The sequence below is a fragment of the Plastoroseomonas hellenica genome (genome assembly GCF_018129085.1).
Lineage (GTDB): Bacteria > Pseudomonadota > Alphaproteobacteria > Acetobacterales > Acetobacteraceae > Plastoroseomonas > Plastoroseomonas hellenica.
In genome coordinates, this window is the sequence record NZ_JAAGBB010000034.1 from 1 (window position 1) to 55383 (window position 55383).

At 68.2% G+C, this 55383-nt stretch carries 57 protein-coding genes (1 of these 57 only partly in view); 36 read left to right on the forward strand and 21 right to left on the reverse strand.

The window, feature by feature from the left end:
* From GXW71_RS23595 to GXW71_RS23615, 5 genes are all read left to right on the forward strand, one after another.
* Positions 1-163, forward strand: a 163-nt coding sequence (locus GXW71_RS23595) for an oligopeptide/dipeptide ABC transporter ATP-binding protein (protein ID WP_367617359.1), incomplete at its 5' end; no start/stop codon positions are given.
* A gap of 96 nt (positions 164-259) precedes the next feature.
* Positions 260-694 carry a pyridoxamine 5'-phosphate oxidase family protein gene (locus tag GXW71_RS23600; protein ID WP_211855146.1) on the forward strand — a complete coding sequence of 145 codons (435 nt, stop codon included), beginning with the start codon at positions 260-262 and terminating at the stop codon, positions 692-694.
* Positions 695-773: 79 nt separating this feature from the next.
* Positions 774-1619: a DUF1206 domain-containing protein gene (locus GXW71_RS23605; protein WP_211855147.1), complete on the forward strand. Its 846-nt coding sequence runs from the start codon at positions 774-776 to the stop codon at positions 1617-1619.
* A gap of 9 nt (positions 1620-1628) precedes the next feature.
* A complete protein-coding gene (locus GXW71_RS23610) occupies positions 1629-2192 on the forward strand; it encodes a DUF1003 domain-containing protein (RefSeq protein ID WP_211855148.1) in 564 nt (187 codons plus the stop codon).
* A gap of 33 nt (positions 2193-2225) precedes the next feature.
* Complete coding sequence (locus tag GXW71_RS23615; protein ID WP_211855149.1) at positions 2226-3080, forward strand: oxygenase MpaB family protein; 855 nt, start codon at positions 2226-2228, stop codon at positions 3078-3080.
* 78 nt (positions 3081-3158) lie between these two features.
* On the opposite strand, the gene GXW71_RS23620 is transcribed toward GXW71_RS23615, so the two are convergent.
* On the reverse strand, positions 3159-3647 hold the full coding sequence (locus GXW71_RS23620; RefSeq protein WP_211855150.1) for a VOC family protein: 489 nt from the start codon (positions 3645-3647) through the stop codon (positions 3159-3161).
* 309 nt (positions 3648-3956) lie between these two features.
* Positions 3957-4220 carry an SLC13 family permease gene (locus GXW71_RS35520; protein ID WP_367617357.1) on the reverse strand — a complete coding sequence of 88 codons (264 nt, stop codon included), beginning with the start codon at positions 4218-4220 and terminating at the stop codon, positions 3957-3959.
* Between the two features lie 150 nt (positions 4221-4370).
* Here GXW71_RS35520 and GXW71_RS23630 point away from each other — a divergent pair, with 150 nt between their 5' ends.
* The gene (locus GXW71_RS23630) at positions 4371-7046 is read left to right on the forward strand and encodes an Eco57I restriction-modification methylase domain-containing protein (protein ID WP_211855151.1); all 2676 of its coding nucleotides are present in this window, start codon (positions 4371-4373) and stop codon (positions 7044-7046) included.
* Between the two features lie 47 nt (positions 7047-7093).
* A complete protein-coding gene (locus tag GXW71_RS35525) occupies positions 7094-7567 on the forward strand; it encodes a type II toxin-antitoxin system VapC family toxin (protein ID WP_211855152.1) in 474 nt (157 codons plus the stop codon).
* 176 nt (positions 7568-7743) lie between these two features.
* Here the strand turns inward: GXW71_RS35525 and hutH are convergent, their stop codons facing one another.
* From hutH to GXW71_RS23650, 3 genes are read right to left on the reverse strand one after another with little or no spacing between them, the layout of a single operon-like run.
* On the reverse strand, positions 7744-9255 hold the full coding sequence (gene hutH, locus GXW71_RS23640; protein ID WP_456315994.1) for a histidine ammonia-lyase: 1512 nt from the start codon (positions 9253-9255) through the stop codon (positions 7744-7746).
* Positions 9256-9267: 12 nt separating this feature from the next.
* Positions 9268-10935 (reverse strand): urocanate hydratase, encoded by a 1668-nt coding sequence (gene hutU, locus GXW71_RS23645; RefSeq protein ID WP_211855154.1) that lies wholly within the window; start codon positions 10933-10935, stop codon positions 9268-9270.
* Positions 10936-10946: 11 nt separating this feature from the next.
* Positions 10947-12299 (reverse strand): LLM class flavin-dependent oxidoreductase, encoded by a 1353-nt coding sequence (locus tag GXW71_RS23650; protein WP_246526833.1) that lies wholly within the window; start codon positions 12297-12299, stop codon positions 10947-10949.
* A 103-nt stretch (positions 12300-12402) separates the two neighbouring features.
* Here GXW71_RS23650 and hutC point away from each other — a divergent pair, with 103 nt between their 5' ends.
* Positions 12403-13170: a histidine utilization repressor gene (gene hutC / locus GXW71_RS23655; RefSeq protein ID WP_367617358.1), complete on the forward strand. Its 768-nt coding sequence runs from the start codon at positions 12403-12405 to the stop codon at positions 13168-13170.
* Positions 13171-13224: 54 nt separating this feature from the next.
* Here hutC and GXW71_RS23660 read toward each other — a convergent pair whose 3' ends face one another.
* Positions 13225-14622 (reverse strand): amidase, encoded by a 1398-nt coding sequence (locus GXW71_RS23660; RefSeq protein ID WP_211855156.1) that lies wholly within the window; start codon positions 14620-14622, stop codon positions 13225-13227.
* Positions 14619-15428: an IclR family transcriptional regulator gene (locus GXW71_RS23665; protein WP_211855157.1), complete on the reverse strand. Its 810-nt coding sequence runs from the start codon at positions 15426-15428 to the stop codon at positions 14619-14621. The genes GXW71_RS23660 and GXW71_RS23665 overlap by 4 nt, the downstream gene beginning before the upstream one ends.
* 208 nt (positions 15429-15636) lie before the next feature.
* On the opposite strand from GXW71_RS23665, the gene GXW71_RS23670 reads away from it, so the two are divergent.
* Positions 15637-16632, forward strand: a complete 996-nt coding sequence (locus tag GXW71_RS23670) for a Bug family tripartite tricarboxylate transporter substrate binding protein (RefSeq protein ID WP_211855158.1) — start codon at positions 15637-15639, stop codon at positions 16630-16632.
* A 25-nt stretch (positions 16633-16657) separates the two neighbouring features.
* Entirely contained in the window at positions 16658-17347 is a 690-nt protein-coding gene (locus tag GXW71_RS23675) for a cyclase family protein (protein ID WP_211855159.1), read from the forward strand.
* A 48-nt stretch (positions 17348-17395) separates the two neighbouring features.
* Here GXW71_RS23675 and GXW71_RS23680 read toward each other — a convergent pair whose 3' ends face one another.
* Positions 17396-18268, reverse strand: coding sequence for a helix-turn-helix transcriptional regulator (locus GXW71_RS23680; protein WP_211855160.1), 873 nt, complete (start codon positions 18266-18268; stop codon positions 17396-17398).
* Between the two features lie 165 nt (positions 18269-18433).
* On the opposite strand from GXW71_RS23680, the gene GXW71_RS23685 reads away from it, so the two are divergent.
* The 9 genes from GXW71_RS23685 (at position 18434) to GXW71_RS23725 (ending at position 29598) form a co-directional block, all read left to right on the forward strand.
* Positions 18434-19540: an aldo/keto reductase gene (locus tag GXW71_RS23685; RefSeq protein WP_211855161.1), complete on the forward strand. Its 1107-nt coding sequence runs from the start codon at positions 18434-18436 to the stop codon at positions 19538-19540.
* A gap of 75 nt (positions 19541-19615) precedes the next feature.
* A complete protein-coding gene (locus GXW71_RS23690; RefSeq protein WP_211855162.1) occupies positions 19616-20083 on the forward strand; it encodes a (2Fe-2S)-binding protein in 468 nt (155 codons plus the stop codon).
* A complete protein-coding gene (locus GXW71_RS23695; protein ID WP_211855163.1) occupies positions 20080-22227 on the forward strand; it encodes a molybdopterin cofactor-binding domain-containing protein in 2148 nt (715 codons plus the stop codon). The genes GXW71_RS23690 and GXW71_RS23695 overlap by 4 nt, the downstream gene beginning before the upstream one ends.
* 185 nt (positions 22228-22412) lie before the next feature.
* Positions 22413-24509, forward strand: a complete 2097-nt coding sequence (locus tag GXW71_RS23700; RefSeq protein ID WP_211855164.1) for a type VI secretion system Vgr family protein — start codon at positions 22413-22415, stop codon at positions 24507-24509.
* Positions 24510-24884, forward strand: a complete 375-nt coding sequence (locus GXW71_RS23705) for a hypothetical protein (protein ID WP_211855165.1) — start codon at positions 24510-24512, stop codon at positions 24882-24884.
* 19 nt (positions 24885-24903) lie between these two features.
* Positions 24904-27507, forward strand: coding sequence for a DUF2169 family type VI secretion system accessory protein (locus tag GXW71_RS23710; RefSeq protein WP_211855166.1), 2604 nt, complete (start codon positions 24904-24906; stop codon positions 27505-27507).
* Complete coding sequence (locus GXW71_RS23715) at positions 27504-28565, forward strand: pentapeptide repeat-containing protein (RefSeq protein WP_211855167.1); 1062 nt, start codon at positions 27504-27506, stop codon at positions 28563-28565. Before GXW71_RS23710 ends, GXW71_RS23715 begins: the two co-directional genes overlap by 4 nt.
* Before the next feature lie 32 nt (positions 28566-28597).
* Positions 28598-29197 carry a DUF3540 domain-containing protein gene (locus GXW71_RS23720; protein ID WP_211855168.1) on the forward strand — a complete coding sequence of 200 codons (600 nt, stop codon included), beginning with the start codon at positions 28598-28600 and terminating at the stop codon, positions 29195-29197.
* A gap of 11 nt (positions 29198-29208) precedes the next feature.
* Positions 29209-29598: a DUF4150 domain-containing protein gene (locus GXW71_RS23725; protein ID WP_211855169.1), complete on the forward strand. Its 390-nt coding sequence runs from the start codon at positions 29209-29211 to the stop codon at positions 29596-29598.
* 2 nt (positions 29599-29600) lie between these two features.
* On the opposite strand, the gene GXW71_RS23730 is transcribed toward GXW71_RS23725, so the two are convergent.
* A complete protein-coding gene (locus GXW71_RS23730) occupies positions 29601-29828 on the reverse strand; it encodes a KGG domain-containing protein (protein WP_211855170.1) in 228 nt (75 codons plus the stop codon).
* A gap of 84 nt (positions 29829-29912) precedes the next feature.
* Complete coding sequence (locus GXW71_RS23735) at positions 29913-30269, reverse strand: con-10 family general stress protein (RefSeq protein ID WP_246526834.1); 357 nt, start codon at positions 30267-30269, stop codon at positions 29913-29915.
* A 202-nt stretch (positions 30270-30471) separates the two neighbouring features.
* On the opposite strand from GXW71_RS23735, the gene GXW71_RS23740 reads away from it, so the two are divergent.
* A complete protein-coding gene (locus GXW71_RS23740) occupies positions 30472-30888 on the forward strand; it encodes a PRC-barrel domain-containing protein (protein WP_211855171.1) in 417 nt (138 codons plus the stop codon).
* Positions 30889-30931: 43 nt separating this feature from the next.
* Here the strand turns inward: GXW71_RS23740 and GXW71_RS23745 are convergent, their stop codons facing one another.
* Together GXW71_RS23745 and GXW71_RS23750 are read right to left on the reverse strand one after the other, a co-directional pair.
* A complete protein-coding gene (locus GXW71_RS23745) occupies positions 30932-31795 on the reverse strand; it encodes an SDR family oxidoreductase (RefSeq protein WP_211855172.1) in 864 nt (287 codons plus the stop codon).
* 14 nt (positions 31796-31809) lie between these two features.
* Positions 31810-32247, reverse strand: a complete 438-nt coding sequence (locus GXW71_RS23750) for a PPC domain-containing DNA-binding protein (protein ID WP_211855173.1) — start codon at positions 32245-32247, stop codon at positions 31810-31812.
* A gap of 158 nt (positions 32248-32405) precedes the next feature.
* On the opposite strand from GXW71_RS23750, the gene GXW71_RS23755 reads away from it, so the two are divergent.
* Positions 32406-32639, forward strand: coding sequence for a hypothetical protein (locus GXW71_RS23755; RefSeq protein ID WP_211855174.1), 234 nt, complete (start codon positions 32406-32408; stop codon positions 32637-32639).
* 26 nt (positions 32640-32665) lie between these two features.
* Here the strand turns inward: GXW71_RS23755 and GXW71_RS23760 are convergent, their stop codons facing one another.
* Positions 32666-33466 carry an SDR family NAD(P)-dependent oxidoreductase gene (locus tag GXW71_RS23760; protein ID WP_211855175.1) on the reverse strand — a complete coding sequence of 267 codons (801 nt, stop codon included), beginning with the start codon at positions 33464-33466 and terminating at the stop codon, positions 32666-32668.
* A 53-nt stretch (positions 33467-33519) separates the two neighbouring features.
* Entirely contained in the window at positions 33520-34683 is a 1164-nt protein-coding gene (locus GXW71_RS23765; RefSeq protein ID WP_211855176.1) for an acetyl-CoA C-acyltransferase, read from the reverse strand.
* 107 nt (positions 34684-34790) lie between these two features.
* On the opposite strand from GXW71_RS23765, the gene GXW71_RS23770 reads away from it, so the two are divergent.
* Complete coding sequence (locus tag GXW71_RS23770; RefSeq protein ID WP_211855177.1) at positions 34791-35366, forward strand: TetR/AcrR family transcriptional regulator; 576 nt, start codon at positions 34791-34793, stop codon at positions 35364-35366.
* Between the two features lie 61 nt (positions 35367-35427).
* Positions 35428-36723 carry an MFS transporter gene (locus GXW71_RS23775; RefSeq protein ID WP_211855178.1) on the forward strand — a complete coding sequence of 432 codons (1296 nt, stop codon included), beginning with the start codon at positions 35428-35430 and terminating at the stop codon, positions 36721-36723.
* A 33-nt stretch (positions 36724-36756) separates the two neighbouring features.
* Here GXW71_RS23775 and GXW71_RS23780 read toward each other — a convergent pair whose 3' ends face one another.
* The gene (locus GXW71_RS23780) at positions 36757-37080 is read right to left on the reverse strand and encodes a hypothetical protein (protein WP_211855179.1); all 324 of its coding nucleotides are present in this window, start codon (positions 37078-37080) and stop codon (positions 36757-36759) included.
* A gap of 129 nt (positions 37081-37209) precedes the next feature.
* On the opposite strand from GXW71_RS23780, the gene trhA reads away from it, so the two are divergent.
* Complete coding sequence (trhA, locus tag GXW71_RS23785; protein ID WP_211855180.1) at positions 37210-37866, forward strand: PAQR family membrane homeostasis protein TrhA; 657 nt, start codon at positions 37210-37212, stop codon at positions 37864-37866.
* Between the two features lie 16 nt (positions 37867-37882).
* Here the strand turns inward: trhA and GXW71_RS23790 are convergent, their stop codons facing one another.
* The 4 genes from GXW71_RS23790 to GXW71_RS23805 all read right to left on the reverse strand — a co-directional run bounded on the left by GXW71_RS23790 (position 37883) and on the right by GXW71_RS23805 (position 40473).
* Complete coding sequence (locus tag GXW71_RS23790; RefSeq protein WP_211855181.1) at positions 37883-38095, reverse strand: hypothetical protein; 213 nt, start codon at positions 38093-38095, stop codon at positions 37883-37885.
* Between the two features lie 151 nt (positions 38096-38246).
* The gene (locus GXW71_RS23795) at positions 38247-38384 is read right to left on the reverse strand and encodes a hypothetical protein (RefSeq protein ID WP_211855182.1); all 138 of its coding nucleotides are present in this window, start codon (positions 38382-38384) and stop codon (positions 38247-38249) included.
* 83 nt (positions 38385-38467) lie between these two features.
* Positions 38468-40102 (reverse strand): chaperonin GroEL, encoded by a 1635-nt coding sequence (gene groL / locus GXW71_RS23800; protein ID WP_211855183.1) that lies wholly within the window; start codon positions 40100-40102, stop codon positions 38468-38470.
* Between the two features lie 53 nt (positions 40103-40155).
* Positions 40156-40473, reverse strand: a complete 318-nt coding sequence (locus tag GXW71_RS23805; protein WP_211855184.1) for a co-chaperone GroES — start codon at positions 40471-40473, stop codon at positions 40156-40158.
* A gap of 282 nt (positions 40474-40755) precedes the next feature.
* On the opposite strand from GXW71_RS23805, the gene dctP reads away from it, so the two are divergent.
* Entirely contained in the window at positions 40756-41730 is a 975-nt protein-coding gene (dctP, locus tag GXW71_RS23810; RefSeq protein WP_211855185.1) for a TRAP transporter substrate-binding protein DctP, read from the forward strand.
* On the opposite strand, the gene chrA is transcribed toward dctP, so the two are convergent.
* A complete protein-coding gene (chrA, locus tag GXW71_RS23815; RefSeq protein WP_211855186.1) occupies positions 41727-42941 on the reverse strand; it encodes a chromate efflux transporter in 1215 nt (404 codons plus the stop codon). The genes dctP and chrA overlap by 4 nt on opposite strands.
* A gap of 251 nt (positions 42942-43192) precedes the next feature.
* Between chrA and rutA the strand changes: the two genes are divergently transcribed.
* From rutA to GXW71_RS23865, 10 genes are all read left to right on the forward strand, one after another.
* Positions 43193-44269 (forward strand): pyrimidine utilization protein A, encoded by a 1077-nt coding sequence (gene rutA / locus GXW71_RS23820; RefSeq protein WP_211855187.1) that lies wholly within the window; start codon positions 43193-43195, stop codon positions 44267-44269.
* An 8-nt stretch (positions 44270-44277) separates the two neighbouring features.
* A complete protein-coding gene (locus tag GXW71_RS23825) occupies positions 44278-45378 on the forward strand; it encodes an ABC transporter ATP-binding protein (protein WP_211855188.1) in 1101 nt (366 codons plus the stop codon).
* Positions 45375-46238, forward strand: a complete 864-nt coding sequence (locus GXW71_RS23830; protein ID WP_211855189.1) for an ABC transporter permease — start codon at positions 45375-45377, stop codon at positions 46236-46238. The genes GXW71_RS23825 and GXW71_RS23830 overlap by 4 nt, the downstream gene beginning before the upstream one ends.
* Positions 46239-46244: 6 nt before the next feature.
* Complete coding sequence (locus tag GXW71_RS34955; protein ID WP_211855190.1) at positions 46245-47066, forward strand: ABC transporter permease; 822 nt, start codon at positions 46245-46247, stop codon at positions 47064-47066.
* A gap of 88 nt (positions 47067-47154) precedes the next feature.
* Complete coding sequence (locus GXW71_RS23840; protein WP_211855191.1) at positions 47155-48297, forward strand: ABC transporter substrate-binding protein; 1143 nt, start codon at positions 47155-47157, stop codon at positions 48295-48297.
* A 7-nt stretch (positions 48298-48304) separates the two neighbouring features.
* Positions 48305-48982 (forward strand): isochorismatase family protein, encoded by a 678-nt coding sequence (locus GXW71_RS23845; RefSeq protein WP_246526835.1) that lies wholly within the window; start codon positions 48305-48307, stop codon positions 48980-48982.
* A 309-nt stretch (positions 48983-49291) separates the two neighbouring features.
* Complete coding sequence (locus GXW71_RS23850) at positions 49292-50572, forward strand: ABC transporter substrate-binding protein (RefSeq protein ID WP_211855192.1); 1281 nt, start codon at positions 49292-49294, stop codon at positions 50570-50572.
* 127 nt (positions 50573-50699) lie between these two features.
* Complete coding sequence (locus GXW71_RS23855; RefSeq protein WP_211855193.1) at positions 50700-51632, forward strand: carbohydrate ABC transporter permease; 933 nt, start codon at positions 50700-50702, stop codon at positions 51630-51632.
* A complete protein-coding gene (locus tag GXW71_RS23860; protein WP_211855194.1) occupies positions 51632-52483 on the forward strand; it encodes a carbohydrate ABC transporter permease in 852 nt (283 codons plus the stop codon). The genes GXW71_RS23855 and GXW71_RS23860 overlap by 1 nt, the downstream gene beginning before the upstream one ends.
* 4 nt (positions 52484-52487) lie before the next feature.
* Complete coding sequence (locus GXW71_RS23865) at positions 52488-53582, forward strand: ABC transporter ATP-binding protein (protein WP_211855195.1); 1095 nt, start codon at positions 52488-52490, stop codon at positions 53580-53582.
* 18 nt (positions 53583-53600) lie between these two features.
* On the opposite strand, the gene GXW71_RS23870 is transcribed toward GXW71_RS23865, so the two are convergent.
* A complete protein-coding gene (locus GXW71_RS23870) occupies positions 53601-54509 on the reverse strand; it encodes a LysR family transcriptional regulator (RefSeq protein WP_211855196.1) in 909 nt (302 codons plus the stop codon).
* Between the two features lie 121 nt (positions 54510-54630).
* Here GXW71_RS23870 and GXW71_RS23875 point away from each other — a divergent pair, with 121 nt between their 5' ends.
* Positions 54631-55383, forward strand: the 5' portion of a protein-coding gene (locus GXW71_RS23875) for a mandelate racemase/muconate lactonizing enzyme family protein (protein WP_211855197.1). The gene runs 375 nt beyond the window's last position; only the first 753 of its 1128 coding nucleotides appear in the window; it begins with the start codon at positions 54631-54633; its stop codon lies beyond the right edge, outside the window.

Sequence of the window (55383 nt, forward strand, 5' to 3'; positions counted from 1 at the left end):
GGGGGAGCCGCCCAACCCCGCCAGGCCCCCGGCCGGCTGCGCCTTCCACCCGCGCTGCCCGCATGCGGAGGCGCGCTGCGGCACGGAGCCGCCGGAGCTGGCGGCGGCCGCGCCGGAGCATGCGGTGGCCTGCCACCTGGTGGCGGAGGACCGCCTGCCCTGAAAGGGCTTCCCCGCCGCATCATGGCTGGGTGATCGCGGCAGCGAATGCGGGCCGCGATGCGTTGCTTGCGCACAACCATCGAGCGGGAGCGCGCCCATGAGCCGGCTGAGCCTTGAAGACCTGGCGGAGGAGATGCGCGACATCGACTTCGCCATGCTGTCGACCCATGCCGAAGGCGGCGAGATCGCCGGGCGGCCGATGAGCACCAACCGCGATGTCGCCTATGACGGCACCTCCTATTTCTTCACCCTGGACAGCACGCGCACCGTCGCTGACATCGCGCGGGACCCGAAGGTGGCGCTGTCCTTCACCGGGCGGAAGGGCCTGTTCGGCAAGCCGCCGACCTTCATCGCCGTGGAGGGCAGGGCGACGCTGATCCGCGACAGGGCCGCCTTCGACGCGCATTGGGCGAAGGACCTGGACGACTGGTTCAAGCAGGGTGCCGATACCCCGGGCCTGGTGCTCATCCAGGTCGAGGCGGCGCGCATCACCTGCTGGAAGGGGATGGAGGAGACCGAGGTGGAGCTCTGACGCCGCTGCCCGCCGCCGCCGTGCAACCAAAGGCGGTCCCCGGGCGTCCGAAGCAGGAGCAAGGATGGAGGGCAGCCGGATGCGGGCCCAACACCGCAGCCTAGAGTTCCTGGCCCGCCTCGGATATGCCGCGCGCGGCGCGGTCTATCTGATCATCGGCGCGCTCGCGCTGACGGCCGCGCTCAGCCGCGGGGGCGAGGCGACCGGCTCCCGCGGCGCCCTCATCGCGCTGCTGACCCAGCCTCTCGGCTATCTCCTGCTCGCCGTGGTCGGGCTCGGCCTGTTCGGCTTCGGCGTCTGGCGCGTCACGCAGTCGCTGCTGGATGCGGATGGCCACGGGGCCGGGGCGCGGGCGCTGGTGGAGCGCGCCGTGCAGGCGGTCTCCGCCGTCGTCCATTTTGGTCTCGCCCTCTTCGCCGCCAGCATCCTGCTGGGGCTGCGGCGGGCGGCCGGGGATGACGAGCAGGCCGCCATCGACTGGACGCGGCTGCTGCTTGCCCAGCCCTTCGGGCGCTGGCTGGTCGGGCTGGCGGGGCTGGCGGTGATCGGCGCCGCGATCGGCATGGCGACCAAGGCGTGGACGCTCGCCTTCATGCGGCGGTTGTCCTGCGATCCCGAAGTCGCGCTCTGGGTGCGGCCGCTGGGACGGCTGGGCTATGCGGCGCGGGCGCTGGTCTTCCTGATCCTCGGCAGCTTCCTGATCACTGCCGCCTATCACGCCGATCCGAATGAGGCGCATGGGCTCGGCGGTTCCCTGCTGGCGGTGCGGGACCAGCCCTTCGGGCCCTGGATCTTCGGCATCGCGGCACTCGGCCTGGTGGCCTTCGGCGCCTTCGGCTTCGTCGAGGCGCGCTACCGGCAGATCCATCCCGATGCCGCGCTGCGGCGGGTCGGCCGGGCGGCGGCGCAGCGCGGCACCGGTTGAGGCGCGGCGATGAACGATGACCGCGCCGGCAGCCCGACCGTTCCCCCGCCTGCCCCGGACAGGCTCAGCACGGCGCTCAGGCGGAACATCCGGGCGGTGGAGGAGCGGCGGAAGCGCCAGGCCGCCGAGGCCAGCCGGGAGGAGCGGATCGCGGAGGCGGTGACGAAGTTCACCGGCAGCATGCGTTTCGTCTATCTGCATCTCGGGCTCTATGGCGGCTGGATCCTGATCAACCTCGGCATCGTTCCCGGGCTGCCGCGCTTCGACCCGTCCTTCGTGATCCTCGCGATGGTGGCGTCGGTCGAGGCGATCTTCCTCTCGACCTTCGTCCTCATCAGCCAGAACCGCATGGCGGCCGCGGCGGATGAGCGGGCGGATCTCGACCTGCAGATCAGCCTGCTGGCGGAGCATGAGCTCACGAAGCTGGCCGAGATGATCACCGACATCACGGACCACCTCGGCATACCCCCGCGGGACAGGCGGGAGGTCGAGGAGATCAAGAAGGACGTCGCGCCCGAAGCGGTGCTGGACGAGATCCAGACGCAGCAGAATGATCCGGGACGGCGTGGCTAGGGATCTGCTGATGCACCGCTTCGGGAAGCGCCCGTGAAGCTCGGCGCGGTGCTGGAGATGATGCGCCCGCCGCCGGGCATGGAGGTCGATTTCCGCCGGCCGGCCGGCGCGCCGGCGCTGGCGCCCGCGGACGGCGTCTCCTGGCGGGTCTTCTCCAATCCGGTTTCGCTGTTCGTCGGCGGCGTCGCGGCGGTGCTGCTCGAGCTCGCGGAGCCTTCGGTGCGGTCGGGCGTCTGGGACCACAGCAGCTTCCGCGGCGATCCCGCGCTGCGGCTGCGGCGCACGGGCTTCGCCGCGATGGTGACCGTCTATGGCCCGCGCGCCGAGGCGGAGGCGATGATCGCCCATGTCGTGCGGCTGCATGACCGTATCAGCGGCACGACGCCCGACGGCACGCCCTACCGCGCCAATGACCCGCGCCTGCTGGACTGGGTGCAGGCGACGGCGGTGTTCGGCTTCACCGAGGCCTATCACCGCTATGTCGCGCCGCTGTCGCCCGAGGAGAAATTGCGCGCCTTCGCGGAGGGCGAGCCGGCGGCGCGGCTCTATGGCGCTACGAATGCGCCGCATGACTGGCGTGGCTGGGAGAGGCTGCTCGCCGCCACCGCGCCGGGGCTGGAAGGCTCCCCGGTGCTGACGGAGTTCCTCGACATCATGGAGGGTGCGGCGATCCTGCCGGCGCCGCTCCGCGGGCTGCAGCGGCGGCTGGTGCGCGCCGCCGTCGCGATGACGCCGGAGCCGGTCCGGTCCCTGCCCGAGCTGCGCTCCCGCGGGCTTCGCCGCGGCGAGGCGCGATGGGTCCGGCTGCTGGGCCGCGCCGCGGCCTGGCTGCCGCTGCCATCGCTGCCGCCCGCCCAGGCCGCGCGCCGGATGCGCGCGGCCCGGTGATCCCAGAGCAGATCGTCGGAGGGCGGAATCGCCCGGAGGCGTGAATCTGCTCGTCAGAACAACGCTTCGCCGGCGGCGTCAGGCCTTGCCGGCGCGCGCAGCCTCGATCTTGGCGATGTCGATCTTGCGCATGGTCATCATGGCCTCCATCGCCCGCTTCGCGGCGGCGCGATCCGGATCCTTCATCGCGGCCCAGAGGGCGCGCGGCACGATCTGCCAGGAGAAGCCCCAGCGGTCCTTGCACCAACTGCATTCGCTCTCGCTGCCGCCATTGCCGACGATCGCGTTCCAGTAGCGGTCGGTCTCCGCCTGGTCCTCGGTCATCACCTGGAAGCTCACCGCCTCGTTCGGCTTGAAGTTGGGGCCGCCATTCAGGCCGATGAAGGCGCGGCCGAGCAGGGTGAATTCGACGGTCAGCTCGTAACCCTGTTTACCCCCGGGGGTATCGGCCGGGGATTGCAACGCCTGCCCGACATGGCTGTCGGGGAAGGTGGCCGCATAGAATTCCGCAGCCTTGCGTGCCTCGCCATGGTCGAACCACAGACAGGTGACGAGTTTTTCGGACATTGGACTTTCCTCCCCGAGGCTGACGACTGCCTGGGTATAGACCCGCAGGATGCAGGCCGGAAAAGCCCCGCCTTCAAGATCGGGTTATTCTTCCGCGACAGCGGCCGCTGTCCGGTTGGCTTTCACCCTAGCGCAGCGGCCAGACGATCGGGATCATGAGCGTCGCCACGACGACCACGATGACCGAGAGCGGCAAACCCAGGCGCCAGTAGTCGCCGAAGCGGTAGCCGCCCGGCCCGAGCACCAGCGTGTTGCACTGATGGCCGATCGGCGTGAGGAAATCGTAGGCGCAGCCGATCGCCGCCGCTATCAGGAAGGGATTGGGCTTAAGCCCGAGCCGTACGCGAGATCGGCGGCGATCGGCGCCATGATCAAGGCCGTCGCGGCGTTGTTGAGATAGGGCGTCAGCGCCACGGCGACGACGATCACCAGCGCCAGGCAGCCGGCGATGACCTGCGCGCCGCCGGTGCTGGCGACCGCGTCACTCACCGGGATCAGGCAGGCCAACAGGATCAGGATCGGGGCGCCGATCGCCTCATAGGCTTCCTGTAGTCGCCTGGGAATTGCCGCCAACGTCCGTTATCGCAGTTCAAACGACAGTCAGGCCGCCGTCGCTGTTTGCTACGTTAGCCAAGCAGCTATGCAGGCTAAGTCGGTCGCTGGGCACGCTTCTGGGCACATTCGTCCACTGGAAAGCCAGCGCCCTTGTGTATAAATGGCGCAATGGAATATCTCCCAACCTACGATAACACGCGTTCAAGCGCAGGCTTAGCAGCAGCCTTCGGATGGGCTGAGCAGGACCTTAAGGCTCTGGACATTCAGCGCGGCGGGACGGTCATCAATGTCCGAAAGGGTCTAATCAGCGGCGAGCCAGCCGCCATTTTTGGAACGATCACGGGTCGGAATGGTTCCGATCCGTTAGATAGCGTTGCCTTGTATGCATACCATGCTAGTGCACCATGGGGCGTGTTGGCCGATGAGGTCGGGCTGACGGTCTTTAATTCGCAGTGGCTCGACGACTCCAACTGGTTCCGCTTGCCGCGCATATCGTGGGAGAGGGCCGAAGATCATCGCGACCTCCTCGATTCGCTTACACCAAAGGGTTTATTTGATAGGCAGCCGGCGCGCCTCGCAACGAAGCTCCGCGAGCCCACCGACTTTCTGAAGCCTGTAGATGACTCACTTGTCGAGCGATTGGACCGCTGGCGTGACCAAGCTTTGCGTTATGCTCGGCACACAGACAAAGTTGATGAATTGCTTCAGACATTCTATGCACAACTTTTTGTGTTAAGAACTGTTGAAGATCGACAACTCGATGGGCGTGTTGAACCCGTTTCCGGCGTTGTTTTGGGTTCTGACCGGTTTAATCGCCAGGAATGGGAGAAGATTTTAGAACAAGCTCAGAGTATGATAGGCAGTGACCTTTTTGATTCAGATGTAACTACCGCAATACCGGAACATGTTCTGGCTGGTGTGATTAACGAACTTTACGTTCCGCATCGGGTTCCCGGATCAAATCCGCGGTATAATTTCTCCTGGATTGACGCTGACGTTCTTGGCGTCGCCTATGAAAAGTATTTAGCATCGGTGCTTCAGCCAACCTCACTTCCGGCTCAGGTAGATCTATTTCTACCAGCGGAGAGAGGTGTTGAGCGATACAGCATCCGAAAAAGCGCCGGAGCATATTATACACCGAAGTATATAACGAACTATATTTCCGAGACGGTTATTGACGACTATTTTAAGAACGACCCCGGATTAGATCCTCCGGCGATCATAGATTTTTCCTGCGGATCCGGGTCTTTCCTGGTCGCCGCAATAGATAAGCTTTTAAGGCGCCTTAAACTGAGAGATCCTGCCCGCTCTTGGGCTAGAGAACTCATCGATGGAGGACATATCGCTGGAATTGATATCGATCCGAAGGCGGTAACTGCGGCGCGCCTTCATCTTTGGCAGCGGCTAATTGAGGAACCGGACGCTTTACCCCTGCCCAATTTGGCACAAGTTGTGGTGACAGCGGATGGATTGGACACATCCACTTGGGGTGCGCTTGAGAGGAAGTACAATATAGTACTTGGGAACCCTCCATTTCTTGCTACGAGCCTCGTGGGGTCGCGCCAAGAGCTCGAAGCTAGATTCGTGACGGCACGAGGGCGGTACGATTTTTCTTCGCTTTTTGTTGAGCAGGCGCTCAAGATTTTGGCAGACGAGGGCTACCTAGGATTGGTCGTTCCGAACCGCCTCTTTCGGAACAGAAGCGGAGCGCCAGTTCGCCGCCTTCTGACTGAGCAGGCGCATTTGAGAGCAATCGTCGATTTCGGAACAACAAAGCCATTCGACGCAGATGCCTACGTCGGTTGCATAATCGCGAAGAGGATTTTCGAACCCCAAGCCGCACCAGCCAAGGTGCTAGTTATTGAGGTGCGCTCTCTCGACGCCGATTTCCTTGCGGCACTCCTGCTCGCGGCGCAACGGGATCGCGGACAAAACTCATCAACGCTCCGGGCCTTCTCCGCTCAGCATCCGGCTGGTGATGCCCCTTGGATGCTGCTATCGGACGCAGATCGAATTTCTCGCATAAAGATTGAGGAAGTGTCCGTCAGGCTGGATTCAGTCGCCAGCATTCCCCAAGGAATTCGCACGGGTGGCAACGACTTTTTCTATGTTTCTCTCATTTCGGAAGATGGAGGCCCTCTATCCAGGGTAGAAAATGGCTTTGGAGAAGAGTTTATTATTGAATCTGCTCTCTTAGAGCATTCCGTATATGGATCACAGGTGCGACGGTATGATAATATCCACACATCATATCGCCTCATATATCCATATCGTGGAAATATCGCGATATCCGAGCCAGAGCTCGAACAGCGGTATCCGCATGCATGGTCTTATTTTCAAAGAAATAGAGATATCCTTAGCTCCAGAGCTAGCCTAAAGAAGAGTAACGGCCGCTATTATGAATTGATCTGGCCCAGAGACGAAATATGGCTGCGCCGCCCGAAGCTTCTGATAAGAGATCTCGCTCCCACCACTGCCTTTGCAGTTGATCCTTCAGGTCGTATATTTCTTGTTGGAGGAACGGCTGTTGTTCCCGAAGATCCCGAGTTGCTGCTTGCATTGATGGCTTATCTGAACAGTTCTGTGATAAATAATCTGGTTCGCCAAACCACACCTCAATTCAGAGGCAGCTTCCAGAAATTCGAACCACAGCATATTCAAGGCATACCAATCTTAGACAGAATTCTGGAAGATGAAGCCCTTGTAGAGCAGTTAACTCTATATGCACGGGCCATCATCGACACCGAAGAGAATTCTGATACTCGGCGCACGCTTGAAACTCAGGTCAATGAGCTAGTGCTATCAATTGCGGAGGAGCGCGGTCTGACGCTGGGCACAGCGTAATGGTAACACTTCGAATTCTGGAGCAAGAGATAGATCTACCGAGGAACATGGCTCTCCTAGACACGAATGTTCTTGTTGCATTTATTGATGATCGTGACAACGATCATGACCAAGCGGCTCTAGTCATTGATGAGCTGACAGATTTCGTCTGGATCGTCAGCCTTCCCGTTATCGTGGAAGCTTGTGGCTTGCTCGGCAGTCGGCGTGGACAGAGCCACGTCCGCAATCTACTTAGCTGGCTCTTAACCCCAGGAAAGGCTTGGATCCTACCTGGTTCGCATCCATCGTTGTCCCCAGATGGGATGCTATGGTCACACAGTACGTGGATGGGAAAATTCATTGTAGACTATGTAGATGCTCACCTAATGGAACTCGCCAACTTCATTACTGCCCAATGTGAACTTAGACCACATCTTCCTATTGTCACATTTGATACTAAAGATTTTATGCGATGCGCAAAAAATGGATTCCTGTATAGCTTGTATGATATGCGCTCACTTGAGCTCGTCGATTTTAGCTGAATGCAGAAATTTTTGCGCGCTTTTCTGGAGATAGATCAGCAGCTTTCTTATAATATCTTCTTCTTCTTCAAAGAAGCTAACGCCATCCTTCCAAATTCTGCCATAAGGTTGTTAGGGTAACCTTACCCAGCAGCAGCAGCTCTCTAATTTGGCAGTTTGCTGAGAGAACCTCGTCCCTACAGCGGCGCCAGTGCCGCAACCCTCCCGCCCCGCACCAGCTCCGCCACCGCCGCGATATCCGGCGCCATCGCCCGGTCGCGGTCCCAATGCGCGGCGGCACCGCGCACCAGGCGGTGCGCAGCCTCCAGCGCCGGGGCGCTGGTCAGCGGGCGGTGGAAGTCGATCGCCTGGGCCGCTTCCAGCAGCTCGATCGCCAGGATATTCGCCAGATTCTCCGCCATCGGCTTCAGGCGCAGCGCGGCGCCGGTCGCCATGCTGACATGGTCTTCCTGGTTGGCGCTGGTCGGCAGGCTGTCGACGGAACGCGGCGCGGCCAGCGCCCGGTTCTCCGCGGTCAGGGCGGCGGCGGTCACCTGGGCGATCATGAAGCCGGAATTCAGCCCGCCTTCGCGCACCAAGAAGGCCGGCAACCCTGATAGTACGGGGTCGACCAGCAGCGCGATGCGGCGTTCGCTGATCGCGCCGAGCTCCGCCAGCGCCAGCGCGATGGTGTCGGCCGCGAAGGCGACCGGCTCGGCGTGAAAATTGCCGCCCGAGAGGATGTCACCGCCTTCGACCACCAGCGGATTGTCGGTGACGGCATTGGCTTCCCGCTGCAGCGTCGCGGCGGCATTGCCGAGCAGGTCGAGGCAGGCGCCGGCCACCTGCGGCTGGCAGCGCAGCGAATAGGGGTCCTGCACCCGCGGATCGCCGGTGCGGTGGCTTTCGCGCAGCGCGCTGCCGGCCATCAGGGTGCGGAGTGCGGCCGCGCAACGGATCTGGCCGGGCTGGCCGCGCAGATCATGGATGCGGGGATCGAAGGGCGTGTCGCTGCCCTTGGCACCTTCGGTGGAGAGCGCGCCCGCGACCAGCGAGGTGCGCAGCAGGTCTTCGGCCGCGAACAGCGCGGACAGCGCGAGCGCGGTGCTGACCTGGGTGCCGTTCAGCAGCGCCAGGCCTTCCTTGGGGCCGAGCACCAGCGGCGCGATCTCGGCGCGCGCCAGGGCCTCGGCGCCCGACAGCCGGGTGCCGTCAGGCGCCAGCGCCTCCCCCTCACCCACCAGCACGAGCGAGAGATGCGCGAGCGGCGCCAGGTCGCCGGAGGCGCCGACCGAGCCCTGGGAAGGGATGACAGGCGTGATGCCGGCGGCAAGCAGCGCCAGCAGCGCCTGCACCACCTCCACGCGCACGCCGGAGGCGCCGCGGGCCAGCGACAGTGCCTTCAGCGCGAGGACCAGCCGCACCACCGGCACCGGCAGCGGCGCGCCGACGCCGGCGGCATGGCTGCGCAGCAGATTGAGCTGCAGCTCCGCCAGGCCATCCGGCGCGATGCGGGTGGAAGCCAGCTTGCCGAAGCCGGTGTTGACGCCATAAAGCGCTTCCCCGGTCGCGAGCCGCGCCGCCAGCGCGTCAGCGGAGGCAGCGACCGGCGCTTCCCAGCCATCGACCAAGGTCAGGGGATCGCCCGCCATGATGGCGCGCAGGTTCACCAGCGTGACAGTGCCGGGCGTGATGGGGTCGGACATCATGCTGTCTCCGGATCAGGCCTGATCGAGCATAGGCAGATCGAGCCCGAACTCCCGTGCACATTGGATGGCAATATCGTAACCGGCATCGGCATGGCGCATCACGCCGGTCGCGGGGTCGTTCCACAGCACGCGGCGGATGCGCTTCGCCGCCGCCTCCGTTCCGTCACACAGGATCACCATGCCGGCATGCTGCGAATAGCCCATGCCGACGCCGCCGCCATGATGCAGCGACACCCAGGTCGCCCCACTCGCGGTGTTCAGCAGCGCATTCAGCAAGGGCCAGTCGGAGACGGCGTCGGACCCGTCCTTCATCGCCTCCGTCTCCCGGTTCGGGCTGGCGACGGAGCCGCTGTCGAGATGGTCGCGGCCGATCACCACCGGGCCGATCTCGCCGCGCGCGATCATCTCATTGAACGCCAACCCGATGCGGTGGCGGTCGCCGAGGCCGACCCAGCAGATGCGTGCCGGCAGGCCCTGGAACTGGATGCGTGCCTGCGCCATGTCGAGCCAGCGGTGCAGATGCTGGTCATGCGGCAGCAGCGCCCGCACCGCATCATCCGTCTTGCGGATGTCCTCAGGGTTGCCGGAGAGTGCCGCCCAGCGGAAGGGGCCGATGCCGCGGCAGAACAGCGGGCGGATATAGGCCGGCACGAAGCCCGGGAAGCCGAAGGCATCGGCCAGGCCTTCATCCTTCGCCATCTGGCGGATGTTGTTGCCGTAATCCATCACGACCGCGCCGCGCGCCTTCAGATCCAGCATCGCCTGCACATGATCCACCATGGAGCGGCGGGCCGCGGCCGCGACACCCTTCGGGTCGCTCTCCCGCTTCTGCTCCCATTCCGCCAGCGTCCAGCCGGCGGGGAGATAGCCGTTCGCGGGATCATGCGCGCTGGTCTGGTCGGTGACGATGTCCGGCACTACGCCGCGGCGCACCAGCTCCGGGAAGATCTCCGCGGCATTGCCGAGCAGGCCGATGCTGATCGCGCGCCTCTCCGCCGAGGCCGTGCGGATCATCGCGAGGGCGGTGTCGAGGTCGTCGGCGCGGTGGTCGAGATAGCCGGTCTCCAGCCGCTTCTCGATCCGCGAGGGCTGGCATTCGACGGCGAGGACCGAGGCGCCGGCGAAGACGCCGGCCAGCGGCTGCGCACCGCCCATGCCGCCAAGCCCGCCGGTCAGGATCCAGCGGCCCGCGAGGTCGCCGGCGAAGTGCTGGCGGCCCGCCTCGGCGAAGGTCTCATAGGTGCCCTGCACGATCCCCTGGCTGCCGATATAGATCCAGGACCCCGCGGTCATCTGGCCGTACATCATGAGGCCGGCGCGATCGAGCGCGTTGAAATGGTCCCAGGTGGCCCAGGCCGGCACCAGGTTGGAATTGGCGATCAGCACGCGCGGCGCATTCTCATGCGTCTCGAAGACGCCGACCGGCTTGCCGGATTGCACCAGCAGGGTCTGGTCGTCGCGCAGCCGGCGCAGGGACGCGACGATGGTGTCGTAGCTCTTCCAGTCGCGCGCCGCGCGGCCGATGCCGCCATAGACGACAAGCTCCCCCGGGCGCTCCGCCACCTCGGGGTCGAGGTTGTTCATCAGCATGCGGAGCGGCGCCTCGCTCGCCCAGGACAGGCAGGAGAGGTCAGGTCCGCGCGCGGCGCGGATCACGCGGGCATTCTGGCGGTCGCTCATCGGCGTGGCTCCTACTCGGCGGCGCGGGAGAGGGCCGCCTTCGGATGCGGCGGGCGCTTCAGGCCGAGCGCGTCGCGCATCGTCCCTTCCGTCTGCGTCTGGCGCAGCAGCCCGCGGCGCTGCAGCTCCGGCGTCACGCCATTCACGAAGCGGGTCAGCCCATCCTCCATCATCGGGAACATCACCATGAAGCCGTCGCAGGCCCCGGCCTCCCGCCATTCCTGCAAGGTGTCCGCGATCTGCACGGGCGTGCCGCGGAGCGTCCGGCGGGCGCGCTCATAGCGCAGATACATCTGGCGGAGGGTCAGCTTCTCCTCCCGGATCATCTTCACGATGGTGTCGTAGAATTTCTTGTGGAAATTCGCGGATTTGGGAAGCAGCTCCTCCGGCACCGGCTCATCCAGCGGCAGGTTCGAAAGGTCCGCCTCCAGATCCATGCCGAGGCGGCCGCGGCCGACCACGGGATGGATCAGCGCCTGCAGGGTCTGGTATTTGTCCTCCGCCTCCTGCGCACTGTCGGCGATGATCACGGGCATGCCGGCCAGCAGCCGCAGTTCCTCCGGCGCGCGGCCGAACTTGCCGAGGCGCGTCTTGAGCTGGTCGTAGAAGTGGCGGCTCTCCTCGATCGTCTCATGGGCGCCGAAGATCACCTCCGCGACGCTGGCTGCGAAATCCATCCCCGCCTCGGAAGCGCCGGCCTGGATGATGACCGGGCGCCCCTGCGGAGACCGTTCGATGTTCAGCGCTCCATGGATCTTGAAGTAAGGGCCTTCGTGGTCGAGGACATGCTGCTTGGCCGGGTCGAAGAACAGGCCCTGCGCCCGGTCGCGGATGAAGGCGTCATCCTCCCAGCTATCCCACAGCTTCAGCACGATGTCGGTGAATTCGGCGGCGCGCTTGTAGCGGTCTCCGTGCGGCGGCAGCTTGTCGAGGCCGAAATTCTGCGCGGCATAGTCGTTGGCCGAGGTGACGATGTTCCAGGCGACGCGGCCGCCGCTGATATGGTCGATGGAGGCGAATTGCCGCGCCAGGTTGTAAGGCTCGTAGAAGCTGGCGCTGACCGTGCCGCCGAGGCCGATATGCCTGGTCGTCGCCGCCAGCGCCGCCATCAGCGTGATGGGCTCGAGCTGGTTCATGTAGATCGGCATGCGGCTGTAGAGATCGAGCTTGGTGGTGCGCGCCGCCGGCGTATCCGCGATGAAGTACATGTGGAACAGCCCGCGCTCCGCGAGCTGCGCCATGGCCGTGTGGCTCGCGATGCTCAATGCCGCCCGGGCATCGGTCTCCGGATGCAGCCAGGCGGCGACATGGGATCCGGGGCCGCTCGCCATCACGGCCAGATACATCTGTTCACCCGCGGCCATCGGACCATCCCCTTCGCCTGTGCCGACCGTCATCCGGCTGTCGCACAACCTGTATATACAGGCTAGGCTTCGCGAATCGGTCCCGTCAATCGAGGAAAGCCCGGTGTCACGCCCCCTCTCCGCGACGCGCCTGAGTGCTGCCGTAGCGCCGGCCGCGAAGGACGCCGCCAATGGTGCTGCGCCCCGCGCCTATCAGCGGATCAAGGACCATGTGCTGGAACGCATCCAGGCCGGAGAATGGCGGGAAGGCCAGATGATCCCGTCGGAGGAGGAGCTGACCCGGCTCTTCTCGGTCTCCCGCATGACCGCGAACCGCGCGCTGCGGGAGCTGACGGTGGAGATGGTGCTGCATCGCGTGCAGGGCCTCGGCACCTTCGTGGCGCAGCGCAAGTACCACTCCACCATCGTGCAGATCCGCAGCATCGCGGAGGAGATCGCAGAGCGCGGCCATGCTCATTCGGCGAAGGTCGTCACTATGGAGAGCATCCGCGCCGATGCCGCCATGGCCGCGGAGTTCGGCCTGGCGCGGCGGGCGCGGCTGTTCCATTCGGTGATCCTGCACCGCGAGAACGGAATCCCCGTGCAGGTCGAGGACCGCCGCGTGAACCCCGCGCTCTTCCCCGACTACATGGCGCAGGATTTCAGCCGGGCGACGCCGAACGAGTACCTGACCGCGACGGCACCGATCCAGAAGGTGGAGTTCCGGATCGAGGCGCTGATGCCGGAGGAGGCGATGCGGGCGGCGCTGGCGATGGAGCCCGGCATCCCCTGCCTGGTGCTGCACCGGCGCACCTGGTCCTTCGGCCAGGTCGCGACCGTCGCCGATCTCTGGCACCCGGGGTCGCGCTACAGTTTCACCGGCAGCTTCTGAGGCCCGCGGCTGCGGCTGGCGCCGCGCGGCCGGCGCGACCCGCTGGCACCTGCTCTAGCGCCAGGGAAATGCCGGCCTGCTGCACACGGGATCATCTGCCAGCACGCGCCCGGCCGCCAGTACCATGCTGTCGGCCCCGAAGCGGCCCACGACCTGAACGCCGCGCGGCCGGCCATCCGCATGGGGGCGCACAGGCACGTTCAGCCCCGGATAGCCCACCGCATTCACCCAAGTCGCGAAGATGTTCTGCGCCACGCCATGCCCGGGCCGGTCACCCACCTGGCGCGGGAACTCGTCTTCCAATGGCCAGGCCGGAGAGGCGGCACTCGGGCAGAGCAGCAGGTCCATCCTGCCCCAGGCCTCGGCGACGCCGGCGCGAATCTCAGCCAGGCCGTCCAGTGCGCGGACGTAGTCGACGGCCGACAGGCCGAGCCCTCGACTGGCCGCAGCGGCGATGGCGCCACTCGCCTCCGCGCGCCATCGGTCGGGATGCAATTCGGCCGCACGGGCTGCACCCGCGGCGCTGATGACGCCCCAGACCTTGCGCACCAAAGCGAGGTCGAATGGCGCCTCCCGCCGCGCAACTTCGCAACCGGCGCTTTCCAGGACCGAGGCGCATTCGGCCACGGCGGCAGCCACTTCCGCATCCACGCCTTCCTCGCCAATGGAAGCGCACCAGCCGACGCGGAGGGGCCGGTCCGGTCCGGCCAGGTCCGGCACACGCTCCGAGGACGGGTCGCGCGCATCAGGACCAGCCACGCAGGACAGCAGGAGCTCCATGTCCTCCAGGCTGCGGCCAAGCACGCCCACGGCCTGGAAATCCAACGCCATGGGCGGAAAGCCGTGCCGGCGGGCGATGCGTCCGTTGCTGGGGCGCATGCCGAACAGCCCCGTGTAGCTGGCCGGCAAGCGGGTCGAGCCGCCGGCATCGGTCGCCAGCGCCAATGGCACCAGCCCGGCCGCCACGGCCGCCACCGATCCGCCGCTGGATCCGCCGGGCGTCAGGCGGATGTCCCACGGATTGCGCGCGGGGCCGTGCAATGGGCTGTCGGTACGGCCCGAGAGCGCGAACTCCGGCGTATTGGTCTTGCCGATGATCACCGCCCCGGCCCGCCGCAGCCGCTCCACCGGAATGTCATCCACCGGCGGGGTGAAATCCGCCCACATCCGGCTTCCCCAATGCGCGGGCATCCCGGCCACCCAGAGATTGTCCTTCACCGCCACCGGAACGCCATCCAGCGGTCCCAGCCGCATGCCTGCCGCCTGTCGCCCGGCAGCCGCGCGCGCGGCTTCGGCCGCACCTTCCGCATCCACATGCACGAAGGCGCCAAGCTCCGCATTCGATCGCCCGATGCGCGCCAGACTGTCCTCCAGCAGCTCCGGGGGCGTCACGCTGCCATCTGCCAGGCGCGCCGCCATGGCAGTAGCGGAAAGCGGCGGTGTCGGGGTCACGGCATGGAGCCTTTCTGTTGGATCTCGGGTTCGCTGGCGAGCAGCGCGCGCAGCGCCTGCTCTTCTCGCCGGAGGAGGGCGACCGTCGTCTCGATGCGGGCGAGGTCGAGGCGTTCCTCGATGGCGATCACCGACAGCGCGACAGGCACGCCGCCCACGCCATTGCCGATGGCAAGCGCCACGCCCCGGAAGCGGGCGACGATGCGCCCGGTGCTGACGGCGAAGCCCCGTGCGCGCGTCGCTTCCACGGCGCTGCGCACACGTTCCGCGGTCAGGCCGTGACGGCGATAGCGGGCGGCGTTGGCGTCCACCACCGCATCCACCTCGTTGGACGGCATGCTCGCGAGCACCGCGAGAGACGTCGCGCCGACGCCGAGGGGCCGGCGGTTGCCGATGGCGATCGGCTTGGCCTGGATCGGGTAGCTCCCTTCCCGGCGGTCCAGGCAGAGCGCATCGTCGCCGCTGCGGCAGTTTACATAGGCGCTGTCGCCGGTGGCTGCGGCGATCCTGTCCAGCGCGGGCGCGCAGAAGCGGCGGATATCGACATCCGGCGCGGCCGCCAGGCCGAATTCCCAGAGCAGCGGGCCGAGCCTAAAGCCGCGCGTGGCCTCGTCGCGTTCGACGGCGCGCTCGGCGAGAAGCGCCGCCAGCAGGCGATAGGCGGTCGGGACGGGCAGGCCCGCAGCCTCGGCGAGAGCCGTCAGCTTCGTGCCCCTGCCGCGCGATGCCGAGACCTCCTTCAGCAAGGAAAGCACCTTGTGCACCACCTGCGCGCCGTCCCGGCCGAGGCCGGCCTGCTTCGCCATCGCCACCTTCCGTCGGTCACGGTAGGCGCCACCATAGGGCCGGACAACGCGTTTTCACGTCAGTTTCCACATCGTGGAAGAAATGCGGAATTCGGCTTCCTCGCAGCGCGGCCGCCGGGAAACATGGGGCAGCAGCCGGGCCAACCGGCGACGCGGCCCGGAAGAACCGGCACGCCACGGCGCAACCGTCCATCGGGAAGGACAGCCCATGACTGGACCGCGGGAATCGTTTTCCATCAGCCGACGCCATGTGATCGGCGCTGCGGCAGCCCTGGCGCTGCCCCGCTACGCCCGCGCCCAGGCGGCCTTCCCATCGCGCCCCGTGCGCATCGTCGTGCCCTTCCCGCCCGCGGGCGCGGCAGATGTCATCAGCCGTCTGTTGGCGGAGCCGCTGACCCGCGCGCTGGGTCAGCCGGTGGTGATCGAGAATCGCTCGGGCGGCGGCGGACGCATCGGCACGGAGACCGCCGTGCGTTCCGCGCCCGATGGCTACACCATCCTGATGGGCAGCCAGGCCACCAATTCGATCAATCCGGAGCTCTACAGCGACCTCACCTATGATCCTGCCCGGGACCTGGTGCCGATCGCCATGGTCGGCGGCGTGGGCTCCGTCCTCTATGTGCGCAACAGCCTCGACATCACCAGCCTGCGGCAATTGATCGACCGCGCCCGGCAGCGTCCGGGCGAGCTCACCTATGGCTCCGCCGGCAATGGCGGCGGCTCGCATCTGGCGACGGCGCTGCTGGAGACGATGGCGGACATCCGGCTGACCCATGTGCCCTATCGCGGCACGGCGCCGGCCACGGCCGACGTGCTGGCGGGTCAGATCGACATGCTGTGCGACCCGATCGCGACCGGCCTGCCGCATGTGCAGGCCGGCCGGGTGAGGGCGCTGGCGGTCACCACCCCGCAGCGCTTCCCGGGCCTGCCCGACGTGCCGACCTTCGCCGAGGCCGGCGTGCCCGGGTACGAGGCGGTCAGCTACTACGGCCTCTACGCCCCGGTCAGCGTGCCGCCTGACGTGCTGGCGAAGCTGCGCGACGTGGCCACGACCGCCATTGCCGATCCCGCAACCAGCCGCAGGCTGGCCGAGCAGGGCATGATCGACCTGCGGCTGAACCCGGAGCAGTTTGCGGCTTATGTCGCGGAGGACCGGCGCCGCTGGGGGCAGGTCATCCGCGCCGCCGGCATCACCGCCAACTGAACACCCAGAACGGAGACGAAGCCCGATGGAAATCGTCGATCTCAGCCGCGAGCTGTTTCACCGCACCCAGACCCACCCGTCCCACCCGCCGGTGGTGATGACGGTCTGGAACGACCATTCTGAAAAGAAGGTGGCCGGCAACACCACCTTCACCAGCAAGGCGCTCTCTATTGCCTTCAGCGACCACGCAGGCACCCATGTGGACGCCCCGGTGCACTTCGATCCGCGCCCCGGTGCGCTGTCCATCGATCAAGTGCCGCTCGAGAACTTCATCACCTCCGCCTTCTGCGTCGATCTGCGGACTGTGCCGCTGAAACACGCGGTGAGCGTGGAGGAGCTGAAGGCCGCGGTGGAGGCTACGGGCGAGACCATCCGGAAGGGCGATACCGTGCTGATCCTGCTCGGCACCAACGTCCGCCTGCTTGGCAAGCCGGGCTACGGCCATGATTTCCCCGGTCTGTCCATTGAGGCGATCCATTGGCTCGCCGACCAGGGCATCGGGATGTTCGGCGTCGAGGCGATCAGCCCGGCCCCCGAGGGCGAACTCAACTTCAAGGCGCATATGGCCTGCGCGGAGCGCGGCATCACGCACATGGAGTGTCTGGCGAATCTGGAAGCGGTGGTGGGTCGAGGGCGGTTCCGCTTCATCGGCCTGCCGCTGAAGATTCGCGGCGGCACCGCGAGCCCGATCCGCGCCGTGGCGCTCTTCGAGTAGTACGGTATGACGGGCCGCGCAGGCGACGGCTGAGAGCGGGGTCCCGTTCTAGCCCCGCCTGAGCCGTGAAGGCGCGACGCCTGTCGCGCGCCGGAACAGGCGCGCGAAATGGCTGGGGCTGGCGAAGCCGACGCGGAGCGCGAGTTCGGCGACGGACAGCGGCTCGGTCGCCGCGATGCCGATCGCGCGGCGAATGCGCGCCTCCGTCACATGGGCGAGCGGGGTCTTGCCGGTGGTCGCACGGAAGGCCCGATGGAAATGCCCAGCCGAGAGCCCGATCGCCGCGGCGAGCTCCGCGATCCGAATCTCCTCCCCGAGCCGCGCTTCCACCAGCGCTTCGATGCGCCGGAGCTGCCAGGGCGCCAGCTTCGCGGCCGGCGCGGGCGTCGCTGGCCGGCCGAAGCGCCGCGCCAGGTAGCGCGCGGCGGCGATACCCATGCTGTCGGCATAGAGCGGATCGAGCGTGCCGTCTTCGTCCAGGTGCCGGCGGAACTCGCCCACGAGGCCCGCGAGGAAGCCATCCTCGACATTGGTGAAGGCCGCGATCGCGAGCGGTCCGCGCGCATCCGCGCCGAGGATCGCGTCCATCGCTTCCGGCCGGAAGGCGATCGACGCCCATTCGGAGCGCACGCCGTGCATCCGGAGATGCCGCCCGCAATGCGCCGGCACGAAGGAGACGGCGCCGGCGCGATCGGCGCCGTCATAGCGGTGGCCGCATTCCGTCGTCACCTCCAGCCGGCGGGCGCCGCCGCGGAGCGTTACCAGCAGCAGGTGCTGGGGCGTCCGCATCCGGCCTTCGACGAGCGCGGCGAAGGGGCGCCGGGCGGTGTCGAAAATGCCCATGCCCCAGGCGGCGCTGCGCCAGGCTTCGGAGCGTGGCTCCAGCATGCGGACGTAACCAGCCTCGGGTCCTGGATCCATGGCTTCCCCTCGATCCCAGCATATCGGGAGCGGGCTGGAGACCGGCAAGGGATGCGAGGATCGCGCGCCCCCGGTCAGGATCGCGCGCGACGCGCCGCTGTCACAGACCCAGCTCCTGGCCACCCGCCGGCGATGCGCGCGGCAGGCATGGTCAGGAGCAGAGCAATGCCGAATTCACAGAACACAGGAAGCCCCACGCGCCGCGGCATCGTCGGCACCGGGCTCGGCCTCGGGGCCGCCGGCCTCCTCGCGCAGGCCGCGCCGCCCGGCGCCACGCCGGCGCAGGCCCAGGCACCAGGCGGTGCCCGGCCCGCAGCACCGCCGCCCGCGGCCGATGTCATCACGCGCCGCATCCCGCGCAGCGGGGAGGTGCTGCCGGCCATCGGCCTCGGCACCTTCCTCACCTTCGACCTGCTGCCGGGACAGCCGCGCGAGCATTTCCGGGAGGTGATGCGCCTCTACTGGGAAGGCGGCGCGCGGGTGATCGACACCTCGCCGCTCTATGGCATGGCGGAGGTCAATGCCGGCACGCTCGCGGCCGCGCTCGGCATCACCGACCAGGCCTTCATGACCAACAAGCTCTGGGGCACGGGCGATTTCCTCGCTGATGCCGGCCATGCGCAGCGCAGCCTGGAGGCATCGCTGGCGCGACTCTGGCGGGAGCGGATCGACGTCATGCAGTGCCATAACCTCGTGAACATCGACATCGCGGTGCCGATGCTGCAGGCCTGGAAGCGGGAAGGGCTGACCCGTTATGCCGGCATCAGCCACCATGACTACGTCTATTTCCCGGCCATGGCCGAATGGGTCGGGCGCGGCAATCTCGACTTCGTCCAGGTCCGCTACTCGATCCTGTCGCGCCAGGCGGAGGAGACGGTGCTGCGCGCCGCCGCCGATACCGGCACCGCGGTGCTGGTCAACATGCCGCTCGAGAAGGCGCGGCTGCACCGGATCGTGGAAGGCCGGCCGCTGCCGGATTTCGCGCGCGAGTTCGGCGCCACCACCTGGGCGCAGTTCTTCCTGAAATGGGTGATCGCGCATCCCGCCGTCACCTGCACCCTGCCGGCGACATCGAACCCCGCCCATGCGGCGGAGAATATCGCGGCCTTGCGTGGCCCGCTGCCGGATGCCGCGATGCGGGCGCGCATGGTCCGGCACATGGAGACGATCCCGGGCTTCGCGGAGCTCGAGCGCATGCCCTGGTATCCCGGCAAGCGCTATCCCGGCGTCATCGCCCGGGCCCAGGCGGCGCTGCGCAGCCGCCTCGCGTAAGCGCGACGCGGCCGCCCTGCCCATCCTGCCGATCCTGAGGCAGGATGGGTGGATAACGGGAGGGATGGGGACGCGATGCTCGCCTTCACGCTGAACGGAGAGCCGGCTGAGGGCGCGCCGCCGGAAGGCGCTTCCCTGCTGCATCTGCTGCGCGGATCGCTCGGGCTGAGCGGCCCGCGCTTCGGCTGTGGGGAGGAGCAGTGCGGCGCCTGCATGGTCCTGCTGGACGGCCGCCCTGGCTATGCCTGCACCCTGCCGGCCGAAGCGGCGGCGGGCCGGGCCGTCACGACCGTGGAAGGCCTCGGCACGCCGGAAGCGCCGCATCCGCTGCAGGCAGCTTTCCTCGCAGAGCAGGCCGGGCAATGCGGCTTCTGCCTCTCCGGCATCCTGATCTCCGCCGCCGCCCTGCTGCAGGCCAACCCCGATCCGGACGAAGCCGCCATTCGGGCCGCGCTGGAGCCGCATCTCTGCCGCTGCGGCAGCCACAACCGCATCCTGCGCGCGGTGCAGCGCGCGGCGTCGATGATGAGGGCCGCGCCATGAACCTCGCTTATGTCCAGGCGACCAGCGGGGACGGCGACAAGCCGCGGCTGCCCGGCAGCCTGCATGTCAATCGCCGGCTCGACCAATGGCTCCGCATCCACGCCGAGGGCCTGGTCACCATCACGCCCGGCAAGGTCGAGCTCGGCCAGGGCATCCTGACCGCGCTGGCGCAGATCGCCGCGGAGGAGCTCGATATCGCCTTCGCGCGCGTACGGGTGCAGGCGGCGGCGACGCCGGCGAGCCCGAATGAGGCAGTGACCTCCGGCAGCCTCTCCGTACAGGAAAGCGGGATGGCACTGCGCCATGCCTGCGCGGAGGCGCGCGCCATCCATCTCTCCGTCGCCGCGCAGCGGAGCGGCGTGAAGCTGGAGGCGATCCGCGTCGAGGACGGCAGCTTCCTCGGGCCGGAGGGGCCGATCGGTTCCTACTGGGCGCAGGCGGATGATGCGCTGCTCGCCTGCGAGGCATCGCCCGGAAGCCGGGCCAAGCCGCCGGCGGCGCGGCGCATTGCCGGCAGCGCGGCGCCACGGCTCGACCTGCCGGACAAGGTGTTCGGCGCGGCCCGCTTCATCCAGGATTTGCGTCTGCCCGGCATGCTGCATGCGCGCATGGTGCGCCCGCCGGCGCGGCGGGCGCGGTTCACGGCACTGCGGGATGGTGCCTTGCCGGGCGATGCCCGGGTGGTGCGGGATGGCAGCTTCCTCGCCGTGCTGGCCTCAGAAGAGGCGATCGCGGAGGCAGCGGCGGCACGGGTCACGGCGCGCGCTGAATGGGACGCGGAGGACACGCTGCCGGAGAGCGCGGAGGCCTGGCTGCGCAGCGCGCCCGGCGAGGATTCGGTGGTCGTGGACCGTACGGAGGCCGCGCCGGAGGCAGCCGCGACCCTGCACGCCCGCTTCTTCCGCCCCTTCGTCGCCCATGCCTCGATCGGCACCTGCTGCGCGGTGGCGCGCTGGGAGGGCGATCAGCTCGAGGTCTGGAGCCACAGCCAGGGCATCTACAATCTCCGCGCCGATCTGGCGAAGGCGCTCCGCGTGCCGGAGACGCAGATCCTGGTCCGGCACATCGAAGGCGCCGGCTGTTATGGGCACAACGGCGCCGACGACGTGGCGCTGGATGCGGCGCTCGCCGCGCGCGCCGCACCCGGCCTTCCCGTGCGGCTGCTCTGGAGCCGGGCGGAGGAGCTGGGCTGGGCGCCTTTCTCCTCGGCCATGCTGGTCGAGATCGAGGCGGAGACCGATGCCGCCGGCGATATCGTCGCCTGGCGCCAGCAGGTGACCAGCCAGGGCCATTCCTCCCGCCCTGGCCGCAACCCGAAGCCGACCCTGCTCGCGGTCGAGCATGTCGCAGACGCCAGCGAAATCCCGGCGGCGATCAACCCGCCGCTCGCCAGCGGTGGCGGTGCCCAGCGCAATGCGGTGCCGGCCTACCGGATCCCGCGGCTGCAGGTGGGGCTGCGGCGGATCACCGCGATGCCGGTCCGCAGCAGCGCGCTGCGCGGCCTCGGCGCGCCGACCAATGTGCTGGCGATCGAATCCGTGATGGATGAATTGGCCGCGAAGGCGGGGGCCGATCCGCTCGCCTATCGGCTGCGCCACCTGGACGACGCCCGCGGCCAGGCGGTGCTGCGTGCGGCCGCCGAGCTGGCCGGTTGGGAGACCCGCGCGAAGCGGGAAGGCATCGGCATGGGCATCGGCTATGCCCGCTACAAGAACAGCGGCGGCTGGTGCGCGGTGGTGGCCGAGGTCGCGGCCGAGGCGGAGATCGTCTGCCGCCACCTCTGGATCGCCGGCGATGTGGGGGAGGCGATCAATCCCGATGGCATCGCGAACCAGTATGAGGGTGGCGCCATCCACGGCGTCTCGATGGCGCTGAAGGAGGAGGTGCGCTTCGATCGCCGGCGGGTGACCAGCGACACCTGGGAAGCCTATCCGATCCTGCGCTTCTCCGAGGTGCCGGCCGTGGAATTCCGGCTGCTCGCGCGGCCGGAGGAGCCGCCGCTCGGCGCCGGGGAGGCAGCGCTGGCGCCGACCATCGCCGCGATCGCCAATGCCATCCACGACGCGCTCGGCGTGCGGCCGCACCGCATGCCCTTCACCGCCGCCAATCTCGCGGCGGAGATGGATGCGGCCGGCGGCGGATGACGTCACGCCGCTGACGCCGTTCGGTCGCATGCTTGTGATGCGGTCGGCACCTCCTGTGCCGCACCGCTGCGATGCGCGCGCGCCGGGTCTCTCAGAACCGACACATATCTGTAAAACGTGCGAAGCCGTAACGGATTAGGGTCCGTCCGCCGGTGTCCTGCCGGTTGCCGCGTCGGAGCCTGAGGATGAACGCCTACGACCAATCGGAGCGGCTGCTGCGCATCGATACCCCGCTCGGCGACAGCAAGGCGTTGCTCATCGAGCTCGATGGCGAGGACGCGATCTCCCGCCCCTTCCTGTTCCGCATCGCCTTCGCCACCCGCGAGCCGGAAGCCAAGGTCCGCAAGCTGCTCGGCAAGCCCGTCACGCTCTGGGTCGGCGCCAACTCGGAACCCGGCCATCGCCCGGTCCATGGCCATGTCCGCCGCCTGACCCGCCGCCATTCCGGCCGCCTCGACACCCATCTCTGGCAGGCGGAGGTCGTCCCCGCCCTCTGGTTCCTCTCCCAGAAGGCCGATTGCCGCATCTTCCAGTCCATGACCGTGCCCCAGGTGCTGGACAAGGTCTTCCAGATCCATGGCCTTACCGCCGTCGAGCAGCGCGGCCTGACCGGCAGCTACCCCAAGCTCGACTACTGCGTGCAGTACCGGGAAACCGCGCTCGACTTCGTCTCCCGCCTCATGGAGGAGGTCGGCCTCTTCTACTGGCATGAGCACAAGGACGGCCAGCACACGCTGGTCATCGCGGACCAGAACCAGCGCGCGCCGAAGCTGGTGCCGGAGACCATCACCTATGGTGGGCTGTCGACCGAGGAGAAGCTCACCTGGTTCGAGCAGGACCTGGAATTCCGCACCGGCACCTGGGCAATGCGCGATTACAACTTCGAGACGCCGACCACGAATATGGGCGCGAACAAGCCGACCCATCTCGACGTCTCCCGGATGAAGGACCACGAGGTCTTCGACTATCCGGGCCGCTACACCAATCCCGGCGAAGGCGGCACCGTCACCCGCCTGCGCATCGAGCAGGAGGAAGCGCGGCACCGCATCATGCGCGGCGGCGGCGACACCAAGACCATGACTGCCGGCTACCGCGTGACGATCGACGACCAGGACGGCGTCGGGGCCGAGCTCTGCCTGATCACGGAGGTTCGGCATACGGCGCGCGACACCTCCTTCTGGGCATCGGACGAGGATGCGGAGGGCAGCCGCTACGGCAATGAGTTCGCGGCGATCCCGGCGAGCGTGCCGTATCGCCCGGCGCGCACCACGCCCCGCCCCTTCGTGCGCGGGACACAGACGGCGACGGTGACCGGGCCGGCGGGCAGCGAGATCCACACGGACAAGTACGGCCGGGTGAAGCTGCGCTTCCACTGGGACCGCAACCCGGACGGCACCGCCGACGAGCAGAGCTCCTGCTGGGTGCGGGTGTCGCAGATCTGGGCCGGTGCCAATTGGGGTGCCATGCATATCCCCCGCGTGGGGCATGAGGTGGTGGTCGATTTCCTGGAGGGAGATCCCGACCGGCCGCTGATCACCGGCCGCGTCTACAACGCCGACAACATGCCGCCCTGGGCGCTGCCGGGGAACAAGACCCAGTCCGGCATCAAGAGCAACTCCTCGCTCGGCGGCGGCGGTTCGAACGAATTCCGCTTCGAGGACAAGAAGGGCTCCGAGCAGATCTACCTGCATGCGCAGAAGGACCTCGACAGCATCGTCGAGAACAACGAGACGCGGCACGTCAAGAAGAACCGCACGACGACGATCGACGGCAACGAGACGCTGTTCGTCAACGGCGCCCTGCGGAAGACCGTCGTCGACGCCGATTTCGACGAGACGGTCACCGGCACCGAGAAGCGCACCATCACCGGCCCGATCACCGAGAACGTCACCAACACCTACACGATGAATGTCACGGCCGGCGCGCTCAACATCACGACGCTCTCCGGCGTCAACATCAGCTCGCCGGCGGCGATCAACATCACCAGCGGCACTGCGGTGAACATCGTCGCCCCGACCAAGACCGCGGTGGCGCCGTCCTGGTTCAAGAGCGGCTCGCATGCCGGCGACGCCTATGGCTTCAAGCTCGGCATTGCCGGCATGAAGCTCGACCTGACCGGTCTCGCCATGGCCTTCATCGGCGTGAAGGCCGATTTCGTCGGGGTCAAGCTCGACAACTTCATCGTCGCCGTCAAAACCGGTGCCTTCGAGTACAAGAACAAGGCGCTCAAGGCCAAAACCTATGCCTTCTCGCTCAGTACCGGCTTCACCATCGTCACCTGAATGGCCGGTATCGAAGACATGCGCGGCCTCTGGCAACTCGGCGCCATCATTATCGTCCTGCTGGCGCTGGTGATCGGCATTCCCGCGATGGTCTGGGGCCCATCCTATCTCCGGCACCGCAGCGAGGCGCGGCTGCGCGCCGAGGGGCTGCCGGCGATGGCGACCATCCTGGCGCTGGAGGATACCGGCAACCGCTTCAACGATCTGCCGGAGATCATCATCCGGCTGGAGGTCTCGGCGGAGGGACGCCCCGCCTGGCAGGCGGCCTTCCATCGGGTGATGGAAGTCCCGGACGTGCAGTTCTTCGTCCCCGGCCGGCGCATCCCGGTGCGCTTCGATCCGCAGCGGCCGGAGCAGGTCGCCTTCGCGCCATGATCCGGGGAGTGGTTCGTCCATGAAGGTGATCAAGCCGTTGGCGCTCGGGGTGCTGCATCGCCCGATCGAATTCCAGCGGCGCTTTTTCCTGGGTGTCGCGGCGATCACCTTCTGCCCGATGGGCGAGGCGCCGGGCATCCTCGGCGATATCGCGATGTGGAAATTCCTGGCCGAGGAATTGCCGCCCACCCAGCCGCTCGACCTGGCGCTACCCAAGACCGCCGCCGAATTTCTGATGACCGGCAGCGCCTTCACGCCAGGCGGCATGCCCGCCCGGGCGGTGACGGTCTCTGCCCGCCTCGGCTTCGTCACCAAGCGCCTGATGGCGGTGGGCGACCGCCATATCGAGGAGGGCCGCGCCACCGAGCCCGCAGCCTTCACCGAAATGCCGATGGGCTGGGAACGCGCCTATGGCGGGCCGAAGGTCGCGGAGAATCCGCTCGGCCGCGGTACCGAGGAATTGCCCCTTGCCGGCATTGGCTACCGCATCCCGCTGCCGAATGTGGTGGAGGCCGACCGCGACGCACGAGTCGGCGAGCCGCGACCGCTCGGCTTCGGCCCCATCGACATCGCCTGGCCGCAGCGTTCCAAACTCGCCGGCACCTATGATCCGCGCTGGCTGCAGGAGGAATTCCCGGGCTTTGCCCGCGACATCGATTGGCGGATCCTTATGGCGGCCGCCCCAGATCAGCGCTTCCCCGGCTTCCTCCGGGGCGACGAGGACTACGCGATCGAGAACATGCATCGGGAGCTGCCGGAGCTGACCGGCCGGCTCCCCGGCATCGCACCGCGCATCTTCATCCAGCGCCGCGGCACCGAGGGGCTGGAGGAAGTGCCGCTCGGGCTTACCACGGTGTGGTTCTTCCCCAATCGCCGTCGCCTGGTGATGATCCATCATGGCCGCGTGCGGGTGGCGGAGGAGGATGCCCGCGACGTGGAGCGGCTGCTGCTCGGTGCCGACCGCCTCGGCGCGCCGCGCCCGGCCGCCCAGTTCGCCGCGGTCCTGGCGAAGCGCCTCGATCCGGAATACGGCGTGCTCGAGGCGCTGCGCGACAGCGATCTGGTGCCCGCCGAGCTGATCCTGAGCGACCCCGATGTCGAGGAAGCCAAGGCGCGCACGGCCGAAGAGGGGCTGGTGCACAAGCGGATGCGGCGCCGCCAGGCGCTGGAGATCGAGCGCGACCGCGAGCGCGTCCGCGCGCTGGGCCTCGATCCCGACAAATACGCCATGCCGCCGATGCCGCCCGAGGAGCCGCCGCCCAGCCTCGAGGAGCTGCCGGCCCGGGTGGAGCGCATCCTGGCCGATTCGGAGCGCCACAAGAAGGAAGGCGAGGCGGCGGCGGCAAAGCAGGCGGAGATCGCCAATGCGCTGGCAGCCCAGCATGGCCTCACCATCTCGCCTGCGGACAAAAAGCCGGCGGGGCCGCCGGTCTTCTCAGCGGCCGCCAAGCGCCGGGACGCAGAGGCGCTGGCCGAGGCGCTGGAGGCCGAGGGGCTGGATGCCAGCCAGATTCGCATCGTCCTGGCGGACCCTGAAATCACCGGGAGCTGGGACAAGGCGGAAGCCCAGCTGCGCGATGCCTATCTCGCTTCGGCCGATGCGCAGGATCCGGCGCCACGCCTCGATGCCGCCGCCAACTACATATTGCGCGCGCGGCTCTTTGACGGGCAGCGCAGTGCTGTGCGCCTCGATCTCTGCGGCGCCGACCTCGCCGGCGCCGACCTCGCCGGCTTCGACCTGACCGAGGCCTGGCTCGACGGCGCCGATCTCACCGGTGCCAACCTCACCCGCGCGAAGCTCGGCCGCGCCGTGCTCGCGCATGCGCGCATGGATGGGGCGCGGCTCGCCGGCGCGCAGATGGTGGAAGCCAATCTGGGCCGGGCCTCGCTGCAGGGCGCCGACCTCTCGGGCGCGGTGCTGCGCGATGCGGTGCTGCGCGGCACCGACCTGCGCAAAGCAAGCCTGCGCCGCGCCGACCTGAGCGGTGCCCAGCTCGACGAGACGCCGCTCGAAGGGGCCGATTTCTCGGATGTCACGGCGCCGAAGCTGATGCTGAGGGACAGCGCACTTGCGGGGATGCGCGCGATCGGCGCGCAGCTCGACGAGGCGCTCTTCTATAATGTCGATCTCGCCGGCGCCGATCTCACCGCCGCTTCCCTGCACCGCGCCTCCTTCATCAAGGCACGCGCGGCGGGGATCGTGTTCAGCAATGCCAACCTGACCACCGCCATCTTCGTCGAGAGCGACCTGACGGGCGCCACCCTCGATGCCGCGCGCTGCGAGGGCACCAATTTCCGCGGCACCCGTCTCGCCGGGGCGATGTTCCGTGGCACGCTGCTCGACGGCGCCGACCTCTCGGACTGCGATCTTGCCGGCGCCTCCTTCGACCTCGCGCGGGCGCGCCAGGCGCGATTCGTCGCGGCCAATCTGAACGGAGCGACGATGACCCGGGCCGATCTCATGGGCGCCAATCTCGGGCGTGCCGATCTCCGCAGCGCCAACCTCAGCGACAGCAGCCTCTACGAGGCCGATCTCGGCCGCATCCAGGCCGACAGCGCCACCCGCTATGACCGGGTGCAGCGCACCCGCACCAAGCTGGTGCCGCGGCGGCTGCCGGCATGAGCCGCGCGGTCCTGGAAGCGCTGGTGCGGGACGGTGAGGTCGTCACCCAGCAGCAGAACTTCGCCGGCGCCAGGCTCTCCGGCGCCGATCTCTCCGGCGGCATCTGCGAAGGCGTGGATTTCAGCGGCGCCGATCTCAGCGGTGCCAATTTCCGCGAAGCGATCGTGATGAAGGCGCGCTTCGACGGCGCCGATCTCGGCAATGCCGACCTCACCCATGCCAGCTTCATCGAATGCAGCTTCGTGCAGGCCCGGTTCACCGGGGCGCGCACCGTCACCATGAACGCGATCCAATGCGACCTGACCGGCGCCACGCTGCGCGGCTGCGACCTGACCGAAAGCCGGATGATGGAAACGGTGCTGGTCGGGGCCTCGTTCGCCGAGGCCAATTGCGGTCGCCTGGCGGTCGCGAAATGCGACACGCGGCGGCTCGACCTCAGCGGCGCCAATCTGGAAGGCGGCGTGATCATCGGCGCCGATTTCACAAGCGTGCCACTCGACGGCGCGCGTTTCTTCCGCACCGTGCTCATGCAGTCCAACTTCGCCGGGCGCGACCTGTCGGGCATGGGCTTTCCGGCCTGCCAGCTCATGGAATGCGATCTCTCCGGCTGCAACCTGGCGCGCGCCAATCTCCACCAGGCCGGGCTGCTCAAGGCCAAGCTCGACCGCGCCTGCCTCGACGGCGCGAACCTGACCCAGGCCGTGCTGATGGAGGCTGCGCTGCCAGGGGCCACGCTGCGTGGCGCCGACCTCAGCAACGCCATCCTCTCGGGTGCCGACCTATCCGAGGCGGATCTGACCGGCGCCCGCCTGTACCAGGCGATCTGCGTCGGCATGGTCGCGACACGGGCGCGCTTTACCCAATGCGACATGACCTATGCCGATCTCAGCCACGCCCGGCTGGACGGCGCCGATCTGAGCGGCGCGACCCTCTTCCGTGCCAATCTGCATGAGGTACAGCACCAGGGCGCCGCCATACCCAACCGCGGCCAGGCCCTGTCGCCCGATCCCCATCGCGTGCAGGCGGAACGGTGGCAGGACCGCTGGCGGACCGCCTGACATGCCTCAGCTTTTTTTCCGGAAGGATGCCGATGAACGCCCTTTCTCCCATGCCGATGATCGCGGCCACCGAGACCCTCCTGGCCGAGGTGGTGCTGCACGAAGGCGCCGCCCTGACCGTGCTGCGCGGCGGCACGCGCATCGCCGCCCGCCGCGCGATCTCCTGCCTGATCGAACCGGAGCCGGGTGACCTGGTGCTGCTCGGCGGGCCCGCGGCGCAGCCCTATGTGCTGGCGGTGCTGGAGCGTCCGGGCAGCCGGCCCATCCGCCTTGCCGTCGCCGGCGATATGGAGGTCGCCTCCGATGGTGGCCGCCTCACGCTCAACGCGGAGACCCTGGTGATGAGCGCCCGCACCGGCCAGGTCGCGATCGAGGATCTCGCGCTGTCCGGCGGCAAGGTGGCCGCGCGGTTTGGCCGCATCGGCCTGGTGGCCGAGGCGATCGAAAGCCTCGTCACCCGGCTGCTTACCCGGGCCCGGCGCAGCTATCGCTTCGTCGAGGAGACCGATCATCTCCGCGCCCAGGGCGTAGACCACCGCGCCTCCGGCCATATGAACCTCCGCGGCGAGACCGCGGTGATGCACGCGGCGGTCCTGGTGAAGGTCGACGCAGCGCAGATCCACATGGGCTGAGGACAAGGCCGATGTTCGCCAATTCCCAGATGATGGGCCTCGACCTGGCCTTCCCGGATGTCTGCCTCACGCCGCCGGTGCCGGTGCCGCTCCCCTATCCGGATATCGCGCTGGGGCCGACGGCGATCCCGAGCCAGGTGCGGGTGATGATCATGGCCATGCCGCAGCACAACCTTGCCACCGTCACGCCGCTGACCAACGGCGACAACACCGGCGTCGCGACCGGCGTCGCCTCCGGCACGGTGATGGGCCCGTCGCGGCACCTGACGGCATCCTTCACCACGCTGATCGGCGGCATGCCGGCGACGCGGCTCACCTCGATGAGCCTGCAGAACAGCACCAACATGGTCGGCGCACGCATCGTGCCGAGCCAGGTCCGGGTCCTGATCCTGGCGCCCTGAACCTAGTCCTCCGGGCGGTCGGTTCCGCCGCTGCTCCCGGATCGGGTCCCGGCGCCGCTATGCGCGTGTCCGCCGCCCTTGCGGCCGGCTTCGGCGGCCAAAGCGGGGTCGCGCGCAAAGCTGCGCTTGCCGGGCGGAACGCTGCGCCCGCCCCTGGCGGCGAGGTCGCGCTGCTTGTCGTCATTCATGGCAGCGAAGCCACGCCTGCTTTTCTTGCCTGCTTCCGTCATCGGCGTCACCCTGCTGGCACGATCCCGTAGCCATCCGCCCCCGTGCGGGGCAGGCCTTCCGGCCTGCCCCGTGCTTTCCCGAGTTCAGTGTTGGCCGCCCTTGCGGCCGGCTTCCGAGGCACGCTGGCGATCCTCCGCGAAATTGCCGGAACCGCCGCGCGGGGCGCCGCCCGCGCTCCCGCCATGCGATTGCTGGCCGCCCTTGCGGCCGGCCTCGGAGGCAAGCTCATGGTTCTGCGAGAAGCTCCTTTTCTCGTCCGGAACGCTCTGGCCGCCCTTGCGGCCGGCCTCGGCGGCGAGTTCGTGGTCCCTGGAGAAGCTCCGCTTTTCGTCAGGCACGCTCTGGCCGCCCTTCGAAGCGATGCCACGCTGCTTCCTCTCGTCCATCGACGCGAAGCCGCGGCCGCTCTGGTTAGGGTGATTCTGTTCGGACTGGGCCATGCCAGATCCTCCTTTTGCTTTTCATCCGTCCGTGTGGACACCCGGTTAACGAAGCCCCGCCAGTGCAGTTCCCGCTGTTCCACGACGGCATCCAGCACAGCGATGTGCGTGACTTGGCCGTGGCGCGTCACGACCGCGCGCGGGCTTCAACCCGCATGCCGCCACGCTGTTCTCGCCAGAGGCTGCAAGCAGGAGACCATCCATGGCCAGAACGCGCCCAACCCACACCCTCACCGAAAGCGCCGCTCGCGACGAGACCGCCGCGCTCATCGCCTCCGACAAGGTCGAGGGCACGGCGGTCTATGATCCGCGTGGCAACAGGCTCGGCTCCATCCACACCGTGATGATCCGGAAGGTCGAGGGCGAGGTCGCCTATGCGGTGCTGTCCTTCGGCGGTCTGCTCGGCATCGGTACCGAATATTACCCGTTGCCCTGGTCGCAGCTTCATTTCGACACGGAACTCGACGGCTATGTCATCTCGATCACTGCGGAGCAGCTCGAGGGCGCGCCGCGCTACGAAGGCCGGTCGGTAAGCGACTGGTCACGCGCGGATGCGAACTGGGCGAACAAGGTCGATGACTACTACGGCTTGCCGCGCGGCACCTCGACCCTGATCTGAGCCTGCGCAGGCGGCGCGGCCGATGCCGCGCCGCCTGCCGCGATCAGCCGTTGATGACCGTGCCGCCATTCGGGTGCAGCACCTGGCCGGTGAAGTAGCTGCTGTCCCGGCTGGACGCGAGGAAGATGAAGCTCGGTGCCACCTCGTCCGGCTCGCCGGCACGCTCCATGGGCGCGGAGGCGCCGTGCTGCGCCGTCTTCTCTGCATCGAAGCTCGCGGGGATCAGCGGCGTCCAGATCGGCCCCGGCGCCACCGCATTGACGCGGATATCATGCTCCTTCAGTGCGGCGGCCAGGCTGCGGGTCAGGGCGACGATGGCGCCCTTGGTCGCGGCATAGTCGATCAACTGCTCATGGCCGCGATAGGCGGTGATGGAGGTCGTGTTCACGATGGCCCCGCCACGCGGCATGTGGGGCAGGGCATATTTCGTCATCCACATCGTGCCGAGGATATTCGTCCGGAAGGTGCGCTCGACCTGGCGCTCATCGATCTGGGCGAAATCCTCGGTGATGTGCTGCTCGCCGGCATTGTTCACGAGCACGTCGATATGCCCGCCGAGCAGCGCCGAAGCCTCGGTCGCGGCAGTCCGGCAGAAGGTGGGGTCGCCGACATCGCCGGCAAGCAGATGACATCGCCGGCCGGCCGCGGTGACCAGCGCGTGGGTGACGCCGGCATCCTCATGCTCATCGAGATAGACGATGGCGACATCGGCGCCCTCCTTCGCGAAGCCGACCGCGACCGCCCGTCCGATGCCGGAATCGCCGCCGGTGATGAGCGCCGTCTTGCCCTGTAGCCGGCCGCTGCCGACATAGGTCGACATGGAAGAGCGCGGCTTCGGCCGCATCTCCTCCTCCAGGCCCGGCTGGCGGTCCTGGTGCTGACGGGGGCGCTGCTCCTTCTGGGACATGGCCGAAGCTCCTCTCAGACGCGGATGGTGGCGAGGCCGAGCCGTGGGTCGAAGCGGCGACGGAGGTGCGCGGGCGTTTCGTTCACGATGATCTCGAGCGTCGGCCGCACGCGGCCGGTCATGAAATGGCCGCCGAGCGTGGTCCCGTCGCGGCGGCCGAGCACCGCATGCAGATGCAGCGCCGGCGCGCCCTTCTCGTCCTCGACGACGTCGCCGAGCAGGCTCAGCACCTCGGTCTGCTCCGCCACGGGATGGCGGAGATAGGTGCGGCTGCCGATGTCCCAGAAGGCGAGCTCCGCCTCGGCGAAGGCGCCGATCGCGGTGACCTGCGCGGCGCCCACCCGTTCCGCCTTGGCGAAGGCCTGGAGGGATTGCATCGCCTCATCGCCGTCATCCAGCACGACGACGAAGGTCCGGAGCCCGTCGGCGCCGTGGATCTGTCTGCTGTTCATGCGAACCTCCCGGTACCGCTGGAACGGCGCCCGGCCAGCGGCGTTGCGCGGCGGACGGGTGGTTCACGCCGCGTTGCGCCCTTGCGGCCACGCAAGGACGCAACCGTACTCCGAACCCGGGTTTCAGACAGGATCGCAACCCGCGACGGGAGGCTGCCATGGCGCGCTGCGCGCAATGCGGGAACGACTACGACAAGGCGTTCGATGTCGTGATGGCGGGCCGATCGCTGACCTTCGACAGTTTCGAATGCGCGATCGAGGCGATGGCACCGCGATGCGAGCATTGCGCCTGCCGCATCATCGGCCATGGGGTGGAGCAGGACGGGCGCATCTTCTGCTGCGCTAACTGCGCGAAACACGCGGGCATTTCCGCGCTGCGCGACCGGGTCTGAACCCGGCCGCGCAGGCACGATCCGCCCTATCCTGCCCGGTAGCGTTCGGCCGCACGGTCGCGCGACAGGTTTGGCTGCATCGCCCGCCGGGCAGCGTCGAATGCCACCCACTGCCCGGCATCGGGCAGGGAGGGGATGGTGACCAGCTCACCCTGATCCAGCCCGGCCAGCGCCGCGTCCACCATCTCCTCCACGCCCATCAGCATCTCCTGCGGCAGATGTGCCGGGTCCGTGCCGGAGCGCGCCCAGATCTCGGTCCGGGTCGCGCCGGGCAGCACCGCCTGCACGCGCACGCCGCGCTCGCCGACCTCCTTGTGCAGACCCAGGCTGAGATTGAGCACGAAGGCCTTGGTGCCGCTGTAGACGCTGTTGAACAGCTCCGGTGCCAGCGCGAGGACGGAGGCGATGTTGATGATGGTGCCGCGGCCGCGCGCGGCGAAGCCCGGCGCCACCGCACCGGCCAGCCGCATCACGGCGATCGCATTGACCTGGATCATGGCCTCCAGCCGGTCGAGGTCGCCATCCGCCAGCCCGCCGCTGGCGCTGACGCCGGCATTGTTCACGAGCAGGGTGATGGCCGGATCCTGGCGCAGCCGGTCTTCCACGCGGCGCCGGTCCGACGGCTGCGCCAGGTCGGCCGGCAGCACGTCCACGCGCCGGCCCGTCTCCTGCGTCAGCCGTGCCGCCAGCACCTCCAGCCGCTGCTGGTCGCGGGCGACCAGGATTAGGTCGTGGCCGCGCCGGGCCAGACGATCGGCATAGACGGCGCCGATGCCGGACGATGCGCCGGTGATCAGCGCCGTGCCGGCGCCGTTCGGGGTAGTCATGGTGATGTCTCCGGGGGAAAGGGGGACCGGCCACCTGGCCGGTCCCGGGAAAGTCAGGTCAGGCGTTCGATCGCGACCGCGGTCGCTTCACCGCCGCCAATGCAAAGCGCCGCGATGCCGCGCCGCTGGCCGCGGCGGGTCAGCGCATGCAGCAGGGTGACCAGCAGCCGCGCGCCGGTCGCACCGATCGGATGGCCGAGCGCGCAGGCGCCGCCGTGGATGTTCACCTTCTCATGCGGCAGCTCGAGCTCCCGCATCGCGGCCATGGCCACCACGGCGAAGGCTTCGTTGATCTCGAAGAGGTCGACATCCTGGGCCGACCAGCCGACGCGGCCGAGCAGCTTGCGGATCGCCGGCGCCGGGGCCGTGGTGAACCATTCGGGTGCCTGGCTGTGCGCGGCATGGCCGCGGATTGCGGCCAGCATCGGCAGGCCACGCTGCGCCGCGACCGAGCGCCGGGTCAGCACCAGCGCGGCGGCGCCATCGGCATTGGCGCTGCTGCTGGCCGCGGTGATGGTGCCGTCGGTGCGGAAGGCAGGCTTCAGGCCGGGAATGCGCTCCGGCGAGAGGCGCTGCGGGATCTCGTCCTGCGCCACTTCGCCGACCGCTACCACCTCGGAGGCGAAGACGCCGTCGGTCACGGCGGCCTTGGCGCGGCGCAGCGTCTCCATCGCATAGGCGTCCTGGTCGGCGCGGGTGAAGCCGTAGCGCTCGGCCGTCGCTTCCCCGAAACTGCCCATGGAGCGGCCGGCCTCGTAAGCATCCTCCAGCCCGTCCAGCGCCATGTGGTCGAACAGCGTCGCGTGCCCGGCGCGATAGCCGGACCGCGCCTTGTGGAGCAGGTAGGGGGCGCCCGACATGTTCTCCATGCCGCCGGCGACCACGATCTCGGCCGAGCCGGCGCGCAGCAGGTCGTGGCCGAGCATCACCGCCTTCATGCCGGAGCCGCAGACCTTGTTCACGGTGGTGGCCCCGGTCGCATCCGGCAGCCCGGCGAAGCGCGCCGCCTGGCGGGCCGGCGCCTGCTTCAACCCGGCCGGCAGCACGCAGCCCATCAGCACCTCGCTGACATCCGCGGGTGCCACGCCGGCGCCGGCGACCGCGGCGCGGATGGCGGTCGCCCCGAGATCCGGCGCGCGCACTGCCGAAAGGGCGCCCTGGAAGCGGCCGAGCGGCGTCCTGAAGGCGCTGGCAATGACGATGGGGTCTTCGGACATGGCGCGCTCCATGGCATGGGGTTGCGGGTTATGATGGCGGTCGCTATCTGAACTTTAAAGATGGCGATCGCCATTAATATTCATGGACCCAGCCAGGAGGGCCGATCGTGAAGGTTTCCAAGGAGAAGGCCGCGGAGAACCGGGCGCGGATCCTGACCGCCGCGGCGCGGCTGTTCCGCGAGCATGGCCTGGCGGGCGTCGGCGTCGATGCCCTGGCCGAGGCCGCCGGGATGACCCATGGCAGCCTCTACAGCCAGTTCGGCTCCAAGGAGCGGCTGGCCGCGGAGGCGCTGAGCGAGGCGCTGGCACTGGGCGACACGCGGCTGCTGCCGGAGGCTGGCGCCGTGCCCGGACAAGACCCCGTCGCCGTGGTCGTCGGGCGCTACCTGACGGCCCAGCATCGGGATCGGCCGGGCGAGGGCTGCGCGCTGGCCGCACTCGGCTCCGAGATCCACCGCGGCCCGGCTTCCGTGCGGCATGCCTTCACCGAGGGGTTGCGCAGCCTGGCGGCGCGGCTGGCGGCCCTGCTGCCGCGGCGCCGGCGCCATGCGCCGGAGGATGCGGCGCTGGCCCTGCTCTCTGCCCTGGTCGGCACCCTGATCCTGGCCAGGGCGGTGGACGATCCTGGCCTGTCCGACCGCATCCTGGCGGCCAGCGCCCGGCACCTCACCCAGGCGGCGTGACCGACCGGCCGCACACCCTCCCGCAACCGGCCGCGCCGCGGCCGCCCGAAGGACCGACCGCATGCTGTCTTCCCTGATCGCGCCGGCACTGGCGCGGCGCGGCATCCATTATGGCTGGGTGATGGTCGCGCTGACCTTCCTGGTCGCGGTCTCCTCCGCCGGGGCGCTCGGGATTCTCGGCGCGCTGCTGCTGCCGCTGCAGGGCGAGACCGGCTGGGACACCGCCTCCATCTCCGGCGCGCTGGCGCTGCGGCTGCTGCTGTACGGGCTGATGGCGCCTTTCGCCGCCGCGCTGCTGCAGCGCTACGGCCTGCGCTACACGGTCGCGGTGGCGCTCGCCCTCGTCGTCCTCGGCTGCGTCGCGTCGATGGGCATGACGCAGCTCTGGCAGCTCTGGCTCTGCTGGGGCGTGATGGCCGGTCTCGGCACCGGGATGACGGCGCTGGTGCTGGGCGCGACCGTCGCCGGCCGCTGGTTCGTGCGGCGGCGCGGCCTGGTGCTTGGCCTGCTCACCGCCGCCAATGCCACTGGCCAGCTCGCCTTCCTGCCACTGGCCGCCTGGCTGGCGCAGAATGACGGCTGGCGCGTCGCGATGATCCCGGGCCTGGCCGCCTGCGTATTGGCCGGCGTGCTGATGCTGCTGTTCGGACACGACCATCCGGCGGAGCTCGGCCTTGCAGCCTATGGCGACACCGCGGCGCCCGCCGCGGCGCCGCCCCGGCCGCCGGCTGGCAACCCGGTGCGGACCGCCTTCGCGACGCTGGCCGAGGCGTCAGGCTCACGCGTCTTCTGGATCCTGTTCGCGACGTTCATGATCTGCGGCCTGTCCACCAATGGCTTGGTCCAGACGCATTTCATCCCGCTCTGCGGTGATTTCGGCATGGCGCCGGTGGAGGCCGCCTCGGTGCTGGCGCTGATGGGCGCCTTCGACTTCATCGGCACCATCGCCTCCGGCTGGCTGTCGGATCGCTACGACAACCGCAAGCTGCTGTTCTGGTACTACGGCCTGCGCGGCCTCTCGTTGCTGGCGCTGCCGTCCAGCACCTTCTCGCTCTATGGGCTGTCGCTCTTCGCGGTGTTCTACGGGCTGGACTGGATCGCGACGGTGCCGCCGACGGTGAGGCTCGCCGGCCAGGCCTTCGGGCGGGACCGCGCGCCGCTGGTCTTCGGCTGGGTGTTCACCGCGCACCAGCTCGGCGCCGCGATCGCCGCCGCGGGCGCGGGGCTGAGCCGCGATGCCTTGGCGAGCTACCTGCCCGCCTTCTACATCGCCGGTGCCGCCTGCCTGCTGGCGGCGCTGCTGGCCCTGGGGGCCGGGTCCAAGCAACGCGACGCCGCCATCAAGGGCGCGGCGTGACCGATGGCGCCAGCCGGGGCGGGCCGGGACTGCTTACCCCGGCTTTCCCGTCATCTTGGCGAAGACCATGCTGTCCTTGTTCTTCTCCATGAGCATCGTGATGCCCGGGATGGTGTCGAAGCCGAGGCCACCCGGCAGCCCCGTATCAGGATCGGGCACCACCTTCGCGTAGCTCTCGCCCGCGACCTTCTCCCACGTCCCGGCCGGCTTCTTGATCTCGAGATTCACGACCGTCGCCTTGAACACCATCCGAACGATGGCCTCCTTGGGCGAGGACGGCTTGGTCAGGCTGGGACTGCCGGCGATGATCCGCCATCCGTTCGCCAGCGCCCAGTTGGTCAGTTCGGTCTTGTCCATGTGACGTCCTTTGGATCGGGGTTCGTGGTGGCGCGGGGCACGGCGACCGCTATCTGGTGGCCCGGCGTGGAGGCTTGGGGCAATCTTCATCGTCCAAGCCATGGACCGACGCCACGGAGAACCGATCCGATGCTCCACAGCGCCGCGGAGACCCTCTCCCGCTACAGCCGGGGCGAACAGGCCGCCGATGCGGTCATCCACATCCTCGGCCTCGCCGCCGCGCTGACGGCCTGCATCATCCTGGCCTTGGCAGCCCGGCGGCCGGTGGATGCGGGTCTCGCGATGTCGCTCGGCCTCTATGCGGCCGGGCTCACTGCCATGCTCGGCTGCTCCGCCCTCTATAACCTGACCGGCGAGGGGCCGAGGAAAGCGCTGCTGCGCCGCTTCGACCACGCGGCAATCTTCGTGATGATCGCCGGCACCTACACCGCGATCGCAGCACTCGGGATCGGCGGCACCTGGGGCACGGCGCTCCTCGCTTTCGTGTGGACCGGCGCAGCCGGCGGGGTCGCGCTCAAGCTGCTGGCGCCGGCACGCTTCGAACGCGCCTCGATCCTGGCCTATCTGCTGCTCGGCTGGGCCGGGCTTGCGGCGCTCGGCCCGCTGATCGCGGCATTGCCGGCGCTGGATCTCGGGCTGATCTTCGCCGGCGGGCTGCTCTACAGCTTCGGCGTGATCGTGCATCTCTCGACCCGGCTGCGCTACCACAACGCGGTGTGGCACGCGCTCGTGCTGGCCGCCGCCGCGTGCCACTACGCGGTCGTGCTCCGCCTTGCCGCCGGTTAAAACGGCGCGAGCGTCCTCAGCCGAGCGGAGAGTTCGGTCCGCGGCGCATCTGGCTCTCCCGGATGACTCGCTCATGGCCATCGCGGGCATGCTTCACCCGATACTCGCGATCCCCCGCATCGTTCGGAAGCTGGCGAACGACCGTGTAAATGCCGCCCGGGGCAGCGCCGTCGAACCTGCCAGGCACGAATTCGATGCTTTGGCCGACCGCAAAGCTGTGGCGCGCCATGATCATTCTCCCAGGAGCGTTTGACACGCCGGGTGTAACACAAGCTGGCGCCCCGTGCAGCGCAATGCGGCGCGGGCCGGCCCCTCTGCGCAGGCCCAGCCCGGCCTGGTCCGCCGCTGCGGCGCGATGTCCCGTCGCCGTACGGCCGCCTTCAGCTTTCGTCGCGCCCGCGTACCGGCGCCTTCGGTGGCGGCACCCGCGTGAAGGGCGACGCCGCGACCGGTGCCGGCTTCTTCTCGGCCTTGGGCTTCTTCGCCTCGCGGCCGCTGCGCTTCTGACCTTTGGCCATATCCGTCTCCTCCGATGCCGTATGTGCGACGCGCTGAAGCGGCCGCCGCCAGGCGGCCGCTCCAGCAGGCGGTCGTCCTGGCGTCAGTAGTCGAGGTCGTCCGTGCCGCCGGAAGCGCCGGCCGCATGGCCTTTCCGCTCGACGCGATCGCCCACCATCGCCTCGGTGGTGATCAACAGCCCGGCGACGGAGGCCGCATGCTGCAAGGCGGCGCGCACCACCTTCGTCGGGTCGATGACGCCGGCCGCCACCAGGTCCTTGTATTCGCCGGTCTGCGCGTCGAAGCCCCAATTGTAGTCGTCTTTCCGGAGAACATCACCGGAAATCACCGCGCCGTCCTCGCCTGCATTCGCTGCGATCTGCCGCAACGGGGCCTGGATGGCGCGGCGCACGATCTCGATGCCGAACTTCTGGTCCGGATTGACCGGGTTCAGCGTCGCCAGGACCAGGCTGGCGCGCAGCAATGCGACGCCGCCGCCCGGGACGATGCCTTCCTCGACCGCGGCGCGGGTCGCATGCAGCGCGTCGTCGACGCGATCCTTGCGCTCCTTCACCTCGACCTCGGTCGAGCCGCCGACGCGGATGACGGCAACGCCACCGGCCAGCTTCGCCAGACGCTCCTGCAGCTTCTCGCGGTCGTAGTCCGAGGTGGTCTCCTCGATCTGCGCCTTGATCTGCTCGACGCGCGCCTTGATCGCATCCTTGGAGCCGGCGCCATCGACGATCGTCGTGGTCTCCTTCTCGATCCGCACCGTCTTCGCCGTCCCAAGCTGGGCGAGCGTCACGTTCTCGAGCTTGATGCCGAGGTCTTCGGAGATCACCTCGCCGCCGGTCAGCGCCGCGATATCCTCGAGCATCGCCTTGCGGCGATCGCCGAAGCCGGGCGCCTTCACCGCCGCGACCTTCAGGCCGCCGCGCAGCTTGTTGACGACCAGGGTCGCGAGCGTCTCGCCCTCGATGTCTTCCGCCACGATCAGCAGGGGACGGGCGGACTGCGCCACAGCCTCGAGCAGCGGCAGTATCGGCTGGAGCTGCGAGAGCTTCTTCTCGAAGATCAGGATATAGGGGTTGTCCAGATCGACGATCATCTTCTCGGCGTTGGTGATGAAGTAGGGCGAGAGATAGCCGCGGTCGAACTGCATGCCGTCGACGACCTCGAGCTCGGTCTCGATGCCCTTGGCCTCCTCGACGGTGATCACGCCTTCGGAACCGACCTTCCGCATGGCGCGCGCGATCATCTCGCCGATCTCGCTCTCGCCATTGGCGGAGATCGTACCGACCTGCGCCGTCTCGGCCTCGGTCGTGATCTTGCGGGTACGCGCCGCCAGCTCGACGACGATGGCGCCAACGGCGGTGTCCACGCCGCGCTTCAGGTCCATCGGGTTCATGCCGGCGGCGACCGCCTTCACGCCCTCGCGCACGATGGCCTGGGCCAGCACGATCGCGGTCGTGGTGCCGTCACCGGCGATGTCGTTGGTCTTCGAGGCCACTTCGCGCACCATCTGCGCGCCCATGTTCTCGAACTTGTCGGCCAGCTCGATCTCCTTGGCGACGGTCACGCCGTCCTTGGTGATCCGCGGCGCGCCGTAGCTCTTGTCGAGCACCACGTTGCGGCCCTTGGGGCCGAGCGTGACCTTCACCGCGTCGGAAAGGATGTCGACGCCACGCAGCATGCGCCTGCGGGCATCTTCGCCGAAGCGAACGTCTTTGGAAGCCATGGGACCGGTACTCCTGAGTCAGTTGGGAAGGGCGGGCGTCGTCGGCAGGCGCGTCACGCGGCCTTGTCGCGCACCGCCGCGGCGCCTTCGATCACGCCCATGAGGTCGGATTCCTTCATGATCAGCAGCTCTTCGCCGTCGATCTTCACCTCGTTGCCCGACCATTTGCCGAACAGCACGCGGTCGCCGGCCTTCACCTGCAGCGGCGTGACCACGCCTGCGTCGTTGAAGGCGCCAGGGCCGACCGCCACGACCTCACCTTCCTGCGGCTTCTCCTGCACCGTATCGGGAATGATGATGCCGCCCTTGGACTTCTCCTCGGCGGTGAGCCGACGGATGACGACCCTGTCGTGCAAGGGACGGAATTTCATGAAGGAGATGTCTTTCGGTGCCAGCGTCGCGGCTGGTGTGCTTGCCCGGTGGGACAGGGCGCGCCTGCAGGAGGTGCTGGCACTCAACCTGCGGGAGTGCCAACAACCTGGGCGTTTGGCGCAGTAATTGCAAGCCAGGAACGGCCAAGCACCGCATTCTCCGCCCCGGCGAGGAGCAGGATCGCGCCGGGGCGGCGGGCCCGCGGCCGCCGGCTGGCGGTTGCGCCCTGGCCGGAAGCCACCGGATAGTGGCGCCTCCGCACCCATCCGGAGACAGGCACCATGCTGACGCGCCGCCCCTTGCTGGCCTCTCTCCTGGCGGTCACCGGGGCGCGTCCGGCCGCCGCGGAGCCGACCTGGACGCTCGCGACCGAATACCCACGGACCGCCATGCCGGGGGAGGGTGTGGCGCATTTCGCCGCCGCCGCGACACGCCTGGCGGCCGGGGCGTTGACCGTGACGCCCGGCTTCGACGCCCCCAATGGGCTCCGCTCCGCCGCCATGCTGCGCGCCGTGGCGGAAGGGCGCATCGAGGCGGCGGACGCCTTCACCGGCGCGCTCGGGGGCGAGGCGGCCATCTTCCAGCTCTCCGCCCTGCCCTTCCTGACCGCCTCCGCCGCCGACACCGAACGCCTGCTGCGCGTGGCGCGGCCGGCCTACCGGGCGGCGCTCGCCGCGCGCGGCCTGACCTTGCTCTACGCGACGCCTTGGCCGGCGAGCGGCATCTGGTCGCGCCGGCCGCTGCCGGATGCGGCGGCGCTGCAGGGCCTCAAGATTCGGACCTATGACGCCGCGAGCACCGCGGTCATGCGCGCGGCCGGCGCCACACCGGCCCAGATCTCCTTCGCCGACGCCGCCCCCCGCCTGCGCAGCGGCGAGCTGGACGCGGTGCTCTCCTCCGGCGATGGCGGTGCCGGGGCGCGGTTGTGGGAAATCCTGCCGCACTTCACGGTGCTGGACTACGCCTCACCCCTCAGCCTCGCCTTCTGCGCTACCGCGGCGCTGGACGCGCTGCCCGCGGCTGTGCGGGAAGCGCTGGCGGCGGCCGGAGGCGAGACCGAGGCGCGCCAATTCGTGGCCATCGGTACGCGCCTGGCCGAGAACGAGACCCGCATGCGCACCAATGGCGTTACCATCGGCGCTATCCCCGCGCTGCGTGCCGCACTCACAGAGGCAGCGGCGCCAGTGATCGCCGACTGGGAAACGCGCGCGGGTGCTGAGGGCACGGCGATCCTGGCGGCCTATCGCGCCGGCTAGATCGACGCGACGAGGGCGCCGGCGGCCGCCGTCGACGCGACCACCAGCCAGGCCGGCGCCTTCCACAGCACCAGCGCCGCGAAGCCGGTGACCGCAATGGCGAGGTCGACGGGACCGCGCACCGAGGATGTCCAGATCGGGTCGTAGAGGGCGGCGAGCAGGATGCCGACCACCGCCGCGTTGACGCCGCGCAGCGCAGCCTGGGCGTCGGGCCGCCTCCGGAACCCGTCCCAGAAGGGCAGCATGCCGTAGATCAGCAGCAGCCCGGGGAGGAAGACCGCGACGAGCGTGATCGCCCCCCCGGCCAGGCCGTTCGGGGCCAGGCCCTGCGCCGCGCCCAGGAAGGCCGCGAAGGTGAACAGCGGTCCCGGCACGGCCTGCGCCACGCCATAGCCCGCGAGGAAACTCTCCGCCGCGATCCAGCCGCTCGGAACGAAGGCGCGCTCCAGCAGCGGCAGCACCACATGGCCGCCGCCGAACACCAGCGCGCCGGCGCGATAGGCGGCATCGGCGAGCGCCACCGCATGTGCGCCGGTGAATGCGGTCAGCGGCGGCAAGCCGACCAGCAGCACGGCGAAGACCAGCAGCGCGAGAAGCCCGGCCCAGCGCGAGACGCGGAAGCCGAGGGCGGCGTCATTGGCCGGTGCGCCGTCGCGACAGAAGGTGATGCCGGCCGCGGCGCCCGCCAGGATCACGGCGACCTGGGTGAGGGCCGCCGGCACGAGCAACAGGGCCACCATCGCCAGCACCGCGACCGTCGCGCGCGTCCGGTCCGGACAGAGATTGCCGGCCATGCCCCAGACCGCCTGCGCCACCACCGCCACCGCCACCAGCTTGAGGCCGTGCACGATGCCGGCGCCGGTGCCGCCGGCCGCGAGATCGACGCCATAGGCCGCCAGCAGCATCACCAGCGCGGAGGGCAGGGTGAAACCGCACCAGGCGGCGATGCCGCCCGGCAGCCCGCCGCGCAGCACGCCGAGCGAAAAGCCGACCTGGCTGCTCGCCGGCCCCGGCATGAACTGCGCCAGCGCCACGAGATCGGCATAGGCCGCTTCGCCGATCCAGCGGCGGCGCGTGACGAATTCATCGCGGAGATAGCCGATATGGGCGATCGGGCCGCCGAAAGAGGTCAGGCCGAGCCGCAGGAAGATCAGCAGGATGCTGACGAGGCCTTCCGCCGCGGCGGGTGGCGGTGAGGGGACGTCTCGCATCGGCGGCGGTCTCGCGGCTGGATTGCAGGCCAGGGCGCGGCCGGTGCAGCCCTCTAGGTTACCGGGCGCCGGCCCGTCAATCACGGCGGCGATGCCTCTCCTGATAGCAACGGTGCAGCACTCTGCCGCCGTATTGGTCGACCACGGCAAGATCGCCGGAAAAACTCGCGCGATCTCCCTGGTTTCCGCATTGCCGCGCCGTAGCATCGGTTCCTAGCCTCGCCACGCTCAAGGCAGCGGAGCGGGGTCCCATGGACATCGGCGTCTTTCTTCCGATCGGCAACAATGGCTGGCTGATCTCCTCCACCTCGCCCCAATACATGCCGAGCTTCGACCTCAACCGCGAGGTGACCGAGAAGGCCGAGAGATACGGCTTCGAATTCGCGCTCTCGATGATCAAGCTGCGCGGCTTCGGCGGCCCCTCGGAATACTGGGACCACAACCTCGAAAGCTTCACCCTCATGGCCGGCCTCGCCGCCGTGACGACACGGATAAAACTCTTCGCGTCGGTCGCGGTGCTGACGGTGCCGCCGGCGGTGCTGGCGCGCATGGCGGTGACGATCGACAGCATCAGCCATGGCCGCTTCGGGGTGAACATCGTCTCCGGCTGGCAGAAGGCCGAATACGAGCAGATGGGCATCTGGCCCGGCGAGGCGCATTTCGCGCGGCGCTACGAGTATTGCTCGGAATACGTCCAGGTGATGAAGGACCTCTGGGCGAGCGGCCGGTCCGACTTCAAGGGCGAGTTCTTCCAGATGACGGATTGCCGCGTAAGCCCGAAGCCCACGCGCCAGATCGACATCATCTCCGCCGGCCAGTCGAACCGCGGCATGCGCTTCGCCGCCGAATACGCGGACTACAACTTCATCAGCGCCGGCGGCATCAACGACATCGCCCAGGTGCACCCGCACACCGAGCGCCTGGTGGCCGCCAATGCCGCCGCCGGCAAGCGCTGCGGCGCCATGCTGCTGATGATGATCATCGCCGACGAGACCGACGAGGCGGCGATGAAGAAATGGGACCACTACGTCGCCGGCACCGATCTGGAGGCGCTTGCCTGGCGCGATGCCCAGGCGGCGGCGGATGTGAAGGCGGAGGCGCATTCGACGGTCGGCCGCATGGTCCGCTCCGACCGGGTGCCGACCAACATGCTGCGCCTGATCGGCAGCTACGAGACCATCGCGCGACAGATGGATGAGCTCGCGGCGACGCCGGGATTGCAGGGCGTGATGCTGACCTTCGATGACTTCCTGATCGGCATGGAGCAGTTCGGCACCCGCATCCAGCCGCTGATGAAAAGCCGCCAGCACCTGCTGCAAGCAGCCTGAGAGCCCCGATGCCGGAGGCGCCCGTCCTCGCGCAGCTCGACCTCGAGATCCGAGGACTGCGCAAGCGCTATGGCGGCTTCGTCGCGGTAGACGGCGTCTCGCTGAAGATCGCCAAGGGGCAGTTCGTCTGCCTGCTCGGCCCTTCCGGCTGCGGCAAGACCACGACGCTCCGCTGCATCGCGGGGCTGGAGGAGCCGGATGACGGCGACATCCTGATCGGCGGGCGGGAGGTGACGGGCGACCCGCCCTGGCAACGCGACATCGCCATGATGTTCCAGGATTTTGCGCTGTTCCCGCATATGACGGTCGGCAAGCAGGTCGGCTTCGGGCTGGAGATGCTGAAGCGCCCGAAGCCGGAGATCACCAAGCGCGTCACCGAGGTGCTCCGCGCCTTCGAGATCGACCGCTTCGCCGACCGCAAGCCCGCGAGCCTCTCGGGCGGCCAGCGCCAGCGTGTGGCGCTGGCGCGCGCCATGATCACCGAGCCGCGGCTGCTGCTGCTCGATGAACCGATCGGCGCGCTGGACTACGCGCTGCGCGAGGCTGTGATGATCGAGCTGAAGATGCTGCAGCGGCGCTCCGGCATCTCCTTCATCTGGGTCACGCATGACCAGAACGAGGCCTTCTCGCTCGGCGACCATGTGGTGGTGATGAACCACGCGCGGATCGAGCAGCAGGGGACACCGGAGGAGATCCTGCAACGCCCGCGCTCGCCTTTCGTCGCGGGTTTCGTGCAAGGGAACAATGTCTTCCACGGCAACGTCGCCCGCATCGCCGGCGATGCCGCGCTGATCGCGACACCTTTCGGGGAATTTGCCGTGCCGTTGCGCGACACCGTCCCGCTGCTGGGCGCCATCGCCTCCTTCTCGGTGCGCGCGGAGCGGCTGCGGCCGATGCCGCCGGAACCGGGGTGCAACCACCTGACGCTCACCTGCCGCACCATCGAGTATTTCGGCTCCATACGGCGTTACATCCTGGAGCGCGGGGATGGCGAGGTGATGAAGCTCGACCAGTTCGGCGCCGAGCCCGCCTGCCTCATCCCGGGCGAGGTCGCGACGGTGGGCTGGCGCGCGGAGGATGGCGTGCTGCATGAGGGCGCGCCGTCATGAGTACCATCCGTGCCCGCTCGCCCGCCGCCTATTGGCTCGCGCTGCCGGCCGCGCTCTGGATGATCGGTGCCGTCGTGGTGCCGGTGCTGCTGATCCTCTGGGTCTCCTTCTGGGGTGGGCGCGCCTTCTCCCCGGCATCGCCGCTCACCTTCGACAACTACGCGCGCTTCTTCGGCAACCGCACCTACCTGGCACTCATCGGGCAGACGCTGCTGCACGCCGCGACCCTGATGGCGATCTGCGGCGTGCTCGGCTACTGCATCGCCTACTTCCTGATGGTGAAGCTGCGCAACGCGCCGCTGCGCACGGCGCTGTTCCTGGCCTTCATCATCCCGTTCTGGACCAGCGCTCTGATCCGCGCCATCGCCTGGGTGCCCTTTCTCGGCGTCAACGGCGTCATCAACCGAGCGCTGCTGGCGCTCGGCATCACCGACGCTCCGGTGGAGATCTTCCTCTATTCCCGCACCGGCATCTCCATGGCCCAAGTCTCGCTCTACACGCTGATGGCGAGCGGCCCGGTGGTCTACATGCTGGCCCAGATCGCGCCGGCGCTGCGCGAGGCGGCGATGACCCTGAAGGCGCCGCCCGGCGTGGTGTTCCGCCGCGTGATCTTCCCGCTGACGCTCCCCGGCGTGGTGATCGGCCAGGTCCTGGTCTTCCTCAACGTGATGGCCGATTTCGCGACGGTGCAGACCATCGGCGGCAACAAGATCGCGCTGCTCTCGAACCTCATCCTGAACTTCTATGAAGGCGCGCAGCTTCGCGCCGCGGCGGTGGTTTCCGTCATCTTGATGGCCTGCATGCTGATCGGCGTGGTGGCGGCGATGCGCGTCGTCGACATCCGCAAGCTGGGGGGCTGAACCGCGGTGGGCTGGCGCACGCGATCCCGGCTGACCTCCTGGCTGCTTGGCACACTGACCATCGGCTTCCTGCTGTATCAATGGATGCCGATCGCCACCCTCTCGCTGCTCTCCTTCAGCGGCCCCACCGGCGGCACCACCTTCCCGATGAACGGCGTCTCGCTCCATTGGTACCGGGAGCTGTGGGAGGCGTCGATCATGAGCGACTTCAAGCCGCCGCTGCTGCGGAGCGCGCTGCTGGCGCTGGCCTGCTCGGTGACGACCACCATCCTCGCCGTCACCGCGGCGCAGGCGATGCGCGGGCGGTTCCGCGGTCACAACGCCTTCTTCTACCTGCTGCTGCTCGGTATCATGGCGCCGGGGCTGCTGGTCGGTTTCGGGGTCGCGCTCACCGCGCGGCTGCTCGGCATCGAGCCCGCCTGGGACGGCACTGCCTTTCTGGTGCATGTGAGCTGGACACTGCCCTTCGGCTTCATGACCATGCTCGCGATCTTCAACCGCTTCGATGCACGGATCGAGGAGGCGGCGCTGACCCTCGGCGCCACGCGCTGGGTCGCGTTTCGGCGCATCACGCTCCCCATCGTGCTGCCGGGCGTGATCGGCGCGGCGCTGTTCGGCTTCTCCCTCTCCTATGACGAATTCGCCCGCAGCCTGTTCACGACGGGCAGCGATGTGACCTTGCCGCTCGCGGTGATGGCGCAGCTCGACCGGCAGCTCACGCCGGAGCTCTACGCGATCGGCACCGCCACCACCGTCACCTCCTTCGTCGCGATCCTTGCCTGCACCGCGAGCCTCGCCCTGATCCGCCGCTCCATGCGGCGCGGCTGACCCAATGTCTGAGGAGCAGATTCACGCCTCCGGGCGATCCCGCCCTCCGGCGATCTGCTCCAGATCCAACCCGAGAGGAGCGATCCGCATGACGATCTCCCGCCGCGCCGTCCTGGCGGCCCCCGCGCTGCTCATCCCGCCCGCGGTGATGGCGCAGAGCCGCGCGATCAACCTCGCCGGCGCCAGCTACGACATGCGGGAGCCGATCCTGCGCGAATTCGCGCGCCGTACCAACGCAACCCCGCGGCCCTGGGTGAACCCGTCCACCCAGGCGCGGGTCGATCGCATGCGCACCGCCCAGGTGGACTGCTTGACCCTCGATGCGCCCTTCGCCGCTTATGCCCGCGGCGAGAACCTGCTGCAGCCGATCGACACCGCCCGCATTCCGAACTGGGCGCGGCTACACCCGCTGCTGCGGGAGGGCCGTGCTTCGCCCGATGCGCCGCTCGGCCTCGGCGCCAATCCGGGACGGATGATGTACCTCAACGAGCAGCGCAGCCAGGTCAGCTTCCTGCCCGCCTTCTTCCAGATGGATTCGATCGGCTACAATGAGCGCCGCATCCCCGCTGAGAACAACACCCTCTCCTGGGGCGAGCTGTTCAACCCGCGCTGGCGCGGGCGCGTGGCGCTCTATGGCATCGACTGGCTCGGCATGCTCGATGCCGCGCTCGGCATGCAGGCGCTCGGCCTGCTGCCGGCGACCACCGATCCGACGGGGCTGACGAATTCCGAGGTCGACACCGTCGTCGCTTTCCTCAAGGAGAAGAAGCGGGAGGGCCATTTCCGCGCCCTCTGGCGCGCCTATGGCGAGCTCGTCAATCTGATGGCCTCCGAGGAGGTCTGGATCGCCGATGCCTGGTGGCCGGTGGTGGTGGAGGTCGCCTCGCGCGGCGTGCCGCTGCGCTACGCGGTCGCGAAGGAGGGCTATCGCGCCTGGTGCAACGGCTATGGCATTTCCGCCAATTGCCGCGACGTCGACCTCGCCTATGAATGGCTGAATTTCTGGATGGGCGGCTTCCCCGGCGCCCGGCAGTCCGAGATCGGCTATTTCTCCACCGCGGACAATTACGGCGAGTTCCTGAGCCCCGAATTGCAGCGCTCGGTCTATGGCGGCGAAGGCCGCGATGGCGGGTCGCTGGCCGATCGCGCAGCGCGGGTCCATGTTTGGAATACGCGACCGGCGAACCTCGAATACTATACGGAGAAGTGGAACGAGTTCCTGGCGGCGTGAGGCGCATATGATGATCGAAAGCGGCCAGACGGCGCGGGCGCTCTATGCCGCCCTGAAGGCTGGGCCGGCGCGCAGGCGCTTCGGCTTCGGCAAACGCGCGGCACTGGTGAATGTGGACCCCCAGCGCGCCTACACCGATGTCGCGGCCTTCCCCGCCACCGCCTACGAAACCGACCCGCAGCAGACCGCGCATATGAATGCGCTGGCCGCCGCCTGCCGCGCCAGGCGCTTCCCCGTGGTCTGGACCTATGTCGCCTATGCCGAGGGTGGCGCCGATTGCGGCGTCTGGGGCACGCGCAGCGACACCCCGGACAGCCTGCAGAACATCCGCGACGGATCGCCGCGCGCGTCGCTGGATCCGCGGCTGGAGGTAGCGTCCGGCGATACCGTGCTGCGCAAGCGCATGGCGTCGGCCTTCTTCGAGACCAATCTGCGCTCACTGTTGACCTTCCATGGCGTCGACACGGTGATCGTGACCGGTGGCTCCACCTCCGGCTGCGTGCGCGCGACCGTGGTGGAAGGCCTCTCCTGCGGGTTCCGGATGATCGTGCCGGAGGAATGCGTGGCGGACCGCCACGAGAGCCCGCATTTCGCCAACCTCTACGACATGGCGGTCAAGTATGCGGATGTGCTGCCGGTCGCCGAGGTGCTGGCGGCGCTGGAGGTCATGCCGACACCTGGCTGATGCGGCGGCCGGTCTGCGGATCGACTGGCCCATGCAGCGGACGCAAGGCTCACGGCGGATCCGGATCATTCGGTCTCGCCGCGTGATCCCCCGGGGCTCATCGTTCTCATTGCAATCCTGTTCCGCCCTCAGGCATCGTGATTTCGCTCGGTGATCCCAGCGACAACACCGACAGCGGTCGGCATGAACCCGGACGAAGCTCCGGCTGTCGACCGACGAAAAAGGGAGGCACGGTAACCAGGGAGGACGGCTATGAGGCACTCGGTCGATCGGCGCCAGTTTCTGGCAGCCGCGGGCGGAGCATCAGCCATGGCGCGGATCGGCGGGGGTGGCCTTGCCGGCATTCTTGCCTCGGCCCAGGCACCTGCCTACGCGCAGGGAACCACCATCCACTGGCTCCGCTGGAATGATTTCGTCCCCGCCTCGGATCAGCTTCTGCGGCGGGAGATAGCGCAGGAATGCCAGCGTGCGCTCGGCATCCGGCTGAACGTCGAAACCGTGAACGCCAATGACATCCAGGCGCGGGTCACCTCCGCGGTCCAGTCGGGGAGCGGCCCGGACATCTTCAACGTGCTGAACAACTGGCCGCAGCTCTACGCGCAGAGCGCCGCCGATGTCAGCGACATCGCCGAGGAGGTCGCCGCCGCGCAAGGCGGCTTCTATGAGGTCGCGAAGGCGGTGGCGCATGACGGAAGGCGCTGGCTCGCGGTGCCCTTCAGCATCGTCGGCAACACCTTCGCCTACCGCAAATCCTGGTTCGAGGAGGTCGGCTATGCGGAGTTCCCGCGCACCTGGGAGCAGTTCCGAGACGCGGGCCAGAAGCTGAAGGCGAAGGGCCGCCCGCTTGGGCAGACGCTCGGTCAGACCTTCGGCGATGCACCGACCTTTACCTACCCCCTCATGTGGTCCTTCGGCGGCAAGGAGGTGGAGGCGGATGGCCGCACGGTCGTGCTCAACAGCCCTGAGACGGTCGAATCCGTGCGCTTCATGACCCGCCTCTGGCGGGATGCCTGCGACGAGGGGGGGCTGGCCTGGGACGATTCCAACAACAACCGCGCCTTCCTCTCCGGCACGATCAGCGCGACGCTGAATGGCGCCTCGATCTACATCGAATCCATGCGCCGCCCGCAATCCTACCTGACCGACCGCGGCACGCCGATGAAGGACGACATCCGCCACGGCGTGATGCCGGCGGGGCCCGCCGGCTCCTTCCACTTCCACCTGCCCTTCTCGAACATGATGCCGGCCTATTCGCGCAACCAGGACGCGACGCGGCGCTTCCTGCGCTGGATCCACTCGAAGGATGTGTTCGAGAGGTGGTTCGTCACGCAGCGGGGCTTCTCGGTCGGTGCGACCACCGTCTGGGAGCAGCATCCGATCTGGAACGAGGACCCCGTCATGCTGCCCTACCGCAACGCCGCGCGCGTCGGCCGCGTGCCGGGCTATGCCGGCACATCGAACGCCAAGGCGGCAGAGATCGTGACGAAATACGTGATCACCAACATGTACGCCAGAGCCGTGCAGGGCATAGCGCCCGAGCAGGCGGTCCGCGAGGCGCATGCGGAGGTGGCACGGATCTACGCCGGCTGACGCGTTTGGCTTGGCGAGCAGATTCATGCCTCCGGGCGATTCCGCCCTCTGGCGATCTGCTCTGGCGCGAAGGGCGCGCGGGCTCACCCATAGGCCCGCGCGCCATCCTCAGGGGAGGCGCTGAAGCATGAGTTCCGCCACCACGGAAGCCGGCGTCGGAGGCATTCGCCGCAGCCGCAGGAGAATGCTGTTCGAGGATGAGCGGTGGCTGGCGATGGCGCTGCTCAGCCCGACCATCCTGCTGCTCGGGCTGTTCATCGCCTACCCCTTCGTCACGGGCGTCATGCTCTCGCTCAGCAATGCGCGCGTCGGCGTGCCGGGCGAATTCGTGGGCTTCGCGAATTTCGCCAGGCTCTGGAACGACCCGATCTTCGCCAAGGCGGTCGGCAATACTTTCATCTACACGGCCGTGACGACGGTCTTCAAACTCGCCCTCGGCCTTTGGCTCGCCGTGTTGCTGAACCGCCACTTCCGCGGCAAGGCCCTGGTCCGGGCCTTCATCCTGCTGCCCTTCATCATCCCGACGGTGCTTTCGACCTTCGCCTGGAAGTGGATGTTCGACCCGACCTTCAGCGTGCTGAACTGGACCTTCCGCACGCTCGGCCTGATCGACACCCGCATCAACTGGCTGGGCGATCCCGACCTCGCGATGCTCTCCGTCATGATCGTCAATATCTGGCGCGGCGTGCCCTTCTACGCGATCAGCCTGCTGGCCGGCCTGCAGACCATCAGCCCGGACCTGCACGAGGCCGCGGCGATCGACGGCGCCCGGCCCTGGTCGCGCTTCTGGCACATCACTTGGCCGCTGCTGCTGCCGGTGACGATGGTGGTGGTGCTGTTCTCGGTCATCCAGACCTTCGCCGATTTCCAGCTCGTCTACGTGCTGACGGCCGGCGGGCCTGCCAATGCGACGCACCTCTTCGCCACCTATGCCTATCAGGTCGCGATCGGGACCGGCCTGCTGAGCGAGGGTGCCGCGATCTCACTCGCGATGTTCCCGGTGCTCTTTCTCGTCGTGATCATCCAGCTTCTCTACATCCGGCGCGTGGAGACACGGTGATGATCGAGGGACCGCTCTGGAGGAAATGGCTGTTCGTCAATATCCCGATCATCCTCTTCGTCTTCGTCCTGCTTTTTCCCTTCTACTGGATGATCATCACCACGGTGCGGCCGGACAGCGAACTCTACCGGCCCTGGAACGCGCCCAACTACAACCCGTTCTGGACCTGGCGGCCGACGCTCGAGCACATCCAGTACCTGCTGGAGGAGACGCTGTTCAGCACCTGGATGCTGAACACCATGCTGATCGCCGGCATTTCCACCATCATCTCGGTCATCTGCGGCGTCTTCGCCGGCTACGCGCTGGCGCGGTTGAACTTTCCCTACGCCGCCGGCATCGGCACGGGAATCTTCGTCACCTACCTGGTGCCGCAGACGCTGCTCTTCATCCCGCTGTCGGACATCATCCGCAACTTCAGTCTCGGCGACACGCCCTGGGCGCTGATCCTCACCTACCCGACCTTCCTCATCCCCTTCTGCACCTGGCTGATGATGGGCTACTTCAAGGCGATCCCGAAGGAGCTGGAGGAATGCGCGCGCATCGACGGCGCGTCGCGCTTCAAGGCCATGCTCTACATCATCCTGCCGATCGCGGTTCCGGGCATCCTCTCCGCGGGCATCTTCGCCTTCACGCTCTCCTGGAACGAATTCATCTACGCCCTGGTCTTCCTCTCCTCGCCTGAGCAGAAGACCGTTCCCGTCGGCGTCACCTCAGAGCTCATTCGCGGCGACGTATTCTTCTGGGGGCCGTTGATGGCGGGCGCCCTGCTCGGCTCCATCCCCGTGGCACTCGTCTATTCGTTTTTCGTCGAGCACTACGTCGCCGGGATGACCGGCTCCGTGAAGGGATAGAACCGTGGCCCAGGTCCTGATCCAGAGCCTCAACAAGAAGTTCGATGAGGTTCACGTCGTGAAGGACGTGAACCTCGAGATCCGCGACAAGGAATTCATGGTCTTCGTGGGACCGTCCGGCTGCGGCAAGACGACGACGCTGCGCATGATCGCGGGCCTGGAATCCATCACCTCCGGCCAGGTCATGATCGGCGATACCGTGGTGAACACGCTGCCGCCGATGGACCGCGACATCGCCATGGTGTTCCAGAACTACGCGCTCTATCCGCACATGACCGTCTACGACAACATGGCCTTCGGCCTGAAGATGCGGAAATTCGCCAAGGACGATATCCGGCGCCGCGTGCAGGACGCGGCCGACATCCTGGATATCCGCGACTATCTGCATCGCAAGCCGCGCCAGCTCTCGGGCGGCCAGCGGCAGCGGGTCGCCCTCGGCCGCGCCATCGTGCGCCATCCGCGCGTTTTCCTGTTCGACGAGCCGCTGTCGAACCTGGACGCCAAGCTGCGCGTGCAGATGCGGATCGAGCTGAGGAAGCTCCATGAGCGGCTCGGCACCACTGCGGTCTATGTCACCCACGACCAGGTGGAGGCGATGACGCTCGGCGACCGGGTCGTGGTCATGCGCGACGGGCGCGTGCAGCAGGTGGGGGAGCCGCTGGAGCTCTACTACCAGCCTGCCAATCGCTTCGTCGCCGGCTTCCTCGGTTCGCCGGCGATGAATTTTGCGACCGTGCGCATCGAGGCCGATCCGGGCGGCGGCTTCGTTGCCGCGAATGAGGGGTTGCGCCTCACGGTCCCGCCGCGGCTCACGGACCGCGTCGGCCCCTATGCGGGGCGTGAGCTGACGCTCGGCATCCGGCCGGAGGACCTGCACATCGCCGATGCCAGCGACCCGCCCGACCTCGTCTTCGATGCCGTGGTGGAGGTGATCGAGCGGCTGGGGTCGGAGGCGCTGCTCGTCATGCGCGTGGGCAAGGACGCGATGGTCGCCTCCGTCGAACCCACCGTCCCTGCGCGCATGCGCGACCGGCTGCGGATCGCCATCAATCCGGAGCGGCTGCATGCCTTCGACATGGAGACGGGCGCGGCCGTCTGACGAACGGCCGGGGCCGGCTCAGTCCAGCGCCTGCCAAGGTGCGGTCGCGGCCGCTCTGCGCAGGTTGGCCAGGAACATCAGCGTCAGCCGGGACGGCGTCGCATTGCCGGGCAGCAGCGCCTGGGCGCTGACATCAGCCGCCGGCGCGAGCGCGAGCTGCGCCACGCCGTGGTCCTGGCCATCCATCAGGAAGAAGGGATCGATGATCGCGATGCCGAGCCCAGCCCGCACCATCGCGCAGGCGACCGAGGACTGGTTGACCTCGATCGCGATGCGCCGCGCGACGCCGGCGGCCCGGAAGCACCGCTCGACCAGGTTGCCGAGCGGCAAGCTGCGGCTGAAGGAGATCAGGGGATAGGGTCCCAGCTCACCGAGTGCCACCGTCCGCCGCCGCGCCAGTGGATTGTCGGGCGGCAGGATGCAGACCAGCGGCCGGGTGCAGAGATCGACCAGCCGCACATCCGGCTCGCCCACCGGTGAGAGCACCAGTCCGAGATCCACCCGTTCCTGCAGCACCTGGCCGACGACGCCGGTGTTGTCCATCGCCTGGATCGAGATCTGCACCCGCGGCCGCGACCGGCGGAACAGCGCCAGTGCCCGTGGCAGCAGATTGTCGGCGAGCGTCGGCGTCGCGGCGAGCTGCAGGGTGCCGATGCTGGCGTCCCGCATGTCCTCCATCAGGCGGCCGATGCGTTCCATGCCGTCGAAGACCTGGTCGAGGTCGCGCAGGATCAGCCGCAGCTCGGCCGTCGGCTGCAGCCGCCCCTGCCGGCGCTGGAACAGCGGAAAGCCCGTCACGGCAGCGCTTTCGCGCAACATCATGCTGACCGCCGGCTGCGAGATGTCGAGCGCGGCCGCGGCGGCGGTGACCGAACCCTGACGGCAGACCGCGCGGACGATCTCTAACTGGCGGAAGCTCAGCGGCATCAGTTCATCTTATGAAGAATTAAGAAGAAGGCAATTGAGCTTATCCCCGACGCGCCGCAGTCTCCAGGCACGGGAAACATCCAAGAGCGGCTGGCAGCGGCCGGCCTGAAACGCGAGCGCGATGCAGATCGCCGCTATCGAGACCTCCGTGGTCGCCCTGCCCTACAGCATGGGCGGGCCGCATCCGCTCTTCGCCGGGCAGGCCTGGGACCGCATGGAGATCCTGCTGGTCAAGGTGGAGACCACCGACGGCTTCGTCGGCTGGGGCGAGGCCTTCGGCCATGCCGCCATCCCCACGACCAAGGCGGCGATCGACAGCATCGTCGCCCCCCTGATGGTCGGCCGCGACGCCGGCGACCTGGCCACGCTGACCCGGCAGGTGCTGCATGGGGTGCATCTGCTGGGCCGCAACGGATCCTTCGTCTACGGCTTCTCGGGCGTCGAGATCGCGCTTTGGGATATCATCGGCAAGCGCGCCGGCATGCCGCTCTGGCGACTGCTCGGCGGCGGCGCGCCGGCGTCGCTGCCGGCCTATGCCAGCCTGCTGCGCTACGGCAATGACCTCGACCTGGTCGCCAGGAACACCGCCGATGCCTGCGCCGCCGGCTATCGCCACATCAAGCTGCACGAGGTGACGCTGGAGGCGGTGCGCGCCGCGCGCCAGGCGCCGGGTGCGGCCGATGCCGCGATCATGCTCGACGTGAACTGCGTCTGGACGCCGCCGGAGGCGCGCGCCATGGCGACCGCCCTCGCCGGCGAAGGCCTCCATTGGCTGGAGGAACCGGTCTGGCCACCCGAGGATGGCGCCGGCCTCGCGAGCCTCCGCCCGCACGGCATCCCGCTCTCCGCCGGGGAGAACACCGCCGGCCTGTTC

Coding starts and splice junctions, on each gene's coding strand:
- GXW71_RS23600 (WP_211855146.1), top strand. CDS start 260: ATGAGCCGGCTGAGCCTTGAAGACCTGGCGGAGGAGATGCGCGACATC.
- GXW71_RS23605 (WP_211855147.1), top strand. CDS start 774: ATGCGGGCCCAACACCGCAGCCTAGAGTTCCTGGCCCGCCTCGGATAT.
- GXW71_RS23610 (WP_211855148.1), top strand. CDS start 1,629: ATGAACGATGACCGCGCCGGCAGCCCGACCGTTCCCCCGCCTGCCCCG.
- GXW71_RS23620 (WP_211855150.1), bottom strand. CDS start 3,647: ATGTCCGAAAAACTCGTCACCTGTCTGTGGTTCGACCATGGCGAGGCA.
- GXW71_RS23630 (WP_211855151.1), top strand. CDS start 4,371: ATGGAATATCTCCCAACCTACGATAACACGCGTTCAAGCGCAGGCTTA.
- GXW71_RS35525 (WP_211855152.1), top strand. CDS start 7,094: ATGGCTCTCCTAGACACGAATGTTCTTGTTGCATTTATTGATGATCGT.
- hutH (WP_456315994.1), bottom strand. CDS start 9,255: ATGATGTCCGACCCCATCACGCCCGGCACTGTCACGCTGGTGAACCTG.
- hutU (WP_211855154.1), bottom strand. CDS start 10,935: ATGAGCGACCGCCAGAATGCCCGCGTGATCCGCGCCGCGCGCGGACCT.
- GXW71_RS23650 (WP_246526833.1), bottom strand. CDS start 12,299: ATGGCCGCGGGTGAACAGATGTATCTGGCCGTGATGGCGAGCGGCCCC.
- GXW71_RS23665 (WP_211855157.1), bottom strand. CDS start 15,428: ATGGCGAAGCAGGCCGGCCTCGGCCGGGACGGCGCGCAGGTGGTGCAC.
- GXW71_RS23670 (WP_211855158.1), top strand. CDS start 15,637: ATGACTGGACCGCGGGAATCGTTTTCCATCAGCCGACGCCATGTGATC.
- GXW71_RS23675 (WP_211855159.1), top strand. CDS start 16,658: ATGGAAATCGTCGATCTCAGCCGCGAGCTGTTTCACCGCACCCAGACC.
- GXW71_RS23680 (WP_211855160.1), bottom strand. CDS start 18,268: ATGGATCCAGGACCCGAGGCTGGTTACGTCCGCATGCTGGAGCCACGC.
- GXW71_RS23685 (WP_211855161.1), top strand. CDS start 18,434: ATGCCGAATTCACAGAACACAGGAAGCCCCACGCGCCGCGGCATCGTC.
- GXW71_RS23690 (WP_211855162.1), top strand. CDS start 19,616: ATGCTCGCCTTCACGCTGAACGGAGAGCCGGCTGAGGGCGCGCCGCCG.
- GXW71_RS23695 (WP_211855163.1), top strand. CDS start 20,080: ATGAACCTCGCTTATGTCCAGGCGACCAGCGGGGACGGCGACAAGCCG.
- GXW71_RS23700 (WP_211855164.1), top strand. CDS start 22,413: ATGAACGCCTACGACCAATCGGAGCGGCTGCTGCGCATCGATACCCCG.
- GXW71_RS23705 (WP_211855165.1), top strand. CDS start 24,510: ATGGCCGGTATCGAAGACATGCGCGGCCTCTGGCAACTCGGCGCCATC.
- GXW71_RS23710 (WP_211855166.1), top strand. CDS start 24,904: ATGAAGGTGATCAAGCCGTTGGCGCTCGGGGTGCTGCATCGCCCGATC.
- GXW71_RS23715 (WP_211855167.1), top strand. CDS start 27,504: ATGAGCCGCGCGGTCCTGGAAGCGCTGGTGCGGGACGGTGAGGTCGTC.
- GXW71_RS23720 (WP_211855168.1), top strand. CDS start 28,598: ATGAACGCCCTTTCTCCCATGCCGATGATCGCGGCCACCGAGACCCTC.
- GXW71_RS23725 (WP_211855169.1), top strand. CDS start 29,209: ATGTTCGCCAATTCCCAGATGATGGGCCTCGACCTGGCCTTCCCGGAT.
- GXW71_RS23730 (WP_211855170.1), bottom strand. CDS start 29,828: ATGACGGAAGCAGGCAAGAAAAGCAGGCGTGGCTTCGCTGCCATGAAT.
- GXW71_RS23735 (WP_246526834.1), bottom strand. CDS start 30,269: ATGGCCCAGTCCGAACAGAATCACCCTAACCAGAGCGGCCGCGGCTTC.
- GXW71_RS23740 (WP_211855171.1), top strand. CDS start 30,472: ATGGCCAGAACGCGCCCAACCCACACCCTCACCGAAAGCGCCGCTCGC.
- GXW71_RS23745 (WP_211855172.1), bottom strand. CDS start 31,795: ATGTCCCAGAAGGAGCAGCGCCCCCGTCAGCACCAGGACCGCCAGCCG.
- GXW71_RS23750 (WP_211855173.1), bottom strand. CDS start 32,247: ATGAACAGCAGACAGATCCACGGCGCCGACGGGCTCCGGACCTTCGTC.
- GXW71_RS23755 (WP_211855174.1), top strand. CDS start 32,406: ATGGCGCGCTGCGCGCAATGCGGGAACGACTACGACAAGGCGTTCGAT.
- GXW71_RS23760 (WP_211855175.1), bottom strand. CDS start 33,466: ATGACTACCCCGAACGGCGCCGGCACGGCGCTGATCACCGGCGCATCG.
- GXW71_RS23765 (WP_211855176.1), bottom strand. CDS start 34,683: ATGTCCGAAGACCCCATCGTCATTGCCAGCGCCTTCAGGACGCCGCTC.
- GXW71_RS23775 (WP_211855178.1), top strand. CDS start 35,428: ATGCTGTCTTCCCTGATCGCGCCGGCACTGGCGCGGCGCGGCATCCAT.
- GXW71_RS23780 (WP_211855179.1), bottom strand. CDS start 37,080: ATGGACAAGACCGAACTGACCAACTGGGCGCTGGCGAACGGATGGCGG.
- trhA (WP_211855180.1), top strand. CDS start 37,210: ATGCTCCACAGCGCCGCGGAGACCCTCTCCCGCTACAGCCGGGGCGAA.
- GXW71_RS23790 (WP_211855181.1), bottom strand. CDS start 38,095: ATGGCGCGCCACAGCTTTGCGGTCGGCCAAAGCATCGAATTCGTGCCT.
- GXW71_RS23795 (WP_211855182.1), bottom strand. CDS start 38,384: ATGGCCAAAGGTCAGAAGCGCAGCGGCCGCGAGGCGAAGAAGCCCAAG.
- groL (WP_211855183.1), bottom strand. CDS start 40,102: ATGGCTTCCAAAGACGTTCGCTTCGGCGAAGATGCCCGCAGGCGCATG.
- GXW71_RS23805 (WP_211855184.1), bottom strand. CDS start 40,473: ATGAAATTCCGTCCCTTGCACGACAGGGTCGTCATCCGTCGGCTCACC.
- dctP (WP_211855185.1), top strand. CDS start 40,756: ATGCTGACGCGCCGCCCCTTGCTGGCCTCTCTCCTGGCGGTCACCGGG.
- chrA (WP_211855186.1), bottom strand. CDS start 42,941: ATGCGAGACGTCCCCTCACCGCCACCCGCCGCGGCGGAAGGCCTCGTC.
- rutA (WP_211855187.1), top strand. CDS start 43,193: ATGGACATCGGCGTCTTTCTTCCGATCGGCAACAATGGCTGGCTGATC.
- GXW71_RS23825 (WP_211855188.1), top strand. CDS start 44,278: ATGCCGGAGGCGCCCGTCCTCGCGCAGCTCGACCTCGAGATCCGAGGA.
- GXW71_RS23830 (WP_211855189.1), top strand. CDS start 45,375: ATGAGTACCATCCGTGCCCGCTCGCCCGCCGCCTATTGGCTCGCGCTG.
- GXW71_RS23840 (WP_211855191.1), top strand. CDS start 47,155: ATGACGATCTCCCGCCGCGCCGTCCTGGCGGCCCCCGCGCTGCTCATC.
- GXW71_RS23845 (WP_246526835.1), top strand. CDS start 48,305: ATGATGATCGAAAGCGGCCAGACGGCGCGGGCGCTCTATGCCGCCCTG.
- GXW71_RS23850 (WP_211855192.1), top strand. CDS start 49,292: ATGGCGCGGATCGGCGGGGGTGGCCTTGCCGGCATTCTTGCCTCGGCC.
- GXW71_RS23855 (WP_211855193.1), top strand. CDS start 50,700: ATGAGTTCCGCCACCACGGAAGCCGGCGTCGGAGGCATTCGCCGCAGC.
- GXW71_RS23860 (WP_211855194.1), top strand. CDS start 51,632: ATGATCGAGGGACCGCTCTGGAGGAAATGGCTGTTCGTCAATATCCCG.
- GXW71_RS23870 (WP_211855196.1), bottom strand. CDS start 54,509: ATGCCGCTGAGCTTCCGCCAGTTAGAGATCGTCCGCGCGGTCTGCCGT.